At 33.8% G+C, this 56,088-nt stretch carries 71 protein-coding genes, 1 tRNA gene and 1 pseudogene (1 of these 73 only partly in view); 13 read left to right on the top strand and 60 right to left on the bottom strand.

The annotated features are described in order from the left end of the window. Both QZQ55_RS00365 and QZQ55_RS00360 read right to left on the bottom strand, forming a co-directional pair. Positions 1-1,055: the 5' portion of an ABC transporter substrate-binding protein gene (locus tag QZQ55_RS00365; protein ID WP_295088473.1), read on the bottom strand. 88 nt of this gene lie to the left of the window's left edge; only the first 1,055 of its 1,143 coding nucleotides appear in the window; its start codon is at positions 1,053-1,055; its stop codon lies beyond the left edge, outside the window. 124 nt (positions 1,056-1,179) lie between these two features. Continuing rightward, positions 1,180-2,292, bottom strand: coding sequence for an NAD(P)/FAD-dependent oxidoreductase (locus QZQ55_RS00360; protein WP_295088472.1), 1,113 nt, complete (start codon positions 2,290-2,292; stop codon positions 1,180-1,182). Between the two features lie 117 nt (positions 2,293-2,409). Between QZQ55_RS00360 and QZQ55_RS00355 the strand changes: the two genes are divergently transcribed. After that, the gene (locus QZQ55_RS00355) at positions 2,410-3,150 is read left to right on the top strand and encodes a YebC/PmpR family DNA-binding transcriptional regulator (RefSeq protein WP_006505107.1); all 741 of its coding nucleotides are present in this window, start codon (positions 2,410-2,412) and stop codon (positions 3,148-3,150) included. A gap of 288 nt (positions 3,151-3,438) precedes the next feature. Here the strand turns inward: QZQ55_RS00355 and QZQ55_RS00350 are convergent, their stop codons facing one another. Then, complete coding sequence (locus QZQ55_RS00350; RefSeq protein WP_295088469.1) at positions 3,439-3,645, bottom strand: hypothetical protein; 207 nt, start codon at positions 3,643-3,645, stop codon at positions 3,439-3,441. A 355-nt stretch (positions 3,646-4,000) separates the two neighbouring features. On the opposite strand from QZQ55_RS00350, the gene QZQ55_RS00345 reads away from it, so the two are divergent. Next, positions 4,001-4,423 (top strand): hypothetical protein, encoded by a 423-nt coding sequence (locus QZQ55_RS00345; protein WP_295088466.1) that lies wholly within the window; start codon positions 4,001-4,003, stop codon positions 4,421-4,423. Between the two features lie 104 nt (positions 4,424-4,527). After that, complete coding sequence (locus tag QZQ55_RS00340; RefSeq protein WP_295088464.1) at positions 4,528-5,133, top strand: recombinase family protein; 606 nt, start codon at positions 4,528-4,530, stop codon at positions 5,131-5,133. Between the two features lie 13 nt (positions 5,134-5,146). Here QZQ55_RS00340 and QZQ55_RS00335 read toward each other — a convergent pair whose 3' ends face one another. The 12 genes from QZQ55_RS00335 to cdaA all read right to left on the bottom strand — a co-directional run bounded on the left by QZQ55_RS00335 (position 5,147) and on the right by cdaA (position 15,148). Beyond that, positions 5,147-5,464, bottom strand: a complete 318-nt coding sequence (locus QZQ55_RS00335; protein WP_295088462.1) for a hypothetical protein — start codon at positions 5,462-5,464, stop codon at positions 5,147-5,149. Beyond that, complete coding sequence (alr, locus tag QZQ55_RS00330; RefSeq protein WP_295088459.1) at positions 5,454-6,530, bottom strand: alanine racemase; 1,077 nt, start codon at positions 6,528-6,530, stop codon at positions 5,454-5,456. The genes QZQ55_RS00335 and alr overlap by 11 nt, the downstream gene beginning before the upstream one ends. Before the next feature lie 89 nt (positions 6,531-6,619). Next, positions 6,620-7,231 (bottom strand): HAD-IB family hydrolase, encoded by a 612-nt coding sequence (locus tag QZQ55_RS00325; RefSeq protein WP_295088456.1) that lies wholly within the window; start codon positions 7,229-7,231, stop codon positions 6,620-6,622. After that, positions 7,231-7,935: a purine-nucleoside phosphorylase gene (deoD, locus tag QZQ55_RS00320; protein WP_006506090.1), complete on the bottom strand. Its 705-nt coding sequence runs from the start codon at positions 7,933-7,935 to the stop codon at positions 7,231-7,233. The genes QZQ55_RS00325 and deoD overlap by 1 nt, the downstream gene beginning before the upstream one ends. Positions 7,936-7,939: 4 nt before the next feature. After that, entirely contained in the window at positions 7,940-8,140 is a 201-nt protein-coding gene (locus QZQ55_RS00315; RefSeq protein WP_295088453.1) for a hypothetical protein, read from the bottom strand. Between the two features lie 112 nt (positions 8,141-8,252). Further along, a complete protein-coding gene (locus QZQ55_RS00310) occupies positions 8,253-8,675 on the bottom strand; it encodes a hypothetical protein (protein ID WP_295088450.1) in 423 nt (140 codons plus the stop codon). A gap of 5 nt (positions 8,676-8,680) precedes the next feature. Next, complete coding sequence (locus QZQ55_RS00305; protein WP_295088447.1) at positions 8,681-9,796, bottom strand: aldo/keto reductase; 1,116 nt, start codon at positions 9,794-9,796, stop codon at positions 8,681-8,683. A 44-nt stretch (positions 9,797-9,840) separates the two neighbouring features. Further along, positions 9,841-11,154, bottom strand: coding sequence for a HAMP domain-containing sensor histidine kinase (locus QZQ55_RS00300; RefSeq protein WP_295088444.1), 1,314 nt, complete (start codon positions 11,152-11,154; stop codon positions 9,841-9,843). Beyond that, positions 11,154-11,807: a response regulator transcription factor gene (locus QZQ55_RS00295; protein ID WP_055233664.1), complete on the bottom strand. Its 654-nt coding sequence runs from the start codon at positions 11,805-11,807 to the stop codon at positions 11,154-11,156. Before QZQ55_RS00295 ends, QZQ55_RS00300 begins: the two co-directional genes overlap by 1 nt. Before the next feature lie 76 nt (positions 11,808-11,883). Then, positions 11,884-13,230, bottom strand: coding sequence for a phosphoglucosamine mutase (gene glmM / locus QZQ55_RS00290; RefSeq protein ID WP_295088441.1), 1,347 nt, complete (start codon positions 13,228-13,230; stop codon positions 11,884-11,886). Positions 13,231-13,245: 15 nt separating this feature from the next. Then, positions 13,246-14,355 (bottom strand): YbbR-like domain-containing protein, encoded by a 1,110-nt coding sequence (locus QZQ55_RS00285; RefSeq protein ID WP_295088438.1) that lies wholly within the window; start codon positions 14,353-14,355, stop codon positions 13,246-13,248. Next, positions 14,348-15,148 (bottom strand): diadenylate cyclase CdaA, encoded by an 801-nt coding sequence (gene cdaA / locus QZQ55_RS00280; protein ID WP_295088435.1) that lies wholly within the window; start codon positions 15,146-15,148, stop codon positions 14,348-14,350. Before cdaA ends, QZQ55_RS00285 begins: the two co-directional genes overlap by 8 nt. Before the next feature lie 144 nt (positions 15,149-15,292). On the opposite strand from cdaA, the gene QZQ55_RS00275 reads away from it, so the two are divergent. Beyond that, a complete protein-coding gene (locus QZQ55_RS00275; RefSeq protein ID WP_295088433.1) occupies positions 15,293-15,862 on the top strand; it encodes a phosphate propanoyltransferase in 570 nt (189 codons plus the stop codon). Positions 15,863-15,893: 31 nt separating this feature from the next. Here the strand turns inward: QZQ55_RS00275 and QZQ55_RS00270 are convergent, their stop codons facing one another. From QZQ55_RS00270 to QZQ55_RS00220, 11 genes are all read right to left on the bottom strand, one after another. Then, a complete protein-coding gene (locus tag QZQ55_RS00270) occupies positions 15,894-16,418 on the bottom strand; it encodes a flavodoxin domain-containing protein (RefSeq protein WP_295088430.1) in 525 nt (174 codons plus the stop codon). Between the two features lie 73 nt (positions 16,419-16,491). After that, positions 16,492-16,767, bottom strand: coding sequence for an HU family DNA-binding protein (locus tag QZQ55_RS00265; protein ID WP_006506079.1), 276 nt, complete (start codon positions 16,765-16,767; stop codon positions 16,492-16,494). A gap of 65 nt (positions 16,768-16,832) precedes the next feature. Continuing rightward, positions 16,833-17,672 carry a MurR/RpiR family transcriptional regulator gene (locus QZQ55_RS00260; protein ID WP_295088427.1) on the bottom strand — a complete coding sequence of 280 codons (840 nt, stop codon included), beginning with the start codon at positions 17,670-17,672 and terminating at the stop codon, positions 16,833-16,835. 2 nt (positions 17,673-17,674) lie between these two features. Beyond that, a complete protein-coding gene (locus QZQ55_RS00255; RefSeq protein WP_295088424.1) occupies positions 17,675-18,229 on the bottom strand; it encodes a Fe-S-containing hydro-lyase in 555 nt (184 codons plus the stop codon). Next, positions 18,226-19,068, bottom strand: coding sequence for a fumarate hydratase (locus QZQ55_RS00250; protein WP_295088421.1), 843 nt, complete (start codon positions 19,066-19,068; stop codon positions 18,226-18,228). The genes QZQ55_RS00255 and QZQ55_RS00250 overlap by 4 nt, the downstream gene beginning before the upstream one ends. An 8-nt stretch (positions 19,069-19,076) precedes the next feature. Next, positions 19,077-19,901 (bottom strand): MurR/RpiR family transcriptional regulator, encoded by an 825-nt coding sequence (locus QZQ55_RS00245; protein WP_295088418.1) that lies wholly within the window; start codon positions 19,899-19,901, stop codon positions 19,077-19,079. A 284-nt stretch (positions 19,902-20,185) separates the two neighbouring features. After that, on the bottom strand, positions 20,186-21,151 hold the full coding sequence (locus QZQ55_RS00240) for a dipeptidase (protein WP_295088415.1): 966 nt from the start codon (positions 21,149-21,151) through the stop codon (positions 20,186-20,188). Continuing rightward, the gene (locus tag QZQ55_RS00235; RefSeq protein WP_295088412.1) at positions 21,151-21,399 is read right to left on the bottom strand and encodes a hypothetical protein; all 249 of its coding nucleotides are present in this window, start codon (positions 21,397-21,399) and stop codon (positions 21,151-21,153) included. Before QZQ55_RS00235 ends, QZQ55_RS00240 begins: the two co-directional genes overlap by 1 nt. 6 nt (positions 21,400-21,405) lie before the next feature. After that, the gene (locus QZQ55_RS00230) at positions 21,406-22,185 is read right to left on the bottom strand and encodes an HAD family hydrolase (protein ID WP_295088409.1); all 780 of its coding nucleotides are present in this window, start codon (positions 22,183-22,185) and stop codon (positions 21,406-21,408) included. Between the two features lie 59 nt (positions 22,186-22,244). After that, a complete protein-coding gene (locus QZQ55_RS00225) occupies positions 22,245-22,514 on the bottom strand; it encodes an HPr family phosphocarrier protein (protein WP_117458270.1) in 270 nt (89 codons plus the stop codon). A gap of 110 nt (positions 22,515-22,624) precedes the next feature. Continuing rightward, positions 22,625-22,698: transfer RNA gene (locus QZQ55_RS00220), tRNA-Trp, on the bottom strand. A gap of 96 nt (positions 22,699-22,794) precedes the next feature. Between QZQ55_RS00220 and QZQ55_RS00215 the strand changes: the two genes are divergently transcribed. After that, positions 22,795-23,148: a hypothetical protein gene (locus QZQ55_RS00215; RefSeq protein ID WP_295088407.1), complete on the top strand. Its 354-nt coding sequence runs from the start codon at positions 22,795-22,797 to the stop codon at positions 23,146-23,148. A gap of 36 nt (positions 23,149-23,184) precedes the next feature. Here QZQ55_RS00215 and QZQ55_RS00210 read toward each other — a convergent pair whose 3' ends face one another. Then, entirely contained in the window at positions 23,185-24,624 is a 1,440-nt protein-coding gene (locus QZQ55_RS00210) for a glycoside hydrolase family 1 protein (RefSeq protein ID WP_295088404.1), read from the bottom strand. A gap of 120 nt (positions 24,625-24,744) precedes the next feature. Between QZQ55_RS00210 and QZQ55_RS00205 the strand changes: the two genes are divergently transcribed. The 3 genes from QZQ55_RS00205 to QZQ55_RS00195 are packed head-to-tail and all read left to right on the top strand — an operon-like array spanning position 24,745 to position 26,538. Continuing rightward, positions 24,745-25,131, top strand: coding sequence for a GntR family transcriptional regulator (locus tag QZQ55_RS00205; RefSeq protein WP_129980923.1), 387 nt, complete (start codon positions 24,745-24,747; stop codon positions 25,129-25,131). Continuing rightward, positions 25,118-25,936, top strand: a complete 819-nt coding sequence (locus QZQ55_RS00200) for an ABC transporter ATP-binding protein (protein ID WP_295088401.1) — start codon at positions 25,118-25,120, stop codon at positions 25,934-25,936. Before QZQ55_RS00205 ends, QZQ55_RS00200 begins: the two co-directional genes overlap by 14 nt. Next, the gene (locus tag QZQ55_RS00195; RefSeq protein ID WP_295088399.1) at positions 25,933-26,538 is read left to right on the top strand and encodes an ABC-2 transporter permease; all 606 of its coding nucleotides are present in this window, start codon (positions 25,933-25,935) and stop codon (positions 26,536-26,538) included. Before QZQ55_RS00200 ends, QZQ55_RS00195 begins: the two co-directional genes overlap by 4 nt. A gap of 10 nt (positions 26,539-26,548) precedes the next feature. On the opposite strand, the gene QZQ55_RS00190 is transcribed toward QZQ55_RS00195, so the two are convergent. The 7 genes from QZQ55_RS00190 to QZQ55_RS00160 form a co-directional block, all read right to left on the bottom strand. After that, the gene (locus tag QZQ55_RS00190; protein ID WP_295088396.1) at positions 26,549-26,932 is read right to left on the bottom strand and encodes a hypothetical protein; all 384 of its coding nucleotides are present in this window, start codon (positions 26,930-26,932) and stop codon (positions 26,549-26,551) included. A gap of 46 nt (positions 26,933-26,978) precedes the next feature. Continuing rightward, positions 26,979-27,878, bottom strand: a complete 900-nt coding sequence (locus QZQ55_RS00185; RefSeq protein ID WP_295088394.1) for a DMT family transporter — start codon at positions 27,876-27,878, stop codon at positions 26,979-26,981. A gap of 80 nt (positions 27,879-27,958) precedes the next feature. Continuing rightward, complete coding sequence (eno, locus tag QZQ55_RS00180; RefSeq protein ID WP_295088391.1) at positions 27,959-29,254, bottom strand: phosphopyruvate hydratase; 1,296 nt, start codon at positions 29,252-29,254, stop codon at positions 27,959-27,961. A 210-nt stretch (positions 29,255-29,464) separates the two neighbouring features. Further along, positions 29,465-29,863 (bottom strand): hypothetical protein, encoded by a 399-nt coding sequence (locus QZQ55_RS00175; RefSeq protein WP_295088388.1) that lies wholly within the window; start codon positions 29,861-29,863, stop codon positions 29,465-29,467. A gap of 115 nt (positions 29,864-29,978) precedes the next feature. Then, a complete protein-coding gene (locus QZQ55_RS00170; protein ID WP_295088384.1) occupies positions 29,979-30,875 on the bottom strand; it encodes a LysR family transcriptional regulator in 897 nt (298 codons plus the stop codon). A gap of 24 nt (positions 30,876-30,899) precedes the next feature. After that, a complete protein-coding gene (locus QZQ55_RS00165) occupies positions 30,900-31,283 on the bottom strand; it encodes a hypothetical protein (RefSeq protein ID WP_295088381.1) in 384 nt (127 codons plus the stop codon). After that, entirely contained in the window at positions 31,270-31,950 is a 681-nt protein-coding gene (locus QZQ55_RS00160) for an MBL fold metallo-hydrolase (RefSeq protein ID WP_295088378.1), read from the bottom strand. The genes QZQ55_RS00165 and QZQ55_RS00160 overlap by 14 nt, the downstream gene beginning before the upstream one ends. Positions 31,951-32,033: 83 nt before the next feature. Between QZQ55_RS00160 and crcB the strand changes: the two genes are divergently transcribed. After that, on the top strand, positions 32,034-32,396 hold the full coding sequence (crcB, locus tag QZQ55_RS00155; protein ID WP_295088376.1) for a fluoride efflux transporter CrcB: 363 nt from the start codon (positions 32,034-32,036) through the stop codon (positions 32,394-32,396). A gap of 25 nt (positions 32,397-32,421) precedes the next feature. On the opposite strand, the gene QZQ55_RS00150 is transcribed toward crcB, so the two are convergent. The 20 genes from QZQ55_RS00150 to QZQ55_RS00055 form a co-directional block, all read right to left on the bottom strand. Beyond that, positions 32,422-32,670, bottom strand: coding sequence for a TIGR03905 family TSCPD domain-containing protein (locus tag QZQ55_RS00150; RefSeq protein WP_295088373.1), 249 nt, complete (start codon positions 32,668-32,670; stop codon positions 32,422-32,424). Between the two features lie 18 nt (positions 32,671-32,688). Further along, a complete protein-coding gene (gene mgtE, locus QZQ55_RS00145) occupies positions 32,689-34,032 on the bottom strand; it encodes a magnesium transporter (RefSeq protein WP_295088370.1) in 1,344 nt (447 codons plus the stop codon). A 105-nt stretch (positions 34,033-34,137) separates the two neighbouring features. Continuing rightward, complete coding sequence (locus QZQ55_RS00140; protein WP_295088367.1) at positions 34,138-35,427, bottom strand: galactokinase family protein; 1,290 nt, start codon at positions 35,425-35,427, stop codon at positions 34,138-34,140. Positions 35,428-35,509: 82 nt separating this feature from the next. Continuing rightward, positions 35,510-36,673, bottom strand: a complete 1,164-nt coding sequence (locus QZQ55_RS00135) for a cation diffusion facilitator family transporter (RefSeq protein WP_295088364.1) — start codon at positions 36,671-36,673, stop codon at positions 35,510-35,512. A gap of 44 nt (positions 36,674-36,717) precedes the next feature. Beyond that, on the bottom strand, positions 36,718-37,074 hold the full coding sequence (locus tag QZQ55_RS00130) for a hypothetical protein (protein WP_022425662.1): 357 nt from the start codon (positions 37,072-37,074) through the stop codon (positions 36,718-36,720). A gap of 36 nt (positions 37,075-37,110) precedes the next feature. Further along, positions 37,111-37,899: a histidinol-phosphatase HisJ family protein gene (locus QZQ55_RS00125; RefSeq protein ID WP_295088361.1), complete on the bottom strand. Its 789-nt coding sequence runs from the start codon at positions 37,897-37,899 to the stop codon at positions 37,111-37,113. Next, complete coding sequence (locus QZQ55_RS00120) at positions 37,892-39,361, bottom strand: UDP-N-acetylmuramoyl-L-alanyl-D-glutamate--2,6-diaminopimelate ligase (protein WP_295088358.1); 1,470 nt, start codon at positions 39,359-39,361, stop codon at positions 37,892-37,894. The genes QZQ55_RS00125 and QZQ55_RS00120 overlap by 8 nt, the downstream gene beginning before the upstream one ends. 44 nt (positions 39,362-39,405) lie before the next feature. Then, positions 39,406-40,047 (bottom strand): bifunctional phosphoribosyl-AMP cyclohydrolase/phosphoribosyl-ATP diphosphatase HisIE, encoded by a 642-nt coding sequence (gene hisIE / locus QZQ55_RS00115; RefSeq protein WP_270397525.1) that lies wholly within the window; start codon positions 40,045-40,047, stop codon positions 39,406-39,408. Continuing rightward, positions 40,047-40,814: an imidazole glycerol phosphate synthase subunit HisF gene (gene hisF / locus QZQ55_RS00110; protein ID WP_270397528.1), complete on the bottom strand. Its 768-nt coding sequence runs from the start codon at positions 40,812-40,814 to the stop codon at positions 40,047-40,049. Before hisF ends, hisIE begins: the two co-directional genes overlap by 1 nt. Further along, positions 40,804-41,523 (bottom strand): 1-(5-phosphoribosyl)-5-[(5-phosphoribosylamino)methylideneamino]imidazole-4-carboxamide isomerase, encoded by a 720-nt coding sequence (gene hisA, locus QZQ55_RS00105; RefSeq protein WP_006506048.1) that lies wholly within the window; start codon positions 41,521-41,523, stop codon positions 40,804-40,806. The genes hisF and hisA overlap by 11 nt, the downstream gene beginning before the upstream one ends. Further along, a complete protein-coding gene (gene hisH / locus QZQ55_RS00100) occupies positions 41,517-42,125 on the bottom strand; it encodes an imidazole glycerol phosphate synthase subunit HisH (protein WP_295088355.1) in 609 nt (202 codons plus the stop codon). The genes hisA and hisH overlap by 7 nt, the downstream gene beginning before the upstream one ends. Next, positions 42,126-42,713: an imidazoleglycerol-phosphate dehydratase HisB gene (gene hisB / locus QZQ55_RS00095; protein ID WP_022425668.1), complete on the bottom strand. Its 588-nt coding sequence runs from the start codon at positions 42,711-42,713 to the stop codon at positions 42,126-42,128. A 3-nt stretch (positions 42,714-42,716) separates the two neighbouring features. After that, positions 42,717-44,012: a histidinol dehydrogenase gene (hisD, locus tag QZQ55_RS00090; protein ID WP_270397534.1), complete on the bottom strand. Its 1,296-nt coding sequence runs from the start codon at positions 44,010-44,012 to the stop codon at positions 42,717-42,719. A gap of 1 nt (position 44,013) precedes the next feature. Next, a complete protein-coding gene (gene hisG / locus QZQ55_RS00085; protein WP_307982770.1) occupies positions 44,014-44,637 on the bottom strand; it encodes an ATP phosphoribosyltransferase in 624 nt (207 codons plus the stop codon). Continuing rightward, positions 44,630-45,592 (bottom strand): ATP phosphoribosyltransferase regulatory subunit, encoded by a 963-nt coding sequence (locus QZQ55_RS00080; protein ID WP_307982727.1) that lies wholly within the window; start codon positions 45,590-45,592, stop codon positions 44,630-44,632. The genes hisG and QZQ55_RS00080 overlap by 8 nt, the downstream gene beginning before the upstream one ends. 334 nt (positions 45,593-45,926) lie before the next feature. After that, the gene (locus QZQ55_RS00075) at positions 45,927-46,232 is read right to left on the bottom strand and encodes a type II toxin-antitoxin system RelE/ParE family toxin (RefSeq protein ID WP_295088349.1); all 306 of its coding nucleotides are present in this window, start codon (positions 46,230-46,232) and stop codon (positions 45,927-45,929) included. Further along, complete coding sequence (locus QZQ55_RS00070) at positions 46,225-46,515, bottom strand: hypothetical protein (protein ID WP_006504885.1); 291 nt, start codon at positions 46,513-46,515, stop codon at positions 46,225-46,227. The genes QZQ55_RS00075 and QZQ55_RS00070 overlap by 8 nt, the downstream gene beginning before the upstream one ends. 478 nt (positions 46,516-46,993) lie before the next feature. Next, complete coding sequence (locus tag QZQ55_RS00065) at positions 46,994-48,442, bottom strand: oleate hydratase (RefSeq protein WP_295088346.1); 1,449 nt, start codon at positions 48,440-48,442, stop codon at positions 46,994-46,996. Positions 48,443-48,541: 99 nt separating this feature from the next. Beyond that, entirely contained in the window at positions 48,542-49,099 is a 558-nt protein-coding gene (locus QZQ55_RS00060; RefSeq protein ID WP_006504883.1) for a TetR/AcrR family transcriptional regulator, read from the bottom strand. Between the two features lie 45 nt (positions 49,100-49,144). Further along, positions 49,145-50,077 (bottom strand): AEC family transporter, encoded by a 933-nt coding sequence (locus tag QZQ55_RS00055; protein WP_295088342.1) that lies wholly within the window; start codon positions 50,075-50,077, stop codon positions 49,145-49,147. A 224-nt stretch (positions 50,078-50,301) separates the two neighbouring features. Here QZQ55_RS00055 and QZQ55_RS00050 point away from each other — a divergent pair, with 224 nt between their 5' ends. Further along, the gene (locus QZQ55_RS00050) at positions 50,302-50,565 is read left to right on the top strand and encodes a hypothetical protein (RefSeq protein ID WP_295088339.1); all 264 of its coding nucleotides are present in this window, start codon (positions 50,302-50,304) and stop codon (positions 50,563-50,565) included. Positions 50,566-50,652: 87 nt separating this feature from the next. Here QZQ55_RS00050 and QZQ55_RS00045 read toward each other — a convergent pair whose 3' ends face one another. Then, positions 50,653-51,045 (bottom strand): hypothetical protein, encoded by a 393-nt coding sequence (locus tag QZQ55_RS00045; RefSeq protein ID WP_295088335.1) that lies wholly within the window; start codon positions 51,043-51,045, stop codon positions 50,653-50,655. Positions 51,046-51,140: 95 nt separating this feature from the next. Here QZQ55_RS00045 and QZQ55_RS00040 point away from each other — a divergent pair, with 95 nt between their 5' ends. Beyond that, the gene (locus QZQ55_RS00040; protein ID WP_295088332.1) at positions 51,141-51,869 is read left to right on the top strand and encodes an MIP/aquaporin family protein; all 729 of its coding nucleotides are present in this window, start codon (positions 51,141-51,143) and stop codon (positions 51,867-51,869) included. 52 nt (positions 51,870-51,921) lie between these two features. Here the strand turns inward: QZQ55_RS00040 and QZQ55_RS00035 are convergent, their stop codons facing one another. Next, positions 51,922-52,158 carry a PF20097 family protein gene (locus tag QZQ55_RS00035; protein WP_295088329.1) on the bottom strand — a complete coding sequence of 79 codons (237 nt, stop codon included), beginning with the start codon at positions 52,156-52,158 and terminating at the stop codon, positions 51,922-51,924. Between the two features lie 257 nt (positions 52,159-52,415). Here QZQ55_RS00035 and gdhA point away from each other — a divergent pair, with 257 nt between their 5' ends. Continuing rightward, positions 52,416-53,759: an NADP-specific glutamate dehydrogenase gene (gene gdhA, locus QZQ55_RS00030; RefSeq protein WP_295088326.1), complete on the top strand. Its 1,344-nt coding sequence runs from the start codon at positions 52,416-52,418 to the stop codon at positions 53,757-53,759. 61 nt (positions 53,760-53,820) lie between these two features. Here gdhA and QZQ55_RS00025 read toward each other — a convergent pair whose 3' ends face one another. The 4 genes from QZQ55_RS00025 to QZQ55_RS00010 are packed head-to-tail and all read right to left on the bottom strand — an operon-like array spanning position 53,821 to position 55,593. Beyond that, a complete protein-coding gene (locus QZQ55_RS00025) occupies positions 53,821-54,171 on the bottom strand; it encodes a hypothetical protein (RefSeq protein ID WP_295088323.1) in 351 nt (116 codons plus the stop codon). Positions 54,172-54,184: 13 nt separating this feature from the next. Beyond that, the gene (locus tag QZQ55_RS00020) at positions 54,185-54,616 is read right to left on the bottom strand and encodes a hypothetical protein (protein ID WP_295088320.1); all 432 of its coding nucleotides are present in this window, start codon (positions 54,614-54,616) and stop codon (positions 54,185-54,187) included. Between the two features lie 11 nt (positions 54,617-54,627). Continuing rightward, the gene (locus QZQ55_RS00015; RefSeq protein ID WP_295088317.1) at positions 54,628-55,014 is read right to left on the bottom strand and encodes a hypothetical protein; all 387 of its coding nucleotides are present in this window, start codon (positions 55,012-55,014) and stop codon (positions 54,628-54,630) included. Between the two features lie 30 nt (positions 55,015-55,044). Then, entirely contained in the window at positions 55,045-55,593 is a 549-nt protein-coding gene (locus QZQ55_RS00010; protein WP_295088314.1) for a hypothetical protein, read from the bottom strand. Positions 55,594-55,772: 179 nt separating this feature from the next. Here QZQ55_RS00010 and QZQ55_RS00005 point away from each other — a divergent pair. After that, positions 55,773-56,088, top strand: a pseudogene (locus QZQ55_RS00005) (response regulator); the annotation flags it as partial.

The following is a 56,088-nucleotide window of genomic DNA, read 5'->3' as shown; positions in this document are numbered from 1 at the left end:
CCACAAACTGCTTCATCATCAGAAATCTTAATCTTTTCTAATGCTGCATTAACCTTTTCAGGATCTGTAGATTTAGCCTTGTTGATAGCTTTCATCATAACTGTTACTGTATCATAAGCCATACCAGCGAACATACTTGGAGTTGTTCCATATTCTTTTTCGTAAGCTTTTACGAATTCATATGCTGGACCGCTTGTTGCATCTTTATTGTAACCACTTGTGAAGAAGCAGTTTTCAAAGTCTGCAGTATTAACACCCTTAACACCAAGAACACCATCCCAGCCGTCAGCACCGAAGACTGTAGTCTTAACACCAGAATCTCTTAACTGTTTAGTAATAGATACAACTGATTCATAATAGTCTGGTAAGAAGACAGCATCTGGATTAGTCTGCTTGATCTTAGAAATGAATGTTGAGAAATCTTTAGTATTCGCATTGTATGCTTCATAGAATGAAACATTGACACCCTGCTTCTTCGCTTCAGCTTTATAAGCAGATGCTACACCAGTAGAATAATCAGATTCCTTATTATATAGAACTGCTACATTCTTGAAGTTATATTTAGTCTTTGTTTCTTTACCTAAGAAAGTACCTGCATAAGAGTCATTTGTACAGATTCTAAATACATTCTTATAAGCTGTCTTACCATTCATAGTGAATTTATCACCTGTTGCAGATGGTGAAAGAATAGGTGTATTGTTCTTGCTTGCAGCGCTTGCTACAGAAAGTGCTGAACCAGTTGTTACTGGTGAAAGAACTGCAGTGACCTTATCATCATTATATAGTTTGTTATAGTCGTTAACGGCAGTAGTTGGATCAGCCTTATCATCATAATAAACACCTGTAATCTTTGTGCCATGCTTCTTGTTATAGTCATTAATAGCCATCTTCATAGCATTCTTTACAGCAGTACCATACTGAGACGCTTCGCCACTTAATGGACCGATAAAACCAAATTTAGGTGCTTTGATATCTGTTGTAGTAGAATTCCCATTACTACAACCTACTAACATTGCTGCGACTGCACCAGCTGTCACGATTGTTTTGAATTTCATACATTATCCCTCCAATTTGTATATGTCCCTTATTATACAATCTCATTTGGGTTTGTCAATATAATTTCGTCACCTTTTTTATACCAAAACAAATATATTTGATTTTATTTACCTTTTTCCTAATTTATTGTATTGTTTTTGAAACTTCCTCAAATACAGAATAAGCACTTGCTAATGCAAAATGAATGTTATAACCACCACAATCCCCAGTGATATCTAATATTTCACCTGTCGCATAAAGATGAGGGTAGTTAATAAATTCAAAGGATTTATCAAAATTGGAAATCATCAGTCCTCCACAATCTGCCTGGGCAAATTCTTCCCCTCTTAAAGCTTTAACAGTGAATTCTAGATGTTTAAGGAAAGAGACCGGGTTCTTCTGATTTTCTACTATTGGCACTAATTTAGGATGAACCAGACCATCATAAGGACCATTCATTGTTTTTAATGTACGAATAATTGAATGTAGTTCCTGATCAGTAAATTCAGGATAGAAATCACATACAATTTTATCCCCAGGACATGCATAACGGCTTAAGACCATTACTGCAATCCCACTGATGCCATAATCCGTAAAAAGAAGTTCACCTTTTTCTTTATGCCCTTTTAAAGTAAATTCTCCTTTCATTCTGACACCCTTTAATTTCTTATAAGCAGGTTCAGTTATCAACTGAGTAATAGTAGGTCTCATAGGACGATAATCCACTTCTAGAGAGTTAAAAAGTGTTCTTCTATCTTTCATGCCAGATAACTTGCCAGCAGGTGTTCCACAAGAGATAGTGACATAATCTGCTTGATAATCCTTATTGATGGCATGTATTAAATAACCATGCTTATTCTTTTTAATAGACAAGACTTCTTCCTCACAGATTATTTTCACACCATATTCTTCTGCTCTATTTAAGAATAACGTTTGAACAGCTTTGGCTGATTCACTATAAGGATATAAGAGATTGCCCATATATTTTGTATAAAGTCCAATATCTTTTAAAGCTTCCACAATATCAAAGTGATGAATAATATCACTCACCCATGGTTTGGCTTCTCCATCATAATGTGACTTATCTAGATCCTTGTTAGAAAGATTACAGCGACCATTCCCTGTCGCAAGAAGCTTCTTTAATGGCTTGTCATTAGCTTCTAGTACAACAACATCGATATCTAGATATTTTTTTAATAAAATAGAAAGATATATACCTGATATACCTCCCCCAATAATAATCATTTTCTTTTTCATTTTTATACACCTCGATACAATAGTAATGCATTTCCAGTGTATTTTCCAATTCTTTATTGAAATAATTAGCCTTTGTGTTTATAATGTGTAAGGAAATTTACAAGGAGGAATTAGATTATGGGTAGAGCTCATGAAGTACGTAAAGCCGCAATGGCAAAGACTGCTGCTAAGAAAACTAAACTTTATTCTTACTATGGTAAAGAAATCTATTTAGCAGCGAAGGCAGGCGGCCCTGAACCGGACGGTAATCTAAGCCTTAGAAGATTAATTGAAAAAGCAAAGAAAGATCAGGTTCCTGGAGACGTTATCAAGCGTGCGATTGATAAAGTTAAGAACGGTGCTGTAGAAGATTATGAAAGTGTACAGTTTGAAGGTTTTGGTCCTTCAGGATCAACTGTTATCGTTAAATGTTTAACAGATAACATCAACCGTACTATTTCACAGGTACGTCCTGCATTCACTAAATCAAAAGCTAAGCTTGGTGCTGAAGGTTCAGTATCTTATTTATATGATGTAGAATCTGTTGTTCAGTTCAAAGGAATGGATGAAGAAACTGCAATTGATGCATTAATCGAAGGCGAAGTTGATCCTAAAGATATCGTTACTTTAGAAGATGGCAGCTTAAAGATTACTGGTGAACCAACTGATTACAATGCAATCAAGACAGCTATTGAAAACAAGCTTCCTGATGTTGAATTTGATGTTGATGAAATCCAGACTAAACCACAGGAAACAGTTGAACTTGAAGGTGAAGATATGGTATTATTCGAAAGATTAATGAATCTTCTTAATGACTGTGATGATGTTGACCAGGTTTATCACAACGTTTCAAACTATGATGATGGTGAAGAAGAATAGCGAGAGCTATTCTTTTTTTCTTATGATAACAAAAAAAATACGGTTCACACTTCTTTTGAAGTGAACCGTATTTTTATTACTTATGTGTACTGACTACTCCCACGGGCAAGCCCGTGGGGTTCTTACTGTCAAGTTTAGCTTATAATCGTACATCATTTTCAGACTTTGGAATACAAGTGTAAATCTATTTAAGTAAGAACTTTTATTACCAAGCAGTCCAACGACCACATTAACGGTAAATTTCTATCTTACGATATGGAAGTATAATCAATCTCCCTGATGTTTATTTTATACTATTTTGATTCCACTATTCAATACTTTGATTCTATTAATCTTAATTCTTTTAATTAAGGCTTCTTCCTTACTGTAACACTTTTCAAATTCTGAAATACATCTGTCTCTATCTATATTCTTAGTCCTGTAATCATAGCAGTACAGCAGAAATGATGAATACCAGTCTCTTTGTACTAGAGTTCCATCTGATAGATGATACATCCTGTCAGATAATTTTTTCTTTATGTATTCATCTGCTGTATGGTCATATTGTGATGCTCTATAATCATTAGGCACTTCTATATATGTACCACCTGTGGTCTTGAACTTTTCTTCTACAGTAGCCTGAAACCCAGAAGGGCATCTATTCTTTATAGACCTGCCAAAACGTTTTTTCTTATTAAACTTACCCTTATGCTTAACTCAAGTAAAAATTATGTGGCTTTCATCCCATAGTCAAGCCTATGGGTTTTTCGCCACTAATTTATAACATTCTTATATACCAAAGTGAAACAATAAGATATTGTCATAGAAGGTAGAATTTGATACAATATTTAAACGGAGGCGTACAAGAACGATGAAAGATTTTATCAAAAAATTTGCACGTGAAATCAGTGTTTTTGGATTAGTACTTGTTGTTTTCCTTGGCTTATTCATTTATCGTCAGGCAACATATGCAACTTATACAACTTTATCAAGCACAAAGTTTGAACAGAAGATTGAAAATAAAGATAGCTTTATTCTTGTTGCAGGTGATAGTTCTGATAATACAATGAAATCTTTCCAGGAAGTTATGACAACTTACCAGACAAAGAATAGAAAAAATAAGCTTTATTATGTTGATACAAAAGGAAAGTCTAGTGATTACCTAACTAAGAAATTGAACGTCAATGTCTCTACACCTTGCACATTCATTATAAAAGATGGTAAAGTAACTGCTAAGTATCCTGGTGCTCTACAGTACTATTATTTCAAAGATTTTATTAATGCAAACCTATAAAAGAGATTGCCCAAAAGGCAATCTTTTTACTTGTAAAGTTTTTTGTTAATATATATAAGAACTTTATATTTTGTATAATCTCCATAATTAATGGAGGTACGGATATGAAATATGCTTATATTAGAGTTTCTACTAAAGACCAGAATATTGATAGACAGGTAGAAGCAATGAAAGAGGCTGGTATTGATAAGAGTAAGATGTTTATTGATAAGCAGTCAGGTAAGGATTTTGAACGTAAGAATTATAAGAAGATGTTAAGAAAGCTGAAAGCCGGTGATGAAGTGTATATTAAGTCTATTGATCGACTTGGTAGAAATTATGAAGAGATTATCGAACAATGGAGAATACTCACAAAAGATAAGGATGTGGATGTGAGTGTATTAGATCTACCACTTCTTGATACAAGAAATAAGATCAATGGCTTGACAGGAAAGTTTATTGCAGATCTTGTATTACAGATATTGTCCTATGTTGCCCAGATAGAAAGAGAAAACATTAGACAAAGACAAGCCGAAGGCATTAGAATCGCAAAAGAAAAAGGTGTTAAGTTTGGTAGACCAGTTATGGATATTCCAGAGAATTTTGATTCCATTTATCAGCTTTGGGAAAATAATTTAATTAGTTTAAGAGAAGCAGGAAGAATGCTGGAAATAAGTCATACCACATTTCAGAGACTTGCAAAAAGATATAATAAAGATGTCAGCCGTTAAAGCTGACATCTTTTTACTTCTTGAACTCTATTTCATCAACTGGTACATCACTTTTTAACTTATGGTTACAATGAGGACATCTCTTTTCTACACCTGTCACAAAGCTTCTAGACTTTGTAAAGACATCTACATGTCCACATGAATCACAGCGACATCTTTTCATCAATTTAAAGTTATAAGCCATAAGTAAGATATAAAGCATAACAGTCCCAATAGTTCCAAGTAAACCCCATGACATAAAGAAGCTGACTAATATACCAATAATAAGTAAGAAGTTAGAACCAATTTCTATTCTTCTAATTGTTTTTGCATATTGATTTCTACTTTTCATATATTCTCTCCACTCTTGGTGAAATGAGGCAAATGATTTCATAAGGGATTGTATTAATTTCCTTAGCCATCTTTGCGAGTGAGATATGTTCTCCAAAGATTTCTACATCATCGCCAGGTTTTACATTCCCATCTACCTTCACCATACACTGATCCATGCATACTCTTCCTACAACAGGATAGTAGTGGCCATTGATATAAACTTCTCTACCCTGATTTGCACGTGTAAATCCATCAGCATAACCTATTGGTAAAGTCGCGATATATTGATCTTCATCAGCTGTATAAGTCATACCATAACCAATCTTTTCACCTTTAGGTACAACTTTAACCATTGCAACTTTAGTATAAAGACTCATTACTTGTTTTAAATCTTTATTTTCTTCACCACGTGGATCTACACCATACATGGCAATACCGATACGTGTTAAGTTACCAAAGTCAGAATGATGGAACATCATAGCGGCAGAGTTATCACAATGAACATACTTAAAACGTTTATTACCTACAATAGACTTAAATAAAGCCAGCTGCTTTTCATATTCATCATCCTGTGAGAAATCATCTGCTGTCGCAAAATGAGTGAAAATACCTTCTACATCAATCTTTGCAGGATCAATCATTTCCATAGCCTGTTCAAATTCTTTTTCTGTTTTAAAACCAATTCTATTCATGCCTGAATCGATACTTAAATGAACTTTAACAGGTGCATCATAATGATGCATTTCATTAATCTTATTTAAGTAATCAAATGAGAATAAAGCAAGACTGATATTCTTCTCAATCGCAATATCTAAGTCTTCTAATGGCACTGCACCTAGTACTAAAATATCCTGTTTTACACCTAAATTTCTTAAGTCTACTGCTTCTTTTAAGGTAGCCACTGCAAACATCTGAATAATTGGTTCATCCTTTAAAATAGAAGCAACTTCCTTATAACCATGTCCATAAGCATTTGCTTTAATGATGGCTACCATAGGCTTTTTTGTTTTAGCATATAATGTTTCTACATTTTCTTTAATATAATCTAAACGCACTTTAGCATACGTATCACGATAACGTGTCATTTTATATTCCTCTTTTCTTAAATAAAAAGTATAAACTAGACATTTATACTTTTCAAGAACTGTTTGAAAAAGCAGCACTTATGTGCTGCTTAAAAGTCTGTTAAATGACCATCTTTTCTATCAACGCGATAACGATAACGGCATAATTCCAACATTGGCAGATCTGAATTAGAATCAGAATAACCATAAGAATGATCATAATCTATTTCTAGACCATGTTCCTTCATATACTGATTAATTCTAGCAACCTTGGCCTTGCCCTTGCAGTTCTCGCCAATAATATGAGATGTATAGTGTCCATCCTTCATTCTAGTTTTTGTTCCCATTAACTCGTCACAAGGAAGTGTATTAAAACGCATATACGCTTCTGCACTTGCAGTGACCAGAAATACAAGACATCCTTCTTCCTGTCTTTTCTTCATTTCTTCAACCATATGAGGATAATAACTTGGAACGATATCCTTTTCATAACACTCCTTGATTTCTTCTTCAGTAAGAAGATCTAAAGGAAAATGAACCCATGATTTCATCGCTTCCATTGAACAGATATGTAAAACATATCCAATTCCATAAGGAATAAGCGGAAGAAAACGGAACACTGATAAAGGATATTTCTTTAAAGTATATGACAATAGCTTCTTAATAGAATCACCATGGGCTATTGTATAATCAAAATCAAAAAATGCACACTTCTGTTTCATTAAGCAATCTCCAATGCGACTTCCATCATTGCAGTAAATGTTTTTTCTCTTTCTTCGGCAGTAGTTTCTGGTTCATCATTTACTAAAGAATCAGAGATTGTAAGTAATGTGAGAGCGTTCTTACCTAAATAAGCAGCTGTCGCAAATAATGCATAAGATTCCATTTCTACTGCAAGAACACCCATTCTAGACCATTTTTCTACAGAAGTTGTATCTGCATGATAGAAAATATCAGATGCTAAGACATTACCTACGTGATAGTTGATCTTCTTTTCTTTTGCAAGTGTTACAGCTTTTTCTAGTAATGAATAAGAAGAAATAGCTGAGAAAGTGCCTGGTAATTCATATTGGTGTGCAAAGTTAGAGTCTGTACATGATCCCTGTGCAATAATGACATCTCTAATATGAACATCCTTCTGCATAGAACCTGCACTACCAATACGGATAATGTTTTCTACATCATATTGTGTAAATAATTCATAAGAATAGATACCGATAGAAGGCATACCCATTCCTGAACCCATAATAGAAATCTTCTTTCCTTTATAAGTTCCTGTATATCCAAACATGTTTCTTACAGCATTAAACTGTACGACATCTTCTAGATATGTTTCTGCCAGATATTTTGCTCGTAATGGGTCTCCTGGCATTAAGACTGTTTTTGCGATATCACCTTTTTTTGCTTCATTATGTGGTGTTGCCATAATTCTATCTCCTTTTATAATAATTTTTTAGATCTGGTTTCTTACCTGATATGATTGCATCCTTGAGTACTTTATAATCTTTACTTGAATAGCCTGCTTTCGCAAATGAATCTGTCATTATGACAGGTGCCTGGTTATCACTCAAACCAACATATAATGCGATATCTTTCTTGTAGGCTAAAATATGTGTATCAATATCAATCATATGCAGCTGGATATTTTCATCATCCTTGAAATCGTCTATTAATATTCTACAATTTCCACAAGACTTAAGTCCATAGACTTTTACAGAATATACATTCTTTTTACATGATGTACTACTTAACAATAAACCTACGATCACTAAAATCTTGAGTAGGTTTCTTTCCATTAGCGACGCGTTCAATATCTTTTGCCAATATCTCTTCATCATCTGTTTCATATCCTAATAATGCGAAATAACCCTTTACATAGATAAATGGACCTAAACCATAAAATTCATCATCAAAATCCTTTAACGAATTCACTGCCTGGTCATAATGGACTGTTGTCTTCATATCATCCATATCGTACATCTTGATAGAAATATTCTTATAACGTTTCTTTAAATAAGGAATCGCATTCTTCTTAAATGCGATACATTCAGCACATGTCTTGACTGAATAGAATTCAATTGTGACAGGATGAGGTAATTCAACCTTTTTTTGTGTACATCCTGTTATTAATAATAAACTTAATAGACATACTACCCATTTTTTCAAATACATCACTCCTCTAATAGATCAGCACATTCTTTTAAATATTTGATGATAGATAACTGCTGTGGACAGACACCCTCACATTGACCACATCCTATACACTCAGATGCTTTCGCACTCTTTTCTATAATACCTTCATAGCGATTCTTTGCTTTATCCTTCATGCCATAAATCTTATACCAGTTCATCGCCTTGAAGATATCAGGGATTTCAATACCCATAGGGCAGCCTGGTGTACAATAACGACATGCTGTACAAGGAATAGACTCAATCGCATCCAATGCTTTTTGTGCTTCTTTAATTGTATTCTGTTCTTCTTCACTTAAAGGCTTAAAGTCCTTCATATAAGAAATATTATCTAATACCTGTTCCATTGTACTCATACCACTTAATACTGTAATGATCCCATCAAGTGATGCCACATAACGTACAGCCCATGATGCAATGGACATATGAGGATTCGCATTATATAGAATATCTCTTACTGAATCGGGAGGAGTAGCCAATGTCCCACCCTTAATAGGTTCCATAACAACAATAGATTTCTTATGCTTTCTCGCAATTTCATAATTAGCACGAGATGTAATAGCAGGATTTTCCCAGTCTGCATAATTTAATTGTAACTGTACAAATTCTACATCAGGATGTTTAGTGAGTAAATCATCTAATAATTGTGGTGTCCCATGGAAAGAGAAACCATAATGTTGGATCAACCCTTTTTCTTTTGCATCCTTCACAAAGTCCCATATATGATATTGATCATACAAAGCAACATTGGCATCAGATAATGCATGTAGAAGATAATAATCAAAATATCCTGCACCAGTTCTTTCTAAGCTGACCTTTAATTGTGCCTGACAGCTTTCTTCATCATGACACATCATCTTTGCATTGATCTTAGAAGCCAAAGTATAGGAATCACGAGGGTAACGTTCTACAAGCGCAATTCTAGTTGCTTCCTCTGAACCTTCATAGACATATGCTGTATCAAAATAAGTCAATCCAGCATCCATAAAGGCATCCACCATCGTCTTTGTTTCTTCAATATCAATCTGTCCATTAGTGCGTGGTAAGCGCATCATACCAAAACCAAGCTTTGGCGTATGTTCTCCAAAATAAGTCATATTCTCAACTCCTTTATTCTATTCTAACACAAAAAGCTTCCTAACTAGGAAGCTCTTTTCGTAAATATAAATGCAACGCCTGGATCTTTATTTTCAGCATGAATATCATAGCCATACATATCTGCAATTTTTGCGACAATAGAAAGACCTAAACCAAACTGTCCTTTCACCCCTTTAACATAAGGGTTGAAAAGATCCTCTTTCTTATCTTCATCAATAGGATCCCCATCATTATAGATAATAAGTGTATCTTTCTTTAATGTAATCATAATCACAGACTTCATATAACGTGACGCATTATCAATAATATTCTCTATCGCAACACGCCAATGCTCTTCATTACCGATAAAGGCTACATCATCTAGATCTGTTTCTATATGTATGTGCTGCATTGCTTCCATCTGCATAACAATATGTTCAATTAAATCTTTGATTGGGAAAGGTTTTAATTCACTTTCTTCTGCACTCAAGTAGTCTAGTCTATTTAAATAGAGTAATGATTTAACTTTATGTTCTAAGCGGTCCGCATTTTCTAAAATAACATCCATAGAACTTTCTTTATCACCATATGGGTAGATATCATCTTTCACACTTTGTCCATAGGTCTTAATAAGTGCAATAGGTGTTTTTAAGTCATGAGAAATGTTATGAATCATTTCTTCTTTGACCTTTTCCTGCTTCATGAGTTCATCCTTCATTGTCACAATCGCATTACCAACAACCCCTATTTCATCCTGTCTATCCATGACAAGGGTGCTATCCTCACGATTCGCAATAGAATCTACATAGGTTTTAATTTTCTTTAAAGGACGAATCAAAGAGATAACCCATAAAACAAGAACTAACGCAAAGATTGTGAGTACTGCATAAAGAATATAAATAATACGATTACGAATATCCCTAATCAGCTTATCTGAATAAGAGTTAGACATAATAGAAATCAAATACTCATCATCAACCTTCATAATACGATAATAATAGGTTTCTCTTGCATAAGTCCCTTTATTTTCTATCGTATAGTGTCTTCTACTGTTAACTATCTTCTCTAAATCACGTCCAAATAAGTAATTATAAAGTAATGTCAATGTAGTGGCATCACCATGCAGGTTACTAAATGTGAAGGCATTTTCTACTGGATCATAGACAATTGTATAAATAGGCTTCTCTTTATTATTAGAAGGCATGAAATCATATTCTACAGTATCTCTTTGTGATGTTTCTAGCTTTTCATACATCTGGTCATCGATAATATCATGAACATTAGAATCCACAACCGGCATAACAACAGCCACAAGCATAATAGCTAAACCTAGAATAACCACAAGAAGCTGTTTCAATAAAGAAAGGGATTTAAACATTAGTCTAATCTATAGCCAAAACCATAAATTGTCTTGATATTGATATTTGGCATCTTCTTTCTTAAACGTCTTAATGTATCATCTACGACACGGTCACTACCAAAATAGTTTTCATCCCAGACACGTGTTAAGACCTGTTCACGAGAAATCGCAATACCTTTATTCTTCATGAAATAGAGAAGTAGTTCATATTCTTTAGTTGTTAAATCAATTTCATGACCATTCTCTAATACTTTACGCTTTGATTCATCAATCATATAACCATCGATATCAATCATTTCAGTATCCTTATAAACACGCTTTAAGACATTATGAATACGAAGAATCACTTCCTTCATATTAAATGGTTTTGTGATATATTCATCACAGCCCTTTTCTAAACCTATAATACGATCAAATTCCTGATCTCTTGCAGACATGAAGACAATAGGCATATCAGGACGTGCTGATTTAATAGCAGTTAATAAGTCAAAACCACTATTCTTATCAAGCATGATATCAACAAGCCATAAATGAACATCATCATCACAATGCATTAAGGCTTCATCATATGTATAGAAAGAAGTACATTCATATCCTTCTTTTTCTAAATAAGTTCTTACTAGATCATTCAATTGTTTTTCATCATCAATGATGTTAATTTTGTATTTCAAGAGACTCACCTCCCATATTTACCATTATAGTGAAAATATTGCCAGCAAAGTGGCAATATTTTGTTAGATTATGTGATTATTTAACGGCATAGCCTTTTTCTTTAATAAGATTTACTACCTTAAGCACATTTTCATGACAGATTTCATCTGTCTGTGCTTCAACCATGACACGAATTAATGGTTCTGTACCAGATTCTCTTACTAGAATACGACCATCATCTCCTAATGTTTCTGTCACTTCTTCAATTGCTTTCTTGATATCTTCATCATTTAATACTTCAGCTTTATCTTTTACACGTACATTGATTAATAGCTGTGGATAAATAGTAACTGGTTCTGTTAACTGAGCTAAAGTCTTCTTATTTTCAATACATGTTTCTAGAATCTTTAATGATGTTAAGATACCATCACCTGTAGTTGCATGCTTAGAGAAAATAATATGACCAGACTGTTCTCCACCAATAACGTTGCCATTAGTCACCATGTTTTCATAAACATATTTATCACCAACAGCAGTCTTTGCATAACCAATACCAATCTTATCTAAAGCCTTATAAAGACCAATATTACTCATAATTGTAGTAACGATTGTATTGTTAGCGAGTTCATTGTTATTCTTTAACTCCTGACCACATACATAAAGAATCAAGTCACCATCAACAACTCTACCAAATTCATCTACAGCTAAACATCTGTCTGCATCACCATCAAATGCAAAACCGATATCTAAACCTTTTTCACGGACAAAGTTCTGTAATGCACCCATATGTGTAGAACCACAGTCAGTATTGATATTCACTCCATCAGGATGATCATTGATAACATATGTTTCTGCACCTAATGCATCAAATACTGCCTTTGCGATATTTGAAGACGCACCATTAGCACAATCTAAACCAACACGTACATTTCTAAATGCTCTCTTAGGAATACTCATTAAGTAACCGATATATCTGTTTCTACCCATAGAGTAATCAAAAGCACGACCGATATCATCCTTAGTTGCATATGGAAGTTCTTCAGTCAAACCATCAATATACATTTCAATCTGCTTTTCAACATCTGCATCAAACTTCTGACCTTTATCATTAATAAGCTTAATACCATTATCATAATAAGGGTTATGTGATGCAGAAATCATGATACCACAATCAAATCCATCAGTTCTTACAATATAAGATACTGAAGGTGTTGTAGTTACATGAAGAAGATATGCATCTGCACCACTTGCAGTTAAACCAGCTACAAGTGCATATTCAAACATATAACTTGAACGTCTTGTATCCTTCCCAATAACGATTCTTGCTTTATGATGACGGTTATAGTACCAGCCTAAATAACGACCTACTTTAAAAGCATGTTCTACTGTTAAATCCTTGTTTGCTTCTCCTCTAAAACCATCTGTTCCAAAATATTTACCCATCTTTACTTTTCCTCTCTATTTTTTCTCAATAAACATAGTCACATCAATAGTATTCTGTGATATCTTATTGATTTTGTCATTCCCCTGTAATGCGATACCAGATAAAGTTGTTGATCCTGATAAATTAGAAATATCGACCTGACATGTAATATAGTTAATATCACTAATATCAGTACGTTTACCATAGATTGTTACAGTAGAACTAGATAACTTATAATTTGTCATCTGATAGCCTTCCTGCAACTGCCCAACAAATTCTGGTTTAACTGGCACTTCTTTAGAATAAGAGTCAACATGACAGCTGACATTCACCTTTTCTGGTGCGATTGTACATTGTACTTCATTTCCATCTGCATCAAAAGCTTTAATTTCACATGCCTGTTCAAATGCCTTTGTCTTATCCTCCACATCAATAAGCGCCTGGACCTTATCAATCTTATCAAGATTATTCTGTGTCGCTGTTATTGTAACACGTTTTGTAGATATTGAATCGACTGAAACACTATATTTTTCATTTAATTTATCTTGATTAATAAACTTATAGCCTAAATCGAACTTTGCATCCACCTTAGGCAGAATCTTAATTGTCACTGTTTCAGGAATAAGCATCACAGTCAAATCACTATCAAAATTTCTTGTCTTTAATGTAACATGATGTGTTCCTTCATTATATTCAGATAAATCACAATAAACCTCATAATTACTTGTTAGCTTAGTTGTATAGATATCCATAGAAGGACCAATCAAACCTATTTCTACAGTTGGAGGTATTCCTGATACATCATAGCCATCCTTTAATCCTTCTACCTGTACTGGCACCTTCTTAAGAGTTGCCCCAGCCGTTGTAGAATTCATTACATCCCCACCAGAGAATGAAACAAATAAGAATAAAGCAAGCACAAATGAAAGAATACGCACAGAATGCTTATTCTCAAGAAGCTTATCTAACAGCTTATTAAAGTAGTTATAGCCTGTAGAAACCTTTTCTACTGTTTTTGTATAGGTCTGTTCTCTTTCTTCTTTTTTAGCTTCTGTCTTCTCTTTTTCAGATTTTTCTTCCTTTACAAACTGTAAGAAGAAATCCGTTGTAGAATCCGTTTGTTTCTTTTTCTTAGGATCAGTCATGGGATTCACCACCTTCTCCATACCAGTTCAATTCAGCAATTAATTTAGAGCGAAGCTCATTCAAATTGATTCTTGTCAATTCTCCATTCGCTGCAAAACTGACATTTCCTGTTTCTTCAGATACAACCACTGTCAAAGAATCTGTGATTTCGCTAATACCAATTGCCGCTCTATGTCTTGCTCCATACTGTGAAGGAATTTCCTTATTTGTAGGAGGATAAAAGCAGGCAGAAGCAACAATCATATCATTCTTTATAATAGTTGCGCCATCATGAAGAGGTGTTCCTTCATAAAAGATAGTTGTTAAAAGTTCTGCTTTAATAGATGCAGATACCTTCACACCAGTATTAATAAAATCCTGTAAAGACTGACGACGTTCAAAAGTAATAAGTGCACCTGTCTTATCCTTAGACATTGTTGTAATAGATTCAACAAGTTCATCCATTGCACGTTCTCTTTCATCATCAGATAAGCGATGCTGTACTTCATTTTTAGTCTGTCCCATCTTCTCTAATAAAACTCGTATTTCTGGCTGGAAGATAACAACAATAGCCAATACTCCCCATGTGATCACTGCATCAACAATTGTACCAAGAGTAACTAAACCTAGTACACTTGTAGTGGCCTTAACAAGAAGGACAACAATAACCCCTTTAAATAACTGCATAGTACGCATGTTTGTCTTGAACATCATGATACCATAATATAATAAAACCCATACTGCCAATAAATCAATAGCTGATTTTACAAACTTCCATATTATTGGTAATTCCGACGTAATAACATTTATCATAACATCAACCTCACTTACAAATATTATAGCAGTTTTAAGAATCAATGGAAATAAACATTGACAGGTTACACTTATAGATATTTGTAAAGTAAGCCTTTTCAAAACACATAAAAGGGTGTACAATACGTGACTAGGAGGCAGATTATGAGTAACAAAATTATTATTGAAACTTCAGCTAGACACATTCACTTAAGTCAGGCTGATTTAGAAACATTATTTGGTGAAGGTTATGAACTAACAAAGAAAAAGGATCTTTCTCAGCCAGGTCAGTTTGCATGTGCTGAAAAGGTAAAGGTTGTAGGATCTAGAGGCGAAAAAGCTATGTCTGTTCTTGGACCTGTTAGAGACCATACTCAGATTGAATTAGCTCTTACTGATGCAAGAGCATTAGGTTTAGAAGCACCTGTTAGAGGATCTGGAGACCTTGCTGGTAGTGGAGCTTGTAAATTAGTTGGCCCTAAAGGTGAAGTTGAATTAACTGAAGGCGTTATTGCTGCAAAACGTCATATCCATTTCTCTCCAGAAGATGCTGAAGCAATGGGTATTAAGGACCGCCAGATTGTAAAAGTAGAAGTTGAAACAAATGGTCGTTCTTTAATCTTTGGTGATGTTATGTGCCGTGTTAAAGATACATATGCTACTTTCATGCATATTGATACAGATGAATCAAATGCTGCTGGTGGACCTAAAGAAGGTACAATTATTGTTGATTAATTTTAAAGGAGAAGCAGGTCGCTTCTCCTTTTTATCTTGCCTTTGTTGCATAATCTTCAATTCTTTTGATCTTCTGTGAGAATAATTCTATTTCATGATTATCGAAGTTCTCAAAGATATTGATATGATGTTCTTTTGGAATGACTGGACGATTCTTATTCATGACTGCAAGAACCATCTTCTCCTGAATACTTAAATCAGGATAATAGATTGCACCGCCAAGTCCTGCCATTGTCGTTACATTCTTTAATATAGAATAATCAAACTCTTTAGTAATATAACTCATGAATTCAGCATGGAAAAGAGCTGTAATGTAAATAGAATAATGCTTCTTAATAAGTAATCCCTGATTCTTCTTGATAAAATCCACCATCTTTGGATCAAGTGCCCCATAATACACAGGAATACCTAAAACAATCGTATCTGTCTTCTCCAAGACAGCCATATCTAATTCATCTAGGTTCATCAACGTGCATGTATGATCAAGATATGTATTAATAACACGTGCTATTTTAGCTGTTGCTCCATGCTTTGATGTATAGAGTATTGTAATCATCCTCACCACTCCCTTTTATTTAATTCTAAACTAAATAATTAAAATAAAAAAGTGCCGAAGCACTTTTTTAATATTATTTATTCACTGCATCCTTAAGTGTAGAGCTTGCTTTAAAAGCAGGAACTTTACTTGCTGGGATTTCGATAGTTTCACGAGTTCTAGGATTAATACCTGTTCTCGCTTTTCTTTCTCTTACTTCAAAAGTTCCAAGACCTTTTAAAGCAACTTTATCACCTTCAACAAGAGCTCCAGATACTGCATCAACTAAAGCATTAATAGCACGTTCTGCATCAGCTTTAGTTAAAGATGCACCTTCAGCAACTTTTTCTACTAATTCATTTTTCTTCATGAATAGATACTTCCTTTCTTTTCAACTTGTTCCATTATACCATTTTGTTTGTACTACGTATATAGTTATAACAAATATTGATTATAGAGTAAACCATAACGCAAATATACAACATTTAAGAATGAAACTGTATCAATAAAGCCAGAAATAGAAGACTGTGTATAATCACTTTCTTCACCATTTAAATGGTAATAGTAATCTACTTCAGGATTTGTATAATCCTTATTCATAGTCACAATCAAAATACGAGCCTTCTGTTTCTTAACACGTGTAATCAATGAATCAATCAATTCTCTTCTTGCACGTACTGTCACAATAATAACCAGATCATTTTCTTCAATCAAATCAAGTCTTTGAACTTCATCTCCTCTATTCGCAAAAGCATAGAGGAACTTTTCAAGTTTCAACATCTTTAACTGAAAATCCTGACAGGCAATACGTGAGAACTGATAACCAATCATAAATACCTGAGGAGCATCATGAATAAGTTCGCAGATTTTATCAACATCTTTGATATCTAACTGCTGCTGTCCTAATTCCAATGATTTCTTTGTATCATCATAAACTTTATCTACAAGATATTGAGGATTCTTTTTAATCTTAAAATCGTCATCAAAAGAGAAATGAATTTCATCATGTGCTATTTCTAAAGCAATCGCCATTTCTTTTTTGAATGTTGCAAAGTTACGACAGTTTAAATCCTTGCAGAATCTTGAGATTGTTGCTGGAGATGTATAACAAAGCTCTGCAAGATCATTAATTGAAATACTAGGAATCTGTTCAAGATGTGTAAGTATTGTTTTCGCAATACTGTAATACATATCCTGTCCAGATGAAAAATTTACATATGTCATGAGAAGATATAGAATATCCGTCTCATTATAATCTCTAAATGGCTGATCCATAACTATTCCTTTCCTTCCAAATAATCCTGACGGCCTATTTCATAGAGATCATGTCCTTCACTATCAATTACAACAGTAAGTGGTAGATCTTCTACAACTAGACGACGTACCGCTTCAGGACCAAGGTCTTCATAGGCAATCACTTCACATGATTTAATACAAGAAGCTATAATCGCTCCTGCACCACCAATAGCACCAAAATAAACACCTTTGTATTTTTTCATTGCTTCTTTTACGTCGTTATTTCTTCTTCCTTTACCAATCATACCTCTTAATCCCTGTGCTAACATTGTAGGAGAATAAGCATCCATACGATAAGATGTTGTAGGTCCGCAGCTGCCAATAACATGACCTGGCTTTGTAGGTGTAGGACCCACAAAATAAATCACCTGATCATAAGGATCAAAAGGAAGTGTTTCATTGTTTTTTAATGCTTCTACAAAACGTTTATGTGCTGCATCACGTCCTGTATAAATAGTACCGCTTAATAATACCTGATCACCTGCATGAAGTGATTCAACCTTTTCAATAGTAAGAGGTGTTTCTAACTTTATCATAATGTAACCTCCTGATGACGTGATACATGACAGCAGATAGCCACAGCACAAGGTAAACCTGCAATATGAGTAGGACAAGTTTCCACATGTAAGGCAAGCGCTGTTGTCTTACCACCAAATCCTGCAGGACCAATACCAGTCGCATTCACCTTTTCCAACATTTCTTCTTCTAATGCATGATAACGAGGATCTGGATGATGTTCTTCTATCTTCTTGATCATTGCCTTCTTTGCAAGATAAGTAACATGATCAAATGTACCACCAATACCTACACCAATCACAATAGGAGGACATGGGTTAGGACCTGCATCTTCTACAACCTTTAAGATAAAGTCCTTTACACCCTCAATTCCATCACTTGGTTTAAGCATCTTCACCTGGCACATATTTTCACTGCCAAATCCTTTAGGTGCTACCGTAATCTTTAACTTATCTCCAGGCACAATATCATAATGAATAATCGCTGGTGTATTGTCTTTTGTATTAATACGGTCAAAAACAGGATCATCCACCACACTCTTTCTTAAATATCCTTCAGTATATCCCTGTCTGACCCCTTCATTGATTGCTTCTGTAAGGTTACCTTCTACATAGACTTCCTGACCTATTTCTACAAAAATGCATGCCATTCCTGTATCCTGGCAGATGGGTTCCTGGTTCTGAGATGCTATATCCGCATTTTCCTTTAATATTTCTAATGTATGTTTAGAAACAGGAGAATCTTCTGTAGAGATGGCTTCTAATAAACGGTTATAGACATCTGTAGGAAGATGACAAGCTCCTTTAATACATAATTCTTTGATTGTTTCTGTAATTGTTTCTGATTTAATTATTCTCATATAATCACCTACACCAATTTCTTTTTCATTGATTTGAGATCTGGACAAAACAAACTATAGTAACGTAAACTCATTAACTGTACTGCAGTTAATAAAGCATGCTTTGTTGTCTTATTTTCAAGAGAACCACCGACTAATACCTTATATTCCACAGGAATACCTAGATTATCTTCATGAGTAGAAGTAATCCATACAATATGACATTTAGATTTATGAAGATACTGTAAGACCTTATGTCCCACATGTTCAAAGTTACCATTCAATGAAATCACAATCGCCACTGAATCTTCGTTCATCTGTTTTGCACATTCTAACTGTCTTTCTGAATCCATATATGCGATAGTAAACTTCTCTAACATCAATAAATCCGTCTGTAGTAATATTGCCGCACTTGTCGAGAACTGCGTTCCAAAGAAAGCCACTTCATCATGATCATGAATTAAATGAAGTACTTCGTCTAGTATCTTCCAATCAAGTATCTTTGAGAGCTGTGATGTGGATTCAATAATCTGCTGAGCAAACTCTTCGGTAGCCTTTTCTGGTGAATGTGCCATACATTCCAAATCAATATTAATCAAATTATTGAATTTCTTATTATTAGAATGAAAACTATTGCATTCCTGTTTTAAATGCGCAAAGTTTTCATACCCTAAAGCACGACAGAAACGTGAAATGGTCGCAGGAGATACAAAGCACTCTTCTGCAAGTTCACTAATACGCATATCTGGGATACGATAGAAATTATTAGCCATAAATAAAGCAATAAAATAGTTTGTATCTGTTTCACTAGCTGTATCTAGATAGATCATCAGGCGATAAAATAAATTTTTCATATTTTCTCTCCTTCATGTTATTTATCTATATTATTATATAATATTTTTCAAATTAAAAAAAGAAAGACATGTGCACTATTTTACATAAATTGCTATCTGTTCAAAACTTCAAAAGGCACTATTTTACATAAATATGAACCATATTCATATTACGTTCACAATTCTCCGTTATATTGATATATGTAGTTCACGGATACTCCCAAGTGACTACATAACTTCTCCCCCAAAAAGTTATTAAAAGAAAAATGACAGGCTTCCCCATCATATACGGCCTGTCATTTTTTCTATTTCAAGATTTCTCTATAAACACGTAATACGTTTTTATAGAAGACTTTTTCAATTTCTTCAGTTGTCAATCCTGCGTCTCTAAGTGCCTTTTCTAATTGAGGTAAATAAGACGCATTTTTCATTTCTAGATTTTGTGAAATACCATCAAAATCAGAACCTAAGCCAATACATTCAATACCTGCTAAGTCCTTGATATAAAGAATATGCTTCACCATATCTTCAATACGTGACTTTTCCACATTCTCACCTAAGAAACCTGCAGCATAGTTAAGACCCATAACACCACCACGATGCGCAAGCTTTAAAATCATATCATCACTCATATTACGGGCATGAGGACATACAGCACGTGCATTAGAATGAGATGCCACAAAAGGTTTCTTGACGATATCTAACACATCATAGAAACATTTATCTGACATATGAGACACATCAATAATCATGCCTAGATCTTCCATCTCTTTGATATAGGCTTTCCCTGCATCAGTGAGACCATGTACATCATCATATGTATGATAGCCATGTGTATCATCATTCATATCAAAATTAGGATATGTGAGTCCATTGATATGATTCCAGCTTAATGCAACCATACGTACACCTAAACGATAATAGTTTCTTAAATAAGAAAGGTCTTCATGAATGACTGCCCCTTCTTCAATAGTAAGCAGTGCACTCATGATACCATTATGTGTATTTTCCATAATTTCATCATAAGTTGTAACTGGGTGGATCTTATCCTTATTCTTTCTCATTTCCTGATAAAAATAATCAATACATTTCATCACATGATCAACTGGATCAGCTGTTTTCTTTAGTTCAGTGAAGATAGCGAAGTTCTGTAAAAGATAATCTCCTTCTTCCATCTTTTTTAAATCAATATTTAAGTTATTTTCACTTAATGAGAGGTGATTCTTTTCCATCTCATAGAGTGTATCACAATGCATATCTACTACTTTCATTACTTCACCTCAAATGGGATATCTAAAGTCTTATAGGCTTCTGTTTTATCCTGTGTTTCCTTAAGCCATTCAATGGCTTTTTTTAATTCTTCAGGGTCTTCTTCTACAATACCCCCTACTGCTACCTGTACAATATCATAAATAGACTGCCATAAATCATCAAAACTATGTGAATCCTGATCAGCCATTTCGCTATCTACATATACATCTAAATCTCTACCTGTTTCATATGCTTCTTTTAATGTCATTTTTCTCTACTCCTTTATATATCCAAAATGAATACAAGCTTTATAAATACCATCATCATCAATATCTGCAGTTACGTAATCTGCTTCCGCTTTAGTCATTGCATCACCATTACCCATACAAATTGATGTTGAGGCATGCTTCATCATTTCTATATCATTCTGTGAATCACCAAAACATATATAATGATCACTACCTAATACTTTACCTAATTCCATAATACCTGTTGCTTTAGATACACCTGCAATAGCAACATCCGCAAAACAGGATAAACCTGGTAATACAGAAATACCTTCTAAATCAAGAAATGGTTTATAATCCCACCCTTTAGGACCATAGATAATCATCATATCGACAAGATCAGTCCCGTTATACTTTTCAACCGGTCCTATCTGGTTTCCAAAATAACGCTGTGTCTCTAAGACATATTCATCTGGTTCTTTTGTGATAATGCGATGTTCCTTCTTCAAAGTCACTGCAAGATTCAATTCATCTGCTTTCGCAATTGTATGAATAACATCTTCATTCTTAAAATGATGGGCATTGATCACATTGCCTTTCCCATCTGTAATCAACTGACCGTTATTAAACACAAATCCATCCCAGTCCGCAATATCCTGTATACCCGTACGTAAGAAAGAATCTCTTCCTCTTCCTGTTGAAACAACGATTGGATATCCTGCTTCCTTTAATTTCTTAAGCGCAAGAATCGTTGAATCATATACTATATGTTCATCTGTCGTACCTCTAATAGTACCATCTACATCAAAACACATCATTGGTTTCATACCATCAACTCCTTACGCCTATTATACATAAAAAAGAAAAAGAATGCATCATGCATTCTTTATCCGATAATACCTAATTCTTTCATTTTTTCATGCACTGCTTTAATACCTGTTTCTTCATCTTCTCCATCGGCAGTAATCACAATCTTTGCCTTTGTTGGAATACCTAATGAAAGAACGCCCATCATCGATTTAAGATTCACAGTCTTACCTGAATAAGTTAAGGTAAAGTCACTGTCGAAAGTCTTTGCGACTTCGATAAGATCCATTGCAGGTGTCGCATATAAACCTACTGGATCTGTTACGATACATGCTAAAGTTTTTGCCATAAATTGTAACCCCTTTCATAACTCTATTATACCACATCAAAAGGAGTATTAAATAAATAAACATAAAATAAATAAAAAAAACGAACACCGAAGTGTTCGTTATTTACAGATGGCAGGGGCTACAGGAATCGAACCCGTATCAACGGTTTTGGAGACCGATGTTCTACCATTGGACCAAGCCCCTAAGTTAAACTGCTTGTTTATATTACCATACCAATTTATAAAAAGCAATAGTAAAATACATAAGAAAATGATATTATTGTATACGTGAGGTGAGTCTATGTTTTTTAAACGTAAAGAAGCAGTACAAACACTTGAATTCAATCATGCTTATGAAGAGTTTCAAAATAATATGAATATTATTCTACTATGTGTGGATGATGATTTAAAGTTTGATGTAAGACATCCAGTCGATGCACAATGTTATCCTGCAAGACTAATTGATCAGCATGCAAAAAGAGATCTTGATCCTACTGCAACATATTATGTTTATGCTCTTGCAGCTGGAACTGCACATGAAGGTTCAAGAAAATTAGTCAAAGCAGGATTTAAGGTCTATGATTTAGGATCTTTAGTAGATTTTAGAGGCCCTGAAGAAGGTAACTCTGTAAAACAGAAAAGACATCAACATTAAAGAAGGACTATGGATTCATAGCCCTTCTTTTTCGTATTATTTTAGATCTTCACCATTTGTTTTAATGACTTTCTGATACCAGTAGAATGATTCTTTTCTACGTCTAGAGAAGTCACCTGTTCCATCATCATATCTTTCTACAAAGATGAAACCATAACGTTTAGCCATTTCACCAGTAGATGCTGATACTAAGTCAATACATCCCCAAGGAGTATAACCTCTTAAATCAACACCATCTAATACAGCCTCATGCATCTGTTCAATATGGCTTCTTAAGTAATCAATACGATAATCATCACGTACTTTACCATCTTCATCAATCTTATCATAAGCACCTAAGCCGTTTTCTACGACAAAGATTGGCTTCTGATAACGATCCCAGATTTCATTTAATGAATATCTTAAACCGATTGGATCAATCTGCCAGCCCCAGTCACTTGCTTTAAGATATGGGTTTGATACACCACCTAGGATATTACCTGAACCTGCCTCTTTACTCTTATCTGCTGTCTGACAATTAGACATATAATAAGAACATGTATAGAAATCAACTGGACCAGCCTTTAAGATATCTTCATCGCCTTCTTCCATAACGATGTTGATATTATTATCTTTAAAGTATCTCTTAATATAGTTTGGATAAGCACCACGGCACTGTACATCTGAACAGAACCAGTTCATTAAATGATTCTTTTCCTGGTTCACAATCTGATCATGAGGATCACATGTTAAACCATAGCTAGTGGCCATAATCTGCATACATCCTACTTGATAATTAGGATCAATTTCATGAGCCATTTTGACTGCAAGTGCACTTGCCACAAACTGATGATGTAATCCCTGGAAACGATTCTGAGGATTATCTACCTGTTCCATGAAATTCATTGTCTTGATTTCATTTAAAATACCCTGTGATAAGAAACCACCCATTGGTGTAGTCGCTGAGTTGATTTCATTGAAAGTCAACCAGTATTTTACTTTACCTTTATATCTAGTAAAAATTGCCTTACAGAAGTTTAAGTAACAGTCAATCATACGACGATCTGCCCAGGCATTCCATTTCTTAGTTAAGTTAAATGGTTCTTCATAATGGGAAATAGTAATTAATGGTTCAATATTGTATTTTCGACATTCATCAATTAATTCTTCATAGAACTTTAAACCTTCTTCATTTGGTGTTTCTTCATCTCCATTAGGGAAGATTCTAGTCCATGCAATTGAGAAACGATACATCTTGAATCCCATTTCTGCGAATAATGCGATATCTTCCTTAAAACGATGATAATGATCAATCGCATCATGTGAAGGATAGAAAGTACCTTCTTCTAATACTGGTGTAATGCGTTTACTTACTGTTGCACTTCCTCCAGTACATACGTCAGGACAGGAAATACCTTTTCCACCTTCCTGCCATCCACCTTCTAGCTGGTTGGCTGCAGTTGCGCCACCCCAATAAAAGTCTTCTCTAAAACTCATTATTATGTCCTCCTTGTTTTCAAGAGTATACTATCAAACATTGAAAGATTATGCTTATTATTTTCATAATTTGAATTTTGTATTGCACGGTGTTATATACTGTTTATAGGAGGAAGAGAGATGCATATTATCATTAATCATTCATCAATGGTTCCTATATATGAACAGATTGTAGAAGCTATTAAAGAAGCAATACTTTCTAATCAGTTATCTCCTAATGAAGCACTTCCTTCAGTACGTGCTTTATCTAAAGAATTAAAGATCAGTGCTTTAACTGTGAAGAAAGCATATGATTTCTTAGAAAAAGAAGGGTATACAACCACTGTTCATGGAAAAGGAAGCTATGTATTAGAGGTTTCTCAAAATGAAGTGAAAGAAAATTGTTTAAGAGAAACAGAAGAACTATTATCTCGTGCTATAGAAAAAGGAAAGTGTTCTGGCATTACTTATCAGGAAATGCAGGACATGTTATCTCTTATTATGGAGGATGTTTATGATTCACATTGATCATTTGAAAAAGAGTTATGACTCATTTACTCTTGAATGCAGCCTAGATATCCCTAAAGGTATTATTACTGGAATTATAGGAATGAATGGTGCTGGTAAGAGTACATTATTCAAGAGTATTCTTGGTATTAATCCTATTGATGAAGGTAACATACAGATACCTGATAAACAGGAAATTGGTGTTGTATTAAGTGAAACAGGGTTCAGTGAATTCTTTACTGTATCCGATATAATCAGTATTCTAAAATGTACTTATAAACGTTTTGACGAAGATTTGTTTCAATCTTATTGTCAGCGTTTTGATATCCCTTTAGATAAGAAAGTTCGTACATTTTCTACAGGTATGAAAGCAAAACTGAATATCATTATTGCGTTAACACATCATGCTCAGTTACTGATTTTAGATGAACTAACTGCAGGACTCGATGTTCTTACTAGAGATGAAATACTAGATATACTGAGAGATTATATGGAAAAAGAAGATTGTACTATTCTTATTTCTTCTCATATATCTAGTGATTTAGAATCATTATGTGATGATCTTTATATTATCGATCATGGACAAATCATCATGCATGAAGAAATGGATACACTTCTGTCTCAATATGGTGTGTTAAAGGTATCTAAAGAAGATTATAAAAGCTTAGATAAAGATTATCTGCTGGAAGTAATGAAAGAACCATTTGGTTATTCATGTCTTACAAACGAAAGACAGTTCTATAGTGAAAACTATCCTACTATTGTGATTGAACAGAATCATATTGATACAATGATTCCTATTCTATTAAAAGGAGAGCGCTTATGAAAGGACTACTCAAAAAAGATTTATTATTACTCAAGTCTCAAATAAAGTATATTGTAACGATTGTTGTAATCTGTCTGATTATGGCTTATGCAAATTCTGGATTTGCGTCTATTTCTAGTTATCTTACATTTATGGGAACAGGACTTGTCTTCAATTCATTTTCTTATGATATGTATCACAATGAGATGACTTATCTCTTTGCCCTGCCTTTTAGTAAGAGAGAATACTGTTTAGAGAAATATATCTATGCACTCACTGTTACATTCATATCATGGCTGATTGCTTTCCTTATAAGTTCCGCAACTCATATTAACTTAGAAACAACAATTGTCCAGCTTGCCATGCTCTTTTCCGCATTCATATATATTTCTATCACGATTCCTGTAATGATGAAGTACGGTCGTGAAAAGGCAACTATTATTGTCTTAATGTTGATGCTTGTTTTATTTCTTGCAGTTGCAAGTGGTGCGACTTCAGTAGGCATGTTGATGAGTCAAATTTCAGCATTCCTACTCATTGGAATATATGCATTCATTGTACTATTTGCTTTGATCATCTCTTATAGAAGTACAATCAGCATCCTTAACAACAAAGAACTCTAACAAAGAACCGCTACATGTTGTAGCGGTTCTGTTTGTTTATATATTGTCCAATCATGATTCCAAGTAATGACGGGATCACACCATATAATACTATTTCTGAACTTGGTACCAATATCTTTTCAATATCAGTCAACGATACATGAATAAAGCTTAAATAACAGCCAAGTATTTCCATCATACCAAAGAATAATGTAAGCAAATAAATAGCACGATGGTCTGACTGACCGTAAAGCACTGATATAATAAAAGCTGATGTCGGCAACACTAAATATAATATAAATAATGACACTTCAATAATCTGTCCTGGATGTGTTCTTGACCAGGCAAATAAAATATATAAAGACCAAATCATCATATAAATGAGAAATGGAATCCCCTTCTTTAACTTCTCCATATTAACCACTCCCTAATATTATTATATTACAAAATATATGTAATAGTTATGAATTTGATACTTGATCACTAGGAAGAGCTAATAAGAAGATTGTCACAAGAATCATCGTAAAACCAACAAGATCAATACATTTGAATGGTGTAGATAACCATACAAACGCAAATAATATAGCTGATACAGGTTCAATACTTGCAATCATACTTGCCTTGACTGGACCAATATCTACAACTCCCTGTAAATATAATGTGAAGGCAACTGCTGTTCCTATTACTATAATACCTATTGTTGCAAGTACTCCAGCTAAGTCTAATGCAGGGGCAAGAGTCCATGTCTTGCCTGCACATAATAGCGCAATACCGCCGAATAACATTCCTATACCAGTGACTGGAACACTGCCATATACAGCCATCAGACGCTTAGGATAGATAGAATAAGCAGCACTCGTAAAACCACAGGCAATATCCCAGAATAATCCTGCAGGTGTTAATGATAAACCATTTAGATGACCATGAGTTGCAATCACAAAAGCACCACCTAAAGCCAAGATAATACATAATAATTCTACCTTATTAGGTAATCTCTTTAATGTAAGACAAACGACAATCATGATATAAATTGGTGAAAGATACTGCAACACTGTAGCAGTTCCCGCATTAGATGTATTAATAGCCTGTAAATAAGTAAACTGACACAACATTAAGACAAAACCAAAACCAAATGTTTTAAGTAAGTCTTTCTTTTGACTGACTAAGCGTTTCATAGATTCTTTTTGTGTAAATACACCAAATAATGTAATCAACAATCCTGCAAAACACATACGCATAGATGTAAGCCAGAGTGGATTAGCTTGATAATAAGTAAATAAGAACTGCCCGCTTGCACCTGAAAAGCCCCAGCATGTCCCACCAATCAAAGTGAGAAGTACTCCTCTTTTAAAATATTTCATAATATTTCTCCCAAAAATATGTTCATATATCATAACATAATTCATTTGAAAGAAAAGAAAAAAAGGCAGATTTCTCTGCCTTACTTATTGAACTTGAATGTCTTAATACCAGGATAAACTGCACTATCACCTAAAGCTTCTTCAATACGAAGTAACTGATTGTATTTAGCAACTCTTTCAGTTCTGCTTGGTGCACCAGTTTTGATCTGACCTGCATTGAGTGCAACAGCTAAGTCTGCAATAGTTGTATCTTCTGTTTCACCTGAACGATGAGATACGATTGCTGTCATGTTTGCGTTATGTGCCATCTTAATGGCTTCTAATGTTTCAGATAGAGTACCAATCTGGTTTAGCTTAATGAGGATAGAATTACCTGCTTTTAATTCAATACCCTTAGATAAACGTTTAGTATTAGTAACGAATAAGTCATCACCTACTAGCTGTACTTTATCACCTAACTCCTGAGTCATTAGAGTCCAGCCTTCCCAGTCTTCTTCATCTAAACCATCTTCTAATGAATAGATTGGATACTTTTCAACTAAAGACTTCCAATGCGCAATTAATTCTGCAGAAGTATAAGTTTTACCTGATTTAGGTAATTTATAGAAGCCCTTCTTATCTGTCTTCCATTCACTTGATGCAGCATCAATCGCAAGTACAAAGTCTTTACCTGGTTCATAACCTGCATTCTTAACTGCTTCTAGAATAGTTTCGATTGTTTCTTCATCAGTTGATAAATCTGGCGCAAATCCACCTTCATCACCTACTGAAGTAGCGAGTCCCTTAGACTTTAATAATGACTGTAATGCATGGAATACTTCAGCAGCCATTCTTAGAGCATCCTTGAAACTATCAGCACCTACTGGCATGATCATGAATTCCTGTACATCTACAGTATTTGTAGCATGAGCACCACCATTTAAGATATTCATCATTGGAACAGGAAGCTTATTCGCATTTACACCACCAATGAAACGGTATAAAGAAACACCTTCACTCTTAGCTGCAGCTTGAGCAGCCGCTAAAGAAACAGCTAGAATCGCATTGGCGCCAAAGTTAGATTTATCTTCTGTACCATCTGCTTCAATCATTAGTTTATCAACATGATATGTATCTCTAGCATCTGCACCAATGACTGCTTTCGCAATTTCATTATTCACATGTTCGACTGCCTTAGAAACACCTTTACCACCAAACTTCTTAGGATCGTTATCTCTTAATTCTAATGCTTCAAATTCACCTGTAGAAGCACCACTAGGGCTTGCAGCACGTCCTACTGTACCATCTGCAAGAGTCACTTCTGCTTCTACTGTTGGATTTCCACGAGAGTCAATAATTTCGCGTCCATATACTTTCTCAATTAAATATTTGTTCATTGTTTACCTCCAAGTTAGTAATCTCTAACTGTAGTTAGTTTAGCATAACCACAGTTATTAAACAAGTAAAATGACCAGAAAAATTAATTTAATATATCTATTGCATTTATCTCATGTGCATGATATTATCTAGTTAGTTACTTCTAACTAGTAACTAAAAAAAACATATCCTTACAATCCTTATAAAAAGAGTGGCCGTAGCCACTCTTTTTATTCGATATTTAATTGTTGTGAGAGATGATGAGATGCAAGCATCACTCTTGTCATTGGCAGATCATGATTAACTGGAGAATCTACACCAAAATAGACTTTCATTACCATAACCGCAAAAGCATTGGCATCGATTGCATATTCAAGATCATGAGGTTGTTTCATATTTGTATAATCCTGATAATAACGTCTTAATTCTGTAAATAACGCAAATAAGGATTTTTGATTTTCCTTCTTGAAGGCATCGATATCAACATATAAGCATCCTTGCTTTCCTGATATATATTTCACTAAATGATAGTTCTGACCTTCTGGCATTTCATAAACAACATCTACGCGAGGGACATCCTGAAGACTACAGCCAAAAGAGATCAGTTTCTCTAAATAACGTTTCAACATGAGTCTTACCTCCTTCAACATCACACTTGTGATGTTGGTAGTATTTTACACCAAAAATCACAAAAAGCAAGAATATCACTAGTAATATTTAAGTGGTAAAATCAAGAGATTATCATTATATATGCTTTTTTAGTGCCTCCATATAGGCTTCTCCATAACGTGAAAGTATCATATTCTTCTGTGTAATAGTGCCTACTCTCATGATTTCATCCACTAATAAAGGAACGGAAATGATTGTTTCACCATTCAATTCTTTAGAGATAATACCAGTAGATACTGTATAACCATTTAAACCTATCAACAAGTTAAAGAGTGTTGCACGGTCTCTTACCTTAATGTTTCTCTTTCTATCTAATGTACTTAATACTTCTTCTGAGAAATAGAAAGAATTATACTCTCCCTGTTCAAAAGAGAGATATGGGTAATCTTCTAAGTCCTTAAGTGTTAATGTCTTCTTATAAGCTAGAGGATGGTGATACGAAATAAAAACATGAGGTTTTGCGACAAAAAGTTCTTTAAATTCCAAGTTATTCTGTCTGATCATCTTCATGATGACTTCTTCATTCTTAGGACATGTATAAAGAACACCTATTTCACTTTTCATAGTAGAAACATCTTCGATAATTTCATGTGTTTCTGTTTCTCTTAATGTGAAATCATATTGGTTAACACCAAACTGTCTAATAACATCTACAAAGGCATTGACCGCAAAAGAATAATGCTGGCAGGATACACTAAAATGGGGACTTTGATGTTTATCATTCATATAGCGTTCTTCAAGTAGATCAGCTTGATCTAATACCTGTCTAGCATAACTTAAGAATGTTTCTCCTTCCCTAGATACAATAACACCTTTATTGGTACGCCTAAAGATTGTGATATGCATTTCATTTTCTAATTCTTTAATCGCATTTGTAAGAGAAGGCTGTGAGATAAATAGTCTTTTAGCAGCCTGAGTAATGCTTCCAGTTTGCGCCACCATGACGACATAACGTAATTGATTGAGTGTCATGATTTTCCTCCTTTTCCTGGGAAATTATTTTGTTTTGAGTGTCAGTTCTGCAATCTTTGTCTTACCATCCTGTAAATAGAGTGGTAATGTACGTGACGATGATGTAATAGAATCCTTGTCTGTTTTCTTTAAGTAACCTTTAATCCCTTCTTTACTTTCTGCAAGAATGAGATCAGGAACACTACCTACATAGTCTGATAAATCAGGACCATAGGTTTCTCCTGATTCGTTTTTAGGATATCCCTTTTCAACGATTTCTTGACTATCAGGAATAATCAAATGATTATTAATATAGGCAATCTCAAAGCGAGACATATCATGAGATATATTTTTCTGAAAATAAAGAACACCACATATAGAAATCATAAAAAAGAGGGGAATAATCCAAAGTATTTTATATTTTGACATCCATAACTTCTCCATCTTGTGTAAATGCAAGAACCTGGTCTTTATGCCCGTGTTCTTCTATAAATCTTTCAATGACATCATATTTATTCCAGCAATGCATTGGGACAATATAACGAGTATGACAAACCTTTAGGAAATCTGTCATACCTTCATGATAATGATCTTCTAGACGAGGATCTAAAGGAACAAAGGCCACATCAATATCAAAGTCCTTCATCTTTTCTAATTCTGTATGATAAAGGTTCTTCTGCCAGTCAAGCCATTCTTTATCTTCACCAACCCAATCCCAGTTATTGAGATCTCCTGCATGATAAAGAGTATAACCATCTACTTGTACCATAAACGCAATACCTTCATCATTCGATAAATAAGTACTGACTTCTATAGTAGAATCAAAATAAACAATATTATCCTTTAAATAAGTGATAGAATCATCTTCTATCTTCTCTATATCACTAGATAGTAAATAATGAACATTATTGTATTCTTTCTTTAAATCAAAGATTTTCTTTGAATAATGATCACCATGTCTATGACTTGCAAAGACATAAAATTTCTTACCAACAGGCACTTTTGGAATAGTCCCTGTATAATAATCAAATAACAAGCATGTACAATCTGTTTCTATAAAGAAACTGCTGTGTGCTATATAAGTAATTTTCAACATAATACCACCCCTTTTTTTGTATTATAACACCTTTGATTCTCTCTTCCATCTATTTTATAATACCCAAAAAGGGAGATGAAATTATGACAGCATGTATATATGTCGGTATGGGTGGTTTTATTGGTTCAGTGTTACGTTATTTAGTAGGTTTAATTCCTTTAAAGACAACCCATGGATTTCCATTACTGACTCTATTTATTAATATTCTAGGGGCTTTCTTAATAGGTTTTATTAGCACTGTAGCTTTAAAGAAATCTATGAATCCTCATTACGTTCTATTACTTAAAACAGGATTATGTGGGGGATTTACTACCTTCTCTACATTCGCTTTAGAATCTATCACTTTACATAAGAATGGCAATACAACTCTTGCAGTGCTTTATATAGTTTTAAGTATAATGCTTGGACTAAGTGCAGTCATTCTAGGTGATTATTGTGCACACTAAAAGGCAGATTTCTCTGCCTTTTTAATTACTTGATTGCTTCTTTTAATGCACATGCAAACTGATCTGCACATGATGTATTTCTCATACCACAAGTATTGCCTTCTAGAATAGCTGCAATTTCTTCAGCTTCTTTACCTTCTACAAGTTTACTAATGGCTTTTAAGTTACCATTACATCCTCTAGTAAATACAACGTTATGAATAGTATGACCTTCTAAGTCAAAATCAATAGTAGTTGCACAAGTTCCTTTAGTTTTATAAGTAAAATGTTCCATAATCATATCCTCCGTTCCTTATATTAACAAAGGAAGGAACAATGTGGCAAGACCTAAAAAGAAGAAAAATCCCATACAGTCTGTCACAGTTGTGACAAATACACCTGATGCAAGTGCTGGATCGATATTTAAACGTTTTAAGATAACTGGTACTAAATAACCCGCAATATTAGCTGCAAGCATATTTAAGATCATAGCAAGACCTGCCACTAAACCAAACCATGGGTTGCTTGCAAACCACCAGGCACCAAATGCGACAATAATGCCAATCACAATACCTGATAATAAACCAACTGTGATTTCTTTACAGAAAATCTGGAAGGCATTGTCTTTATCCACTTCACCAAGAGATAAACCACGACATAAAATAGTAAGTGACTGTGTCCCTGCATTACCACCCATTCCAGTGACAATGGACATAACTGAAGATAAAGAGACTACTTTCGCAATAGTCGATTCAAAATTAGCAACAACTGCAGCCGCCATCACAGCTGTAAATAAGTTTACAATAAGCCAGGGAATACGGCTCTTTGCGGATTCTAATACCGTAGAATCTACACGTTCTTCACCACTCATACCAGCCATCAAGTTGATATCTTCTGTTGTTTCTTCTTCCATGACATCCATAACATCATCTATTTCAATAACACCAAGCATATGATATTCTGAATCAACAACTGGCATCATATAGAAGCCATATTTCATAAACTTCTTAGCCACTTCTTCCTGGTCCATATTGACATCTACTGTCTTTACATTGGGATTCACAATATCCATGATTGGTGTATCGAAAGAAGAAGACACAATATCTCTTAATGAAATAACACCTTTTAATACCTTTTCTTTATCTAAAACATATAAATAATATGTTGTATCTTCTTCAACCTGAGTCTGTAAGAACTCTAATGTCTTTAATACTGTATTATTCGCTTTAATAGAAATGAATTCTGTTGTCATGATACCACCAGCAGTGCTTGGATCATACTTCAACAGACTTTCAATATGTGTCTTATCTTCTAAATCTAATTTAGATAATACATCTGCACGCTCTTCTGGATCATCTAGTTCACCAATCAAATCAGCTAATTCATCATCACTCATCTCATCTAAGATAGCACTCTGACGATCTTTAAGGAATGTTTTAAGGATCTCATACTGTTCATCTTCATCCTCTTCTTCCTCAATAACATCCGCAATAATATCATTTGGAAGTTTAGAAAGAATATTATTTAACTGACTATGATGATCCTGTAATACATCAAGAATATCCGCGGGGTGAATATCATCTATCGCTTCCTGAATCTGTTCTGAAGTCCCATTTATTAAGAGACTCGTAAGATGTTCTTTTGTCATCTTATCCATGTTATTCACCCTCCTTGTATATATAAAAGTCCTTTGCCATTTTATCATTTTTTATGTTAAATCTAAAGTCTTATGATGTAAAACTATTACAAAAAAAGTCATCGTTTAGATGACTTTCATAGCGCCCTGCTGTCTGATATGAGTAACATAACAGCAATGTTTACCCATATACTTTTCTATTTCATTCTTATACTTTCTTGCATAATCATTTTCAACAAATACTTGAATAGTACCTTCAAAACCAGGACCATGTACTCTTACTACACCCTTATCTTTTAGAATCTTTTCACTCATACAGATTGCAAGAGAAATGTTCTGATGAGAAGGGTCTTTTGAAGAATAAACATTCTGTAAATATTCAAATGAGCTGTTACCAGAACGTCTGATCTGAATCTTGAACTCATTGAAGTTACCATCTCTTAGTGCCTTTAATTCTTTATTCACACGCTTTTCTTCACTATAGAAATGCATTGCACGTAAGATAGCTCTATCTGAACATACTTTACGCATTGGTATAATATGATCGTAGAATTCATTTTCATCTACTTCTCTTAAGAATTCTTTACCGAAGTATTTAGCAACTGATCTCATTTCTTCGATAATAGCACGATATTCTTTAGTTAAGTTAACTGGTACATCTTTAGTATCTACAATACATAAAGAATGATTGAACTGTTCAAACTTGATCATCTGTTTCTTGATAAGTGGTTTCTTAGGGTCCTTGAAATCAATCTTAATTAAACCACCAATAGAACAAGCTGCCTGGTCCATTAAACCACATGGCTTACCAAAATAGATATTTTCAGCATACTGTGCAATCTGTGCAATAATTAATGGGCTAATAGAACCACTATTGTATAAACCATTTAAAATAGTCGCAAGAAGTACTTCTACTGCAGCACTTGATGACATACCTGAATAAAGTGGTACTTCACTTGTAAGATAAGCTTTAAAACCACCTACTTCATAGCCTAGTTTCTGAAACTGAGATACAATCCCTTTAATTAAAGATTCAGTTGTCCCCTGTTCATCAAAAGCTAACTTTAATCCTGCTTTACTAATTGTGATAGGACGAATATCTGGGAATCCTTCAGACACAATTCTTACAACATTGTCATCTGTAGGTGTCACAACCGCAATAATATCACGATTTACAGCACATGCAAGCATCTTACCATGCTGATGATCTGTATGCATACCACAGATTTCACTACGTCCTGGTGCACTATAGATTTCTACTTCTTCATCACCATATAAATCAATGAATTTTTTCAAAGCAGCAACATAACGGTTTTTCTGCTTTGTAAGTCTAGCATCTTCAGTATAAAGATCCTTAATCAGTGCTTTGTATTCCCCTTTATTAAATCCTGTAATAATCTTACTTGCTTTCTTCACTTGAATCACCTCGAATTTATATATGAAATTATTGTTAGTTATCTATTAAGATTTTAACATTTCTTACTATGGTTGTACACTTCTAGACAAATGAATATTCGAAATTAATAACACAATAATATGTCTGATTCATTTCTTTGACCTTAGAAGTAATTAATTTATTAAGTTCCTTCTTACTATACTTATCATCCTTCATTAATACATCAAAGACAAGGTTTGTATGTGTAGGACCTCTCACTATTCTAAAGTCATGGATAGAGAGTGATGAATCAATAGATTCTACAAGGTCACTGATCTTATCTCTTAACTCATTTGTGAGTGTATCATGGATATCAATAGGATCCATATGAATAGTAGTAAGAATATGGAACTTCTCCATCATTGCACGTTCAATATTGTCTATTTCATCATGTGTTGTCATCATATCTATAGAAGCATCTACTTCACAATGAACAGTTAAATAACGACGTCCTGGGCCATAATCATGCATCATTAAATCATGAATACCCATAACGCAGTTATTACTCATTAAATAGTCTTCTATTTCTTTAATTGTTTCTGGATCTGGTTTAATACCAAGAAGTGGATCAATAGTTGATTTTGCGATAGAAATACCTGAAATGACTACAACAACAGATACTGCCGCACCAATTAAACTATCCACTGGTAGATCAGTAACTAAAGAAGCGACTAGAGCCACAATAGTTGCAGAAGTTGCCATAACATCATTCATACTATCCTGGGCAGCTGCTTCTAATGCGGTTGAGTTGATTTCCTTGCCTGCCTTACGATTAAAATAACCCATCCATATCTTAACTAATACTGAGAATATCAAAGCAATAAGTGCAGGAACACTAAACTTAACTGCTTCTGGATTAAAGAGTTTTAAGACTGCATCCTTTAAACTCATTAAACCAACTAAAATAATTAAAAAAGAAATACCTAGACCGGTAATATATTCAAAACGTCCATGACCATATGGATGTTCTGCATCTGGATGCTTATTCGCAAGCTTAAAGCCAAAGAATGTCGCAATATTACTTCCTGCATCAGATAAGTTGTTGTAACCATCTGCCACAATAGAAACAGAATGAACTAATGTGCCAAAAATGAGTTTAAATACTACAAGTATGATATTACATACTATAGAAATAATAGAACAGACTGTTCCATATTGTTCTCTTACATGTGCATTTTCAGTATTCTTATAATCACGTACAAATGTCTTTATTAATAACTGATACATAAATATTCCCCCTTATCTATTAAAAAAGAGAAAGGAACCTTTCTCTAAAAAATTGAAACAATTTTTCTAACGTAAACGTTTCTTCCATCACGTCTTACGAGTTCTAATTCATCCATCTCATCAAGATATCCTTCAATCTTTGCGGCATTGACTTTCTTATTCGCAATCTTAACCAACATCTCAATAATTGCAGGAGAATCATCTTTTACATAGGCATTATTATCCTGATCATAATGTGGTTTATTCAATAATGTATTTAATACAGCCACATAAGCCCATTTTACTTCTAGTCTTATAAGGTTGTACTGCATCCCATTAAATAATTCACCAGGAATGTAGTATTGATCATTTTTTTCGCTGTTTAGTTCTTCTACGTCATCTTTTGTAAGTATTTCTATCATCTTTATCTCTCCCATCTCGCCTATTATAACATAGACTTAATTATCTTTCACTCTTTTTGTGAATGTAGTTACATCGTCAAAACCAATTTCCTGATAATGTTTTAAAACATCATCTACATGTTCTCCTACACGATCACTTGTATGAGAATCAGTACCAACAGTAATAATTGTACCACCTAATTCTTTATAACGCTTCACAATATCAAAATTAGGGAACCCACATGTCTTATTTAATGCATATCCCGATGTATTGACTTCAATACCCTTACCCTTTTGAATAAGTGTCTTTAAGATTTCATCAATAATATCCTGATACAATTCATGTTCTACACGTTTATCCTCATAAGGGCCATAACGCATAATATAGTCTAAATGACCTAAACAATTAAAACAGTCAAATGTCTGTACACATTTTAATGTTTCTTCAAAGAATTCTCTATGTGCTTCTTCTTTAGTCTTACCCTTGAAGAATTCTCCATAATAGAATTCTGTATGATGAATGACATGAATAGAACCAATAACATAATCAAAAGGACATTGTGATACAAATTCATTGATTTCATCAATATGATCTGTGTCTAATCCAACTTCTACACCAATCTTAATAGTAATACGGTCTACATATTCATTCTTCAAGGCACTCAGTTCCATGAAATAAGCATCTGTATCTAGATCAAATGTATCAATAGGATAATCAAAATCACGATGATCCGTAAAACATATTTCATCTAATCCCATTCTAATTGCCTGTTCAATATGTTCACGAGGACTTGATTCACTATCACCACTAAAATGTGTATGCATATGATAATCAATCTTACGCATTGAGTCCACGCTCCTTCTTATATTCCTCTAATACTTCTGTTTCAGAGAAATGGCGTGTCACTTCATCTTCACCAATCATATATGTTTCATGACCTTTACCAAGTAATAAGACAACATCACCCTTACTAGCCATATCTAATGCATGATAGATGGCTTCTTTACGGTCAGGAATAATAGTATATTCACCATGATATTTATCAATACCGACTACGATATCCTTGCAGATATCTACAATCTTTTCTCCTCTTGGGTTATCTGCAGTCAAGATAGAATAACCACCATGCTTTGCGACTACTTCTCCTGATTCATATCGTCTTGTTTTAGAACGTTTTCCTCCACTACCATAGACAACAATTAGCTTATTAGGATTATATTGTTCTACAGTAGAAATAATACTTTCAAAAGAAACACCATTATGAGCATAATCAATTAATACACTATAATCAGGTGAGACATGCATAACTTGTCCTCTACCTAATACATGAACCTGTGGTAATGTATTTTGTATATCCTTTGTAGGTACATCAATTAAATAACAGATCATAATGGCCACTAATGCATTATAGGCATTGAACTTACCTGGCATAGAAGCTTTAAAAGAGGCATTAATCAATCCCTTCGTATCAAAGGTAATACCTAATTCACCATTCTCATTATATAACTCAATATGGAGAGCTTTAAGATCACTGTCTTTTTCAATACTGTATGTTAATACCTTGCAAGGAACATCCTTTGTGAACTCTTCAAAATGTTCATCATCCTTATTAAATAAACCAACCTGACAGAAATCAAATAAATGTTTCTTACATGCCATATATTCCGCAAAATCCTTATGTTCATTTGGACCAATATGATCAGGTGAAATATTTGTAAAGACACCATAATCAAATTCAATACCAGCAACACGGTTCATTTTCAAAGCTTGACTTGATACTTCCATCACACAGTATTCACAATCATGTTCTACCATCTTTCTCATGATACGCTGTAATTCATAAGATTCTGGTGTTGTATTGGCTGTAGGTTCATGGATATCTCCAATAAAAGTACCATTTGTCCCAATAATACCAACCTTCTTACCTGCATGTTCTAGAATAGACTTGATCATTAATGAAGAACTTGTCTTACCTTTTGTTCCTGTAATACCAACTACCTTTAATTCCTTACTAGGATAATCAAAATAAGCACAAGATAATAAAGCCAACGCAATACGTGTATCCTTGACCCTAATATAAGTCATCCCCTCTTTTAAAGGTACATCCTGAGAAATCACAATCGCATGGGCTCCTTTTTCAATCACCTGATCAATAAAATCATGTGCATTAAAAGCAGCACCAACCATACAGACAAATAAGCTGCCTTCTTCTACCTTACGTGAATCATAGACTAATGTTGTAATATCGACATCTTTATTCCCAATGATTTCATATTCAAAACCATTTAATAACTTTTCTAATTTCATACAAACACCTCTCTTACTCGATTATAACAAAAAAGAGGAGAGATTTAAATCTCTCCTCTTGTATGGAATACTTTTTTGTTGCCTGTCACCTTATGTCTTTCCTTTAATTTATCTAAAACATCATCTACAGTTAAACCATAGACACTCATTAAGACTAATACATGATAATATAAATCGCCGATTTCACCAATTAAATCTTCTTTAGATGTATTCTTAGCTGCAATAACTGTTTCAGTCGCTTCTTCTCCAACCTTCTTACAGATTTTATCAATACCTTCATTTAATAAGTAGTTTGTATAAGATTTTTCTACTGGATGTACTTTTCTATCTTCAATAAGATCATAAAGTTCATGTGCAAAATCACTATTGTCATAAGGAATCACTTCATTAAAGAAGCAAGAATAAGAACCTGTATGACAAGCAGCTCCGACCTGTTCTACATAAATAACGATTGTATCTAAATCACAATCTAAATAAAGACCCTTAATATGCTGGAAATGTCCTGATTCTTCCCCTTTATGCCATAGTTTATTTCTTGAACGTGAATAGAACCAAGTATCTCCTGTTTCTAACATCTTTTCATAGGCTTCTTCATTCACATAAGCAAGCATTAATACCTGTTTAGTCTTGACATCCTGTACAATTGCAGGTACAAGACCATTCATTTTCTCAAAATCTGGTTTCATTACATATTTCTCCTTACTGGAATACCTGCCTGTGCACAGGATTCCTTAACTTCATCCACTGTGGCTTCACCAAAGTGGAATAAACTTGCAGCTAATGCAGCATCGCAGTCTGTTTCTTTAAAGACATCTACGATATCTTCTTTACCACCACAGCCACCACTTGCGATAACTGGAATATTAACTGCTGCCACTACTGCCTTCAACATATCGATATCAAATCCATCTCTTGTTCCATCCGCATCCATACTTGTAAGAAGTATTTCACCAGCACCAAGAGATTCACATTTCTTAACCCATTCTATTAAATCGAGTCCAGTATTTGTACGTCCACCTGCAACATAGACATCCCATCCAGAATGGTCTTCTCTCGCCTTGGCATCTACTGCGACAACTACACATTGAACACCAAACTCATCACTGGCTTCCTTAATAATATTTGGATTCTTGACGGCAGCTGAGTTAACAGATACCTTATCTGCACCTGCTGCAAGAATCATACGAAAGTCTTCAACTGTACGAATACCGCCACCCACACATAGTGGAATAGAAAGTTCATCAGCCCCTCTTTGGATCAGGTCCTTGATGATGTCTCTATTTTCATATGTAGCAGTAATGTCTAGAAAGACAACTTCATCTGCACTTTGACGGTCATATTCTTTCGCTAGTTCAATGGGGTCACCAACATCCTTCAGGCCAACGAAATTAACACCTTTTACAACCTTCCCATCTTTAATATCTAGACAGGGAATAATTCTTTTAGCCAGCATTTTCAATGACCTCCTTTAGATTAATACGCCCTTCATAGTATGCTTTACCTACAATACAGGCATAATAATCACGTTTATTAACTTCATAGACATCTTCATCATCTTTTACACCACCAGAGACGACAAAGTTAATCTTAGAATTAGCGTGTATTTCTTCATAAAGAGGGAAAGAAGGACCTGTGAGGGTACCATCTTTAGAGATGTCCGTACATACTATGTATTTCACACCTCTTTCTTCTAATTGATGAATAAATGTCAGATAATCTACATCACTTGTTTCAAGCCAGCCAGCAATACTGACCTTTCTATCTCTTACATCTACTCCTACGACTATTCTTTCTGGTCCATACTTTTTTAATGCTTCATCAAGAAAAGCAGGATTCTTAATAGCCGCCGTACCAAGAATCACACGATCTACCCCAATCTCATCTAAATACATAGAGACTGTATCCATATCACGAATACCTCCTCCTAATTCCATGGGAATAGAAATAGCAGCACGTATTCTTTTAATTGTTTCTTTATTAGTTGCATGGGCATCTTTTGCACCATCTAGATCTACTACATGGAGATACTTTGCACCCATCTTCTCAAATCCTGCTGCTAATTCTTCAGGATGTGATGAATAAACAACTTTCTTATTGTAATCGCCCTTATAAAGACGGACTGCTTCTCCATCTTTTAAATCAATGGCTGGAATAACTAACATGACACCAACTCCTTAAAGGCACGTAAGATCTTCTTACCAATCTCTCCACTCTTTTCAGGGTGGAACTGCGTACCCATGACATTATCTTTATATACAAAAGCAGTAATCTTCTTACCACCATAATTCACATAAGCCCCAATCTCATCTTCTGGACAATGCGCACTATATGAATGGACAAAGTAGACATAATCGCCTTCTTCTACATACTTTAATAAAGGATGAGACTGTTTAATAACTAACTGATTCCATCCCATATGTGGAAGCTTTGCATCGACTTCCATCTTATCGACAGAACCCTTTAAGAATCCTAATCCCTTTGTATGTCCATTCTCACTGCCTTCTTCAAATAAAAGCTGCATCCCAATACAAATACCAAGTATTGGTGTTCCCTTATCCTTCACTTCATTAAGTACAGGTACAAGATGACATGCTTCTAAATTACTCATAGCTGCAGGAAATGCGCCAACACCAGGAAAAATAATGCCATCCGCCTGACGAATAACTTCAGGATCATTTGTGACAACTACATCCATCCCCTGTCTTTTACAAGCATTTGTGACTGATCCAAGATTTCCTACATGATAATCAACAATCGCAATCATTTATAACACCCCTTTACTTGATACTACCTGCCCAATGTGGGCTTCATCAATTGTGACAGCCTCCTTGATGGCACGTGCCATAGATTTAAATATTGCCTCTATAATATGATGTGTATTCTTACCATAATGTTCATTAATATGTAAAGTCATGAAGCAGTTATAGGCAAATGCACGGAAGAATTCTTCTGTCATTTCTACTTCATAATTACCTAGATGAATATTATCTAGTTCCACATTAAAAACTAAATAAGGACGTCCACTAAAATCCAAGTCAGTCGTCACAAGTGCTTCATCCATAGGGATAGTAAAATGACCATAACGGGTAATACCACGCTTATCACCTAAAGCTTTATTGAAGCACTGTCCTAAGACAATCCCTAAGTCTTCTACAGTATGATGAGAATCAACCTGTAGATCACCTTTACATCTTACCTTTAAATCAAAATTACCATGGAAAGCAAGAAGCTCAAGCATATGGTCCATGAACCCTACACCTGTATCCACATCTGCTTCTCCTTTACCATCAATATTTAAAGAAACATATACATATGTCTCTTTTGTCTGTCTTTCTATTTCTGCCTGTCGCATAAATTAATCCTCGAAACGTACCTTGATACTATTAGCATGTGCATCTAAACCTTCTAGATGTGCAAACTTCATAATATCATCCTTGAATGTGCCAAGTACTGCCTGTGGATAATAGCTGAAAGCAGAATGTTTTACGAAATCATAAACACCTAAAGCACTATAGAACTTAGCAGTACCACCTGTTGGTAATACATGGTTTGTACCACTCATATAGTCACCTAATGGTTCTGGTGTATATTCACCTAAGAAGATAGAACCAGCGTTCTTGATATTTGGTAATTGTTCTAATGGGTTATCTACTAATACTTCTAAATGTTCAGGTGCAATCTTATTAGATAAGTTAATACCTTCCTTGATACTATCTACAATAACAGCACCACCATAGTTATCTAATGAAGACTTGATGATGTCTTTACGAGGTAAGTCTTCTACCTGTCTAACTAATTCTTCATCTACATTCTTTACTAATTCTTTTGAAGTTGTAATAAGAATCGCACTGGCAAGCTTATCATGTTCAGCCTGGCTCATTAAGTCAGCTGCGATATATTTAGGATTTGCGTTCTCATCAGCGACAATAAGAATTTCACTAGGTCCGGCAATCATATCAATATCAACGACTCCATAACATAACTTCTTTGCAGTTGCGACAAAGATATTACCTGGACCCACAATCTTATCTGCCTTCGTAATTGTATCAGTTCCATAAGCAGCAGCGGCAACACCCTGTGCTCCACCACATTTATAAATCTTAGTAATACCAGCTACATAAGCAGCAGCTAAAATAACATCAGAGACCTTACCATCCTTCTTTACTGGTGTAATAATATAAAGATCTTCTACACCTGCAAGCTTTGCAGGTACAGCATTCATCATAACAGTAGAAGGATAAGTAGCCGTTCCACCTGGCACATATAAAGCCACTGTGGCGATTGGACGCACTAACTGTCCCATGACAACACCATTATCCTTATACATAGTCCATGATTTTTCAATCTGGTTCTTATGATATTCAGTGATCTGATCCTTTGTGCGTTCTAGAATCTTCATGAATTCAGGTCCTACCTTAGTAATAGCATCCATGATTTCTTGTTTAGAAACGATGAAATCATCCTTTCTAGAAACATGGAAACCATCAAACTTAGCACAGTATTCCTTTAATGCATCATCCCCATTTTCACGTACATTATTAATGATTTCACTGACTGCCTTATTGACTTCTTCAGATATTTCAGTTTTTCTTGTATGAAGTTTATTTTCTAGTTCTTCATAGTTTCCTTTATAAATCAATTCTTTTAACACTTTAATGATCCCCCTTCTTTAGTGCATCCACTAGTTTGAATATTTCATCCTTCTTATATTTTAAAGCCACTTTATTCACAACCATTCTTGTAGAAATATCTGAAATCTTTTCAATCACTTCAAGACCATTGGCCTTAAGTGTAGATCCTGTTTCTACAATATCTACAATCGCATCAGATAAACCAACAACAGGTCCCAACTCTACAGAACCTTCCAGTTTAATAATTTCTACATCCTCCTGTTTAGATGCGAAATATTCTTTTGCGGTCTTTGTATATTTAGAAGTAATACGTTTACGACGATTAAATGTCTTTGTGCGATATTCTGGATAAGCCGCTAACGCAAAATAACATTTACCAATCTCTAAATCTAATAACTCATAATAATCATCAAAATCAGATTCATCCAAAGTATCCTTACCGACAAATCCAACATCCACAATACCGTGTTCTAGGAAAGTCAATACATCATTTGCTTTCGCAAAGATCATTGAAATACCATCCTTTGTCTCTATTAATAACTCACGGTCTTTATTAAAAATAGGATCTATATCAAAGCCCTGCTGTTGTAATAACTTACATACCTGCTTTTCTATTCTTCCTTTAGTAATCGCAATCTTAATCATTGGCTTCATTCTCCTTTCCTATTGCATCCAATACATTATTCAAATGATATGAGAATCCAATAGAAGGTACGTTCTTATAGAAATGATCAAACAAATGATCATAACGTCCTCCCTGGAGAATTGGATGAGCACTATAATAAGAGAATCCCTTCATCATAATACCTGTATAATAGCTTCTTTCAGGCACCATGCATAAATCAAAGATCATATTCTCTTTATGATTAGAGAACTCATACAATGATTCCATCTCTTCAATAGCTTCTAGAAGTTCTTCATCCTTCACAATCTCTTTTACTTCTCTTAAACATTTAATATTCCCAAAAGCACTAGGAAGAATTAATAAGAGTTTATTTAAATCTTCATCAAAATCATGTGCTTCTACTAAATGTTTCATATCAGAACTTTTCTTTTTCTTTAAGATATCAGTAAGAGAACGATCCATTACAAGAGCCATTAAACGCTTATAGAACTTTGCAGAACCAAGTTCTAGTTTTAAATCACTTAAACCAATATTCTGCATTGTTTCTTCAATAAGTGATAAGCATTCCTGATCTCCCTCACGTCCAGGAAGACCAAATAACTCAATACCACCCTGGAACAGTTCTGAACTTCTACCTTTATGTCGTGCCTGGGTACGATATACCTTACCAAAATAACTATAACGTCTTACTTCATCTGTATGAGCGTTACTATAGATACGTGCAATCGGTACAGTAAAGTCAGTTCTTAACGTAATACGCTTGCCTTCATGATTGATAAACTGAAACATTGTTTCTTCATTTGTCCCAAAACCACTTAACAAGTCTGCATATTCAAATGTAGGTAATAATAACTCCTGATATTCATGTGCATTGAATGTTTTTCTTAAATGTCCTTCAATTGTACGCATTAAAGAAGCGTCCATTCTAGTTGCATCATTACTTTCTTCAGGAATCAGATATTTAAATTCTTCCAAAGTTATGTCCCCCTTATATGTAAAAAGGAACAGGTCCAATGACCTGTTCCCTTATGTCATTGTTTCGTGTCCGCTTTTTTGAGTTGTATGTCAAAACGGGCTGTATCAAATTGATATAACCCTAACTAGAACCACGATGGTGATGGTGTAAATTGTTGACAAAAATTGTATTTTTCATAAATATTCACCTCGGTTTTTAATATACTACCACATTTCATTCATAAAAAAAAGCATTTTAATACAAAAAAGAGCCTTAAAAAAGGCTCTCAATTATAAAATAAAACTGGAATTAAATTTTTATATAAATCTACCATGTAAAAATTGATATCTTTTCTTAAAATAATTGTTTAACATAATCTTGCAGGCGATGTAGTATTCGTACAATCAAAATAGTTTCTTTAGTAATCTGATAAAATATAATGTAATTATCACATGTTAAAAATCGAAATCCACTATCAATATTATTTTCTAAATACCATACTGGTCCAAGTCGAGGATATTCCTTAATTTCACCAATTTTATTGAGAATTCCTTTTACTGTTTTTTCTGCTGCAATCGGATTATTCAAATCATCATAGATATAATCATAAATTTTATCCAAATCTTTTCTTGATTTTGGTGAATAAAATACTTTAATCATTGTTGAATCTCTTTTCAAAATGTTTTAGCATTTCGTCTTCATCAATCCACCCTTCTTCATTAGCAGAAACAACACTTTCATTTAACATGCTCATAAGTTTCATCTCAGCAACAAGTTTATCGTACTTCATTGCTTTTTCATACATTTCCTCCTGTTCATTGATATCCATAATCGTATAACAACCATGACCATTTTTTGTCAAATAAACAGGTGAGCCAACAGATACTTTTTCTAGCACTTGATTATAATTTCTTAAATCTGAAATAGGTTTAATAACTGGCATAACAATCACTCCTTACATCATTATTATACGTATTTATTAAGAATAATTCAAAGTAATATTTTTAGAAGAATTTTACTAATAATTTGTTTTCCGTTCTTTTATAATTCTGTTAAATATAGGATAGGGTGTTTATTATTCCACTTTAATTAATCACTCATTCCGATTAGGGTGACCAAGTGTTCCGATGAACTTGAGCACCTAAGAAAGTAGGCTAACCTATCACTAGGCTAGCCCCTTATCAAACCGTACGTGCACTATTAATGCATACGGCTTACCAATTTACTATTTATTTAATTTATGATTGGACTATCTTGATAAAGAATAGTCCATTTTCTTTAATTTCTCTTTTGTATAGAACGCTATACCTAGTTCTTTAAGTTTTTGCATGCCCTTGTTGACATGACATATAAACGACTGCCTGTCGTAAAAAAAAAGAACCTCATAATGAGATTCTTATAAGAAAGTACTTTCATATTATCTAGAAGAACTTATATTCCTTTAATAGGGCTTCTAGATCAGAGCCCTCTATTCTTTTTAACAACTCTTTTAAGACAAGACGTTTTGTGAATGACTGAGTTTCCATGAATGTCTCATCACCATATAAAGATGAGAAGACACTTAAATAGTCTTCAATAGAATAACGATAAGCTGGAATACTTCTAGTGATATGTAATAAACTATACACTGCATTCATTGCGGTATGCACAAGATAATCTAAGCTACCTGGATATTCATAAGGTAATGAAACTCCTTCACCTATATAAGCATAATTTAATCCATTGGTGTGTGCTTCACAATGAGTACTAGTATGAGTGTAAGGAACGGTAGAAGCAGACATCAATGAGAATTCATTGATTTTATCTTGTGGAATACCTAAATGATAAAGCCATTCTGCACATATCTCATAGCCTTTACTTTCTAGCATAGACTTTGCTACATAATCACCTGTCTTCTCTGGATGTAATCCATGAAGTAAAATAACACATTCATTCTCTTTCTGGTTCTTATAGTAAGGCTGTCTTGGTATTGTCCAGTTGAGCTCCCAGGCTGATTCATTAATTGGAATAACACCACCTGTAATATCTTCACCAGAAAGTGGATCTTTTTGAAGTATATTTCTTAAGTAATAGATGATCTTTTCATAATGAGTTGTAATAACTGCATGCCCTATAGAATCTTTACTTTGACTAGTATGAATAAATAGAAGATCCTGATTTGTCAAATCTATAGTTTCTTCCATGCCTTCACTCTTAATAGAAAAGGCAGTGGCTTTATTGTCTTCTGTTTCTATATGAGTCACTTCAGTATTGAAATGGAAGACTACATGATGTGCCTCTAGATATTCTATAATAGGTACAATCACTGATTCATATATACAGTACTTAGGAGAAATCATGCTGTGCGAGGTCAATATATGCATATAGCGATGTAATGTCACTTTAAAAGAATAAGCATCATTGACTGGAAATAAAGCATGCCAATAATAATAGAAATCAGATTCCATAAAGTCCTGACTGAATACATCTTTAATCTGTTTACCTTCTAATTGTTCATCTGAAGTAAAGAAGAAATGAACTAGTTCTGATATTAATTGATCACTTAATTGTATATTATGAATAGTCTTCATAGGTGCATCATGATTTAAATAAGTCATTTCATCTAAAACAGTGAGTCCCTCTGTTTCTATAGAAGGTATAGAACGTAATATATCCCATAAATAGAGACTACGATTATCTACAAAAGAAAGATAAGACTCATAATGGTGAAATGAATCTACTGAATCTATAATATGAATATGTTCACCCTTTAATGAACCATCTCTCAATAAATAACAGGCAGTCACTAAGCTAGTAAAGTCACTTCCTAATATATATGCATTATGTGCATCAATGTTTTCTCTTTTTCTTGGCTTCACAAATAAATCCATGGCAATCCCTCCTATCCTCATAGTATAGAAAAAATAAAATATAAAAAAATAAACATCCCATACAAGATGTTTATTCTTTATACATTATAGTGTTTTTGTTTAAAAGGTTTCATAGCGTTTTAAGGCCGCTTTGATGTTTCCTTTGATTGCTTTATCTAGTTTACGGATAATAAGTTCTGGGTCCTGTCGCATATCATTATTGATCCATTCTAATGTAAGACCGACAAAAGAATACTTATAGAAATTCGCAAGGAACTCTTTGTCATCTTCTCTGACATTCATTCCTACAGCCTGTTCATCTACAACATCCTTTAATAACTTATATACAATTCTATAAAGATATGTTTCTACATGTTCACGACTAACAGAACGATAAACATTAGTGACAAATGGTTTGTTGTCTAAGATAGCACCAAAGAGTGCATAGAGACCTTCTTCCCATGTATCAGATGTTTTATGGCCCTGTAATACTTCTTCAGCATCCTGAATACATGACCATTCTACGAGATCATAAATATCCTGGAAATGATAATAGAAAGTCATACGGCTGATACCACAGTCTTCCGCAATATCATTAATAGTGATCTTATCAAGAGGCTTCTTTAATAATAAATGTTTCAAAGACGCTTCAATAGCGCGTTTCGTAGTTTGTGACATTTTAGCCCTCCTTATATTCACTATTATGCACGTTGTTTTTATATTTTACAACAAAAACGTATAGATGATATTGATGATTGGCATAGTAATAATACATAAAAGAACAGATAATGCGTTAATAACTGAACTTTCAAAAGCATGATTATCATATAATTGCGCAAACTGAGTCACAGTAGAAGCGGCTGGACCACTGGCTGCAAGTAATGAAATCATTAATACCTGTGATGCACTTGGGAATAGTTTTGTCATACCTGTAAAAATAAAAACTAATAAAATAATTGCTGGGAATACAACTAAACGAAGGAAACATACGACATAAGCACGGACATTGGTAAAGACTTCCTTCATATTCATACCAGCAAGTAACATTCCAACTACAAACATACTCAATGGTCCCATTAAGCTGCCCATACCAGATACAGCACTCTGAAACATCGTAGGTAATTTAATCTGTAAAAAAAACATAATGATACCTGCTGCAATCGCAATCATATTGATGTTCAAGAGAATCTTCTTTAAATCAAAGTGTGTATCTTCACTAATAATAAACTTACAATGTGTCCACAATAATATAGTCTGTACAATCATATAACCTGAACAATAGAAAACCATTTCGTTCCCTAATACGATAGAAACAAGAGGAAGAATCAAGTTTCCACAGTTAGGATACATGATGGACATTGATTCAATCGCATTAAAATGACATTTCTTTGTGAGTATCTTAGCAAGTATATAATAAATAACATGTACAAGAATAGCTGCACCAATAGACAGTAAGAAACCTTTTAACTTTTCTTCTGTCAAGTCAATCTGGAATGAATTGATGATTGCACAAGGTGCAGAAACATATAATACAATCTGTGATAAAAGTTTTGATTCTGATATTGTACATATATCTGTTTTAATGAGTACATATCCTACTCCTATCATAATAAATAAAGCTCCAATTTGTGTAGCAAGTGAAATAGCTAGATCCATATCTTTAACCCTCCTAGAAGGCATCATACACTTATTATCTTCTAAAAGCTTTTTTTTGCATAAGATGAAAAAAGTAATTGGCACAAATCTATAGTGAACACTTTAATACATTGTATGTTTGTAAAATTCATTCTACAATACTTATTCAAATATATATACTTGTTGATATTATTATTATGATACAATATATTTGTAAAAATACTTAACATAAAGAAAGAAGAATCATGACTACAACTATTATTTACTTCTTAATTGTATTGATTCTACAGTTACTCTTATTCCTATTTATCAAACGTAATCATAATAATAGCGTACTACTTGTTTTGATTTCTTTAGGTATTTCTATATCTGCTGCAATATCTTTCTGGAACACAGCTATTCTTATAGATGAACTAGGTATAAGTTCCAGTATTCTCGATACACTATTCTTCGGTATATCTATCATATTATCTTTAGTTAATATGTATACTGTACTCAAAGGGAAATAATCAGACCATATAGTCACATATACGACTATATGGTTTTTTAGTAAAAGAAAACACCAAATAGATGCCCATTTGGTATTTCACATGATTTTACATATTTTCTTGTTCTTTCGCGGATTCCTGTAATAATTGATAGTTTTCCATGAACTCTTCACTATTACTTACATAAGCATAAGAAATATACTTATGAGCAATCTTGATCTTATGTTTACCTACTGCCTTGATTGATTTAATATCTTTTACTTCAATCATTTCTGGAAGCAATGCGACATATTTCCATGTATATATCATGATAATATCGCTATATAAGTGAAGATTATAGCCAGCCAAACAGATTAATGCGATAGTGATTGTCATAATAAGAGCTAAAACAAAACGCATCTGTGAATGCCATACGACCTTGGAATAAATAGATAATGCAAGTAATGCAGGAATCATAATGATCATAAATACTGTTACTCTAAAATCTTTAAATTTTTTCATTTTATCACCTTTTCACATTCTACATGGATTAGGGTCATTTGACAAGTTATTGAATTTGTCTTACACTCAATTCATAAAAATATTGGAGGTATTCAATGAAAATCAAGAAATTTCTATCTGAACTACTTGGTACTTTCCTTCTTGTATTTCTAGGTACTACAGCCTATGCATTACTTGGATCTACAGGACTAGGTTCTACATATAGTACAGTAGCAGGTATTATCGGTATTGCAGTTGTATTCGGTCTTGCAATGACATTTGTTTATTATATGTTCTCTTCTATTTCAGGAGCACATGTTAATCCAGCAGTGTCTATTGCAATGTATTTTAATGGAGCTATCTCTCTAGCAGAAATGTTCCTGTATATTGTAGCACAGCTATTAGGGGCAATTCTTGCAAGTGGATTACTACTTGGTATTCTTAAATGTATTCCTAGTGTATCTATTACTACTTTAGGTATTGGACAGACAGGTTATAGTTCTTTAAGTATGATTTCATTAGATGTAAAGGGTGCTATTCTTGTAGAATCTGTATTAACTTTTGTATTTGTATTAGTGTACTTACATGTAGTCAATGATGAGAGATTAGAAAGACTATCTGGATTATTAATTGGTGGTGCTTTAACACTTGTAACCATTCTAGGTATCCCATTTACCGGTGCTTCTATTAACCCTGCAAGATCATTTGGTCCAGCTGTTATTATGAAGATACTTGGCAAAGGCACTGCACTTAATCAGTTATGGGTATTCTTATTATCACCACTTACTGGTGCTTTAGTCGCTTATATCGTTTATAAACTATTAAAAGGCGAAAAGATTGCATAATTCAACTGATTCAAAATCTAATGAGCATCACAATAATGTGGTGCTCATTTTTTTATTCCTTGTTGTCAGCTATGATAATGACATGACATGTATCACATCTGTATGCATCGATTTTATCACCTTTAAAATAACGGAAATTACCTAATTTGACATCTTCCTGTAAATAATGCCAGCTATCTGGAAAAACTGGTATTTTAGAATCCGTTGACCATGTCAAAGCCTCATCCCTTGTTTTGATATAACCGTGAATTAATTTACCTGAACAATAAGGACATCTATCAAATTTCAATTCAATCCCTCCTCCAACAAAAAAATTTTTCTATATATGTATTATACCATCCCCAAAAATATATAGTCCATCAATCATTGTATCAGCTTTCATCTTGTCACCTATCAAACTAGAACTTCCTGCCTAATTTTAGACAAAAAACATAAATCCTATTTTTTTATTACCTTAACCCTTATTTTATCTTTGTGATAATAATTTCTTATTTTATAGAAATTCTATCATACACATAATATAATTGTCTCAAGGAGGATTTCGTTATGAAATATGTTGATAAGGTTTTAACAGAATTAAAAGAAAAGAATGCTGATCAGCCAGAATTCATTGAAGCGGCTACAAACATCTTAAAGAGTTTGGAACCAGTTATTGAAGCACACCCTGAATATGAAAATATGGCTATCCTTGAAAGATTTACTGAACCTGAAAGAGTCATTATGTTTAAAGTCCCTTGGGTTAATGATGAAGGTAAGACTATTGTGAATAGAGGTTACCGTGTACAGTTCTCTAGCGCAATCGGTCCTTACAAAGGTGGTTTAAGATTCCATCCTTCAGTAAACTTAGGTATTATTAAATTCTTAGGTCTTGAACAGATTTTAAAGAACTCTCTTACAACTTTACCTATCGGTGGTGGTAAAGGTGGTTCTGACTTTGATCCACAGGGTAAGAGTGATGCTGAAGTTATGCGATTCTGTCAGTCATTCATGACTGAATTATACCGTCATATCGGCCCTAACGTAGACGTACCTGCTGGTGATATCGGTGTAGGTGGAAGAGAAATCGGATACTTATTTGGACAGTATAAGAGAATTAAAGATGCTTATGAAAACGGTGTTTTAACTGGTAAGGCTTTACCATTTGGCGGAAGCTTGATCCGTCCTGAAGCAACTGGTTTTGGTGCTGTTTATTATGGTAATGAAGTATTAAAGCATTTCAATGACAGCTATGAAGGCAAGACTATTGCATGTTCTGCATATGGTAACGTAGCATGGGGTGTTGCTCAGAAAGCAACTGAACTTGGTGCTAAGGTTGTAACTATTTCTGGTAGAGATGGTTATGTCTATGACGCAGATGGTATTAATACTCAGGAAAAGTGGGACTTCCTTGTTGAAATCAGAACTAAGAACGATGTTAAGTTAAAAGACTATGCTGAAAAGTTCGGTGCTGAATTCCATCCAGGAGAAAAGCCTTGGGGTGTTAAATGTGATATGGCATTCCCTTGTGCAACACAGAATGAAATCGAAGAAGAAGATGTTAAGAAGTTAATTGAAAATGGATGTAAGTATATTATCGAAGGTGCTAATATGCCTACTACTCCAGAAGCAATTGAATACTTCACAACACATGGTGGTACTTTAGGTCCTGCAAAGGCAGCAAATGCTGGTGGTGTTGCAGTTTCTGCACTTGAAATGAGTCAGAACTCAATGCGTTATAACTGGACTAGAGAAGAAGTAGATGCAAAACTACATACTATCATGGTAGATATCTACAATAACTCTGTTGCAGCAGCTGAAAAATATGGTTTAGGTTATGACTTAATCAAAGGTGCAAACATTGCAGGCTTTGAAAAAGTTGTAGATGCCATGATTGCTCAGGGTAACTATTAATATTAACGAGAGTTGTAATGAAATCATTACAACTCTTTTTTTGCGCTTTAAAAAAGGTGGATTAATCAAATTCCACCTTTTTCTTATGATTATAGATTATACTTATTATAATATAACAGACTAACACTCCTGCAATCACAAACTTACATTCTTGAGAAAAATGACTTATTCTCAAAATCAACAAAATCATAAATATAATGATCATACAAATATTCTCTTGAAGTAATACTTTTGCGGATTTGTTTTTCTTCATACTTTCAATAAGCTCATAAACAAGTACTATTGCATCAAAAATCAAAATAACTGCTGCTATTCCTAAACGATACTTTGATGGAATCGCATCAAGATCATTAAATATTAGAAATAGGAATGTAATGATTACACCAGTAAAATAATTCAGAATTTTTTTCATAATAGAACCTCTCTTACATATAATAGTATATTATTTTTTTATTAGACGCTAGGGATTGCGACTGATTTCTTTTTTTCTTTTTCTTTCTTCTCTCTTTAATATTATGAGTAATTGCGATTACCTGGTAAATTATTACTGAACCTGATAATACTGCACCAATAATTGGATGTACAATATCTAAATGCAAAGGTATAAGAACAATAAGTGAAATAAGCACAAAGATATCAGTTTGTAAAAATACTTCTTTTGATTTGTTCTCTTTCATTCTGTCATTAAGAAGATATCTTAAAATGATTGCATCAAGCACAAAGAGTATAACTAATATAATTGATCGATTTTTTGATAATATCGTGTAAGAATCACCAAACATCAAATACCATACTGTGAACGCAGTACTCAATCTAGTACATATTTTCATGACGTTTTTTTTTGTTAAAAATTTCATAATGAATCCTCCTATGAGAGTCTATTATTTTTAGATGTTGATTTTATTGATTTCCAATCCTTAACAAAATTGTAGACCAAGCCTATAATTAAATACAAAATAGTTATAGATTCTACTTCGGAACGAAATCTTGATGGAACAACATTAAATACTAGAAGTGTAAAAATAGTCGCCGAAACTAAAGTACAAACATAATCATCTAAAAACATTTTAATTGAATGATTTTTCTTTCTACTTTCAACAATTGCGATTATTGCACAGATTGCATCAATGATCAGAATGATAGCCGCTATTCCTAGACGATATTGAGATGGAATCATATTGCTACCATCTAAAAACTCAAACAAAAACGTAACCAATATCCATACACATATATTTAAATTCAAAAATTTTCTCATAGTAAGTCCTCCTTAATAAAATGTGAGTGTTTAAATATAAGGTTTAGTGCTCATCCGCAAACTATTAGTTTTAAAACTATATGACTTTTTTGGGCCACTACCAAATTTCATTGTAAGAGTTATATAAGTTCTCCTATTATTCTTCTGACATTTATATTTTAAACAGCCTTTTACTTGAGTTCCTACCGCTAACTTAAAAGCTGGCATCACCTTTTTAAGGGATGAAATAGAAGTTGCTGTAAAAGCTAAAATACTACCTGCTAGAAGTCCAGCTGTTTGATAATCAACAGTAAAATTCATTTTATAATGTGATGCATTTCTAGGATGATTTGCATGAACAATACACTTTTTATTTCTTCTATTAATTGTGAGTACACCTGTCTTTTTATCATATACTATATAATCTACATGCTTTTTTTTCTTATTAATTACATCCACATATCTTTTTTCACTATTCTCAAATAATTCATAGGAATAATGATTCAAATTGTTTTCTTCAATATGATCTGCAAAAACATTAGTTATCGGGATATTTAAAATCATCACAAGAGATAATAGTATTATCATTAATCTCTTCATTGCTTTAAACCTTCCTCTTTTTAATTTCCATCTAGATGTTAACTAAATGTTATACTATGATATTAAATTTGCCTATAATTCTCGCATAAGAGACACATTTTCGTGCATAAAAGACATTCCACAAAAAATCCTCTCTAATCTAATAAAATAATATGTTAAAATATTACAGAGGTGATGTTATGAATATACTGATTTGTGATGATAATACTGCTTTCGCAATGCAGCTACAAAAGGATATAAATGAATACTTTCATAATCCTAATATGATTACAAATGTGATTACTGACCATTTTGATCAAATAGAAGGTACATATGATGTTATATTCATGGATATTGAATTAAATGATAAGAACGGTATTGAAATCGCAAAATATCATAAAAACAAGCATAACTGTCTGGTTATATTCACATCAAGTCACGAGAATCTTGTATTTAATACATTTTGCAAAAGTCAATATAAAAATGTAGGTTTAGGACAATATAAGAATGTAGGTT

Source organism: uncultured Catenibacterium sp., assembly GCF_900540665.1.
Taxonomy (GTDB): Bacteria; Bacillota_I; Bacilli_A; order Erysipelotrichales; family Coprobacillaceae; genus Catenibacterium.
Note: the sequence above shows the minus strand (reverse complement) of the source record. Positions and strands in the feature narration are given on the sequence as shown.

Excerpts from the sequence above, each read along its gene's own strand:
- QZQ55_RS00120 (WP_295088358.1), bottom strand. The coding sequence starts at position 39,361 with ATGAAATTAGAAAAGTTATTAAATGGTTTTGAATATGAAATCATTGGG.
- QZQ55_RS00020 (WP_295088320.1), bottom strand. The coding sequence starts at position 54,616 with ATGAAATTTTTAACAAAAAAAAACGTCATGAAAATATGTACTAGATTG.
- hisH (WP_295088355.1), bottom strand. The coding sequence starts at position 42,125 with ATGATTGCGATTGTTGATTATCATGTAGGAAATCTTGGATCAGTCACA.
- QZQ55_RS00210 (WP_295088404.1), bottom strand. The coding sequence starts at position 24,624 with ATGAGTTTTAGAGAAGACTTTTATTGGGGTGGCGCAACTGCAGCCAAC.
- QZQ55_RS00060 (WP_006504883.1), bottom strand. The coding sequence starts at position 49,099 with ATGTCACAAACTACGAAACGCGCTATTGAAGCGTCTTTGAAACATTTA.
- hisIE (WP_270397525.1), bottom strand. The coding sequence starts at position 40,047 with ATGAAACCAGATTTTGAGAAAATGAATGGTCTTGTACCTGCAATTGTA.
- QZQ55_RS00250 (WP_295088421.1), bottom strand. The coding sequence starts at position 19,068 with ATGAGAATAATTAAATCAGAAACAATTACAGAAACAATCAAAGAATTA.
- QZQ55_RS00355 (WP_006505107.1), top strand. The coding sequence starts at position 2,410 with ATGGGTAGAGCTCATGAAGTACGTAAAGCCGCAATGGCAAAGACTGCT.
- QZQ55_RS00235 (WP_295088412.1), bottom strand. The coding sequence starts at position 21,399 with ATGACATTAAAAGAAGCATATGAAACAGGTAGAGATTTAGATGTATAT.
- QZQ55_RS00170 (WP_295088384.1), bottom strand. The coding sequence starts at position 30,875 with ATGACACTCAATCAATTACGTTATGTCGTCATGGTGGCGCAAACTGGA.
- cdaA (WP_295088435.1), bottom strand. The coding sequence starts at position 15,148 with ATGATAAATGTTATTACGTCGGAATTACCAATAATATGGAAGTTTGTA.
- QZQ55_RS00050 (WP_295088339.1), top strand. The coding sequence starts at position 50,302 with ATGACTACAACTATTATTTACTTCTTAATTGTATTGATTCTACAGTTA.
- QZQ55_RS00150 (WP_295088373.1), bottom strand. The coding sequence starts at position 32,670 with ATGGAACATTTTACTTATAAAACTAAAGGAACTTGTGCAACTACTATT.
- QZQ55_RS00160 (WP_295088378.1), bottom strand. The coding sequence starts at position 31,950 with ATGTTGAAAATTACTTATATAGCACACAGCAGTTTCTTTATAGAAACA.
- QZQ55_RS00205 (WP_129980923.1), top strand. The coding sequence starts at position 24,745 with ATGCATATTATCATTAATCATTCATCAATGGTTCCTATATATGAACAG.
- QZQ55_RS00125 (WP_295088361.1), bottom strand. The coding sequence starts at position 37,899 with ATGCGTAAGATTGATTATCATATGCATACACATTTTAGTGGTGATAGT.
- alr (WP_295088459.1), bottom strand. The coding sequence starts at position 6,530 with ATGACACGTTATCGTGATACGTATGCTAAAGTGCGTTTAGATTATATT.
- QZQ55_RS00070 (WP_006504885.1), bottom strand. The coding sequence starts at position 46,515 with ATGCCAGTTATTAAACCTATTTCAGATTTAAGAAATTATAATCAAGTG.
- QZQ55_RS00275 (WP_295088433.1), top strand. The coding sequence starts at position 15,293 with ATGAGTAACAAAATTATTATTGAAACTTCAGCTAGACACATTCACTTA.
- QZQ55_RS00015 (WP_295088317.1), bottom strand. The coding sequence starts at position 55,014 with ATGAGAAAATTTTTGAATTTAAATATATGTGTATGGATATTGGTTACG.
- QZQ55_RS00360 (WP_295088472.1), bottom strand. The coding sequence starts at position 2,292 with ATGAAAAAGAAAATGATTATTATTGGGGGAGGTATATCAGGTATATAT.
- glmM (WP_295088441.1), bottom strand. The coding sequence starts at position 13,230 with ATGGGTAAATATTTTGGAACAGATGGTTTTAGAGGAGAAGCAAACAAG.
- QZQ55_RS00240 (WP_295088415.1), bottom strand. The coding sequence starts at position 21,151 with ATGAAAGTAGTAGATATGCATTGTGATACACTCTATGAGATGGAAAAG.
- QZQ55_RS00315 (WP_295088453.1), bottom strand. The coding sequence starts at position 8,140 with ATGATTGATATTGATACACATATTTTAGCCTACAAGAAAGATATCGCA.
- QZQ55_RS00200 (WP_295088401.1), top strand. The coding sequence starts at position 25,118 with ATGATTCACATTGATCATTTGAAAAAGAGTTATGACTCATTTACTCTT.
- QZQ55_RS00340 (WP_295088464.1), top strand. The coding sequence starts at position 4,528 with ATGAAATATGCTTATATTAGAGTTTCTACTAAAGACCAGAATATTGAT.
- mgtE (WP_295088370.1), bottom strand. The coding sequence starts at position 34,032 with ATGGATAAGATGACAAAAGAACATCTTACGAGTCTCTTAATAAATGGG.
- hisA (WP_006506048.1), bottom strand. The coding sequence starts at position 41,523 with ATGTTAGTTATTCCAGCCATTGATTTAAAAGATGGAGAAGCAGTCCGT.
- QZQ55_RS00025 (WP_295088323.1), bottom strand. The coding sequence starts at position 54,171 with ATGAAAAAAATTCTGAATTATTTTACTGGTGTAATCATTACATTCCTA.
- QZQ55_RS00225 (WP_117458270.1), bottom strand. The coding sequence starts at position 22,514 with ATGGCAAAAACTTTAGCATGTATCGTAACAGATCCAGTAGGTTTATAT.
- gdhA (WP_295088326.1), top strand. The coding sequence starts at position 52,416 with ATGAAATATGTTGATAAGGTTTTAACAGAATTAAAAGAAAAGAATGCT.
- QZQ55_RS00010 (WP_295088314.1), bottom strand. The coding sequence starts at position 55,593 with ATGAAGAGATTAATGATAATACTATTATCTCTTGTGATGATTTTAAAT.
- QZQ55_RS00055 (WP_295088342.1), bottom strand. The coding sequence starts at position 50,077 with ATGGATCTAGCTATTTCACTTGCTACACAAATTGGAGCTTTATTTATT.
- crcB (WP_295088376.1), top strand. The coding sequence starts at position 32,034 with ATGACAGCATGTATATATGTCGGTATGGGTGGTTTTATTGGTTCAGTG.
- QZQ55_RS00345 (WP_295088466.1), top strand. The coding sequence starts at position 4,001 with ATGAAAGATTTTATCAAAAAATTTGCACGTGAAATCAGTGTTTTTGGA.
- QZQ55_RS00215 (WP_295088407.1), top strand. The coding sequence starts at position 22,795 with ATGTTTTTTAAACGTAAAGAAGCAGTACAAACACTTGAATTCAATCAT.
- QZQ55_RS00130 (WP_022425662.1), bottom strand. The coding sequence starts at position 37,074 with ATGATAGAAATACTTACAAAAGATGACGTAGAAGAACTAAACAGCGAA.
- QZQ55_RS00260 (WP_295088427.1), bottom strand. The coding sequence starts at position 17,672 with ATGGATCAGCCATTTAGAGATTATAATGAGACGGATATTCTATATCTT.
- QZQ55_RS00245 (WP_295088418.1), bottom strand. The coding sequence starts at position 19,901 with ATGAAAAATTTATTTTATCGCCTGATGATCTATCTAGATACAGCTAGT.
- QZQ55_RS00305 (WP_295088447.1), bottom strand. The coding sequence starts at position 9,796 with ATGACTTATTTTGGAGAACATACGCCAAAGCTTGGTTTTGGTATGATG.
- QZQ55_RS00255 (WP_295088424.1), bottom strand. The coding sequence starts at position 18,229 with ATGATAAAGTTAGAAACACCTCTTACTATTGAAAAGGTTGAATCACTT.
- hisB (WP_022425668.1), bottom strand. The coding sequence starts at position 42,713 with ATGCGACAGGCAGAAATAGAAAGACAGACAAAAGAGACATATGTATAT.
- eno (WP_295088391.1), bottom strand. The coding sequence starts at position 29,254 with ATGAACAAATATTTAATTGAGAAAGTATATGGACGCGAAATTATTGAC.
- QZQ55_RS00350 (WP_295088469.1), bottom strand. The coding sequence starts at position 3,645 with ATGTATCATCTATCAGATGGAACTCTAGTACAAAGAGACTGGTATTCA.
- QZQ55_RS00230 (WP_295088409.1), bottom strand. The coding sequence starts at position 22,185 with ATGAAACCAATGATGTGTTTTGATGTAGATGGTACTATTAGAGGTACG.
- QZQ55_RS00165 (WP_295088381.1), bottom strand. The coding sequence starts at position 31,283 with ATGTCAAAATATAAAATACTTTGGATTATTCCCCTCTTTTTTATGATT.
- hisF (WP_270397528.1), bottom strand. The coding sequence starts at position 40,814 with ATGCTGGCTAAAAGAATTATTCCCTGTCTAGATATTAAAGATGGGAAG.
- QZQ55_RS00190 (WP_295088396.1), bottom strand. The coding sequence starts at position 26,932 with ATGGAGAAGTTAAAGAAGGGGATTCCATTTCTCATTTATATGATGATT.
- hisG (WP_307982770.1), bottom strand. The coding sequence starts at position 44,637 with ATGATTAAGATTGCGATTACTAAAGGAAGAATAGAAAAGCAGGTATGT.
- QZQ55_RS00040 (WP_295088332.1), top strand. The coding sequence starts at position 51,141 with ATGAAAATCAAGAAATTTCTATCTGAACTACTTGGTACTTTCCTTCTT.
- QZQ55_RS00065 (WP_295088346.1), bottom strand. The coding sequence starts at position 48,442 with ATGGATTTATTTGTGAAGCCAAGAAAAAGAGAAAACATTGATGCACAT.
- QZQ55_RS00300 (WP_295088444.1), bottom strand. The coding sequence starts at position 11,154 with ATGTTTAAATCCCTTTCTTTATTGAAACAGCTTCTTGTGGTTATTCTA.
- deoD (WP_006506090.1), bottom strand. The coding sequence starts at position 7,935 with ATGGCAACACCACATAATGAAGCAAAAAAAGGTGATATCGCAAAAACA.
- QZQ55_RS00285 (WP_295088438.1), bottom strand. The coding sequence starts at position 14,355 with ATGACTGATCCTAAGAAAAAGAAACAAACGGATTCTACAACGGATTTC.
- QZQ55_RS00135 (WP_295088364.1), bottom strand. The coding sequence starts at position 36,673 with ATGTATCAGTTATTAATAAAGACATTTGTACGTGATTATAAGAATACT.
- QZQ55_RS00195 (WP_295088399.1), top strand. The coding sequence starts at position 25,933 with ATGAAAGGACTACTCAAAAAAGATTTATTATTACTCAAGTCTCAAATA.
- QZQ55_RS00335 (WP_295088462.1), bottom strand. The coding sequence starts at position 5,464 with ATGAAAAGTAGAAATCAATATGCAAAAACAATTAGAAGAATAGAAATT.
- QZQ55_RS00265 (WP_006506079.1), bottom strand. The coding sequence starts at position 16,767 with ATGAAGAAAAATGAATTAGTAGAAAAAGTTGCTGAAGGTGCATCTTTA.
- QZQ55_RS00075 (WP_295088349.1), bottom strand. The coding sequence starts at position 46,232 with ATGATTAAAGTATTTTATTCACCAAAATCAAGAAAAGATTTGGATAAA.
- QZQ55_RS00175 (WP_295088388.1), bottom strand. The coding sequence starts at position 29,863 with ATGTTGAAACGTTATTTAGAGAAACTGATCTCTTTTGGCTGTAGTCTT.
- QZQ55_RS00325 (WP_295088456.1), bottom strand. The coding sequence starts at position 7,231 with ATGAAACAGAAGTGTGCATTTTTTGATTTTGATTATACAATAGCCCAT.
- QZQ55_RS00270 (WP_295088430.1), bottom strand. The coding sequence starts at position 16,418 with ATGATTACAATACTCTATACATCAAAGCATGGAGCAACAGCTAAAATA.
- QZQ55_RS00185 (WP_295088394.1), bottom strand. The coding sequence starts at position 27,878 with ATGAAATATTTTAAAAGAGGAGTACTTCTCACTTTGATTGGTGGGACA.
- QZQ55_RS00045 (WP_295088335.1), bottom strand. The coding sequence starts at position 51,045 with ATGAAAAAATTTAAAGATTTTAGAGTAACAGTATTTATGATCATTATG.